This is a genomic window from Pseudomonas sp. ES1 (assembly GCF_050586605.1).
Taxonomy (GTDB): domain Bacteria; phylum Pseudomonadota; class Gammaproteobacteria; order Pseudomonadales; family Pseudomonadaceae; genus Aquipseudomonas; species Aquipseudomonas sichuanensis.
This window is the reverse complement of record NZ_JBOBDM010000045.1, coordinates 1-52,927: the sequence shown is the minus strand read 5'-3', so window position 1 is coordinate 52,927 and position 52,927 is coordinate 1. Positions and strand designations below refer to the sequence as shown.

Here is a 52,927-nt window from a genome sequence, read left to right as displayed (position 1 = left end):
GTTGCCGCCGCCCCACATGACTCAAGGCATGCACCAAGGCAGGCGCCGGTACTTCCACAGGAATAATTGGCCCGAAATAAACTGTGGGAGCGGGTTTACCCGCGAAGCGCCGCGCGGGCGGCGCTCGATCTCATAGGCGCTGCAAAAACACCGGCAGGCACCTGGTGGCCCTCACTCAATCCGCCCTGCGCCTAAAACGCCGCCTTGAAGATCGCCTCGATCTCCGCCTGGCTGGCCACCCGCGGATTGGTCAACCCACAGGCATCCTTCAGCGCATTGCCCGCCAACACCGGCACATCCTCAACCTTGGCCCCCAGCTCGGCGAGCCCGGCCGGGATGCCGATCGCCGCCGCCAGGTGCTCGATGGCAGAAATCGCCGCTCCAGCCCCCTGCTCCGCCTCCAGCCCACACACTTTCACGCCCATGGCCTTGGCCACATCGCGCAGACGCGCGGCGCTGACCTTGGCATTGAAGCGCTGCACATGGGGCAGCAGCACCGCGTTGCACACCCCATGGGGCAGGTCGTAGTAACCGCCCAACTGGTGCGCCATGGCATGCACGTACCCCAGAGAGGCGTTGTTGAAGGCCATACCGGCAAGGAACTGCGCATAAGCCATGTTCTCCCGGGCCTGCAGGTCGCTGCCGTCGGCCACCGCCTGGCGCAGGTTGTCGCTGATCAGGCTGATGGCCTTGAGCGCGCAGGCGTCGGTGATCGGCGTGGCGGCAGTCGATACATAGGCCTCGATGGCGTGGGTCAGCGCGTCCATGCCGGTGGCGGCGGTCAGCGACTTGGGCATGCCGACCATCAGCGCCGGGTCGTTGACCGACAGGATAGGCGTGACGTTGCGGTCGACGATGGCCATTTTCACGTGGCGCGCCTCGTCGGTGATGATGCAGAAGCGGGTCATTTCGCTGGCGGTGCCGGCGGTGGTATTGATGGCGATCAGCGGCAGTTGCGGCTTGCTCGAGCGATCCACCCCTTCGTAGTCGCTGATATGCCCGCCGTTGGTGGCGCACAGCGCAATGCCCTTGGCGCAGTCATGGGGCGAACCACCACCCAGCGAGACCACGCAGTCGCAACGCTCGCGCTGCAGCACGGCCAGGCCGGCCTCGACGTTGGCGATGCTCGGGTTGGGCTTGGCGCCATCGAACACCACCGAGTCGATATCGCGCATGGCCAGCAGCCCGGCGATGCGTTCGGCCACGCCAGCGCGGGCCAGGCCCTGGTCGGTCACGATCAGCGCCTTGCGCAGGCCGTAGCCGGCGATGGCGGCCATGGCTTCGTCCAGGCAGTCGATGCCCATGATGTTCACGGCTGGGATGAAGAAGGTGCTGCTCATGGCCGGGTCCTCTCAAGCTGTCGGTAGGGCTTGAGCATCCGCCTGAAGCAGTGGCCGGGTGTTGATCCAGAGCAAAGGGCGCGCGGGAACGGGCCTCAGCGGATCTGATGCTTGTGCAGCAGCCGATAGAAGGTCGGCCGGGAGATCCCCAACACCTTGGCCGCGATGCTGAGGTTGTCGCTGTGCCGGTTGAGTACGTCGCACAGGGCCTGGCGCTCGGCGCGGTGCTTGTAGTCCTCCAAGGTGCCCAGCAGCGCTTCCTGAGCCACCTGGTCGTGCAGGCCCAGGTCCGGGGCTTCGATCTGCCGCCCTTCGGCCAGCACCAGGCCCCGGCGCACACGGTTGGCCAGCTCACGCACGTTGCCCGGCCAGTCATGGCGGCCCATGGCCGCCAGCGCGCTGTCGCTGAAGGAGCGCGGCCGGCGGCCGGTCTCCAGGCTGTAGAAACGGGCGAAATGGCTGGCCAGCATCGACAGGTCGCCATGCCGGTCACGCAGCGGCGCGGTCACCACCTGCAGCACGTTGAGCCGGTAATACAGGTCTTCACGGAAACGGCCGAGGGCGATGGCCTTTTCCAGGTCGACGTGGGTCGCTGCCAGCACCCGCACATCCACGGCGATCGGCTGGGTGCTGCCCACCCGTTCGATGTGCCGCTCCTGCAGAAAGCGCAGCAGGTTGGCCTGCAGCTCCAGCGGCAGGTCGCCGATCTCGTCGAGGAACAGGGTGCCGCCATTGGCCGCCTCAATGCGCCCGACCTTGCGCTGGTGGGCACCGGTGAAGGCGCCCTTCTCATGGCCGAACAGCTCGGACTGGATCAGGTGTTCGGGAATCGCGCCGCAGTTGATGGCGACGAACGGCTGGTCATGGCGCTGCGACAGGCGGTGCAGGGTGCGCGCCACCAATTCCTTGCCGGTACCGCTCTCGCCACGGATCAGCACCGGCGATTCGGTGGGTGCCAGTTTGCCGAGCAGTTTGCGCAGTTCGCGGATCGGCCGGCTCTCGCCCAGCAGTTCGTGCTCGGGCTCGGCCTCGCCATCGCGCACCGCGCCTCGGCCACGCAGGCGCGCCATGCCGAAGGCCCGGCCAAGGGTGACCTGCACCCGCGACACGTCGAACGGCAAGGTGTGGAAGTCGAAAAACCATTCGCAAACGAAATCGCCGACATTCTGCATGCGCAGTTCTTCGGCGCTGAGCACGGCGATCCATTCGGTATTGCTGCGTTTGATCATGTCCTTGACCGCGTCGGGGTGACGCAGGTGCGAGGCCTGCAGGCGCAGCAGGCCGACATCGCAGGGGTGCTCCAGGGCAACGTCCAGGCTGCAACTACGCACATCCCAGCCGACGCCGCGCAGGCCCGGTAACAATCGATGACAATCGTCGCAGGGGTCGACGATCAGCAAGCGACGTTGGGCGGCAGGCTCGAGCATGACCATTCCTTGGCGCCGGAATAGGGTTTTTTATCTATAAACAGTAAGTTGCGACGCCAAAAGTAACAGTAGCAATGAACTTGACAGCCCCCACTACCGTTGGTCAGCCCGATTCGGCCGTATTTGAGCCGCCCGGGAATTTTCGTATTTTATTGACGTCACAGACGGCACGCAGAAACACCTTGCAATGCGTCCAGATAAAAAAATTCTTAGATTGTGTGACTCATCCCCTGATCTGGAGCATCAGTACGATTAACACCGCGCTGTAACCTGTACCGGAATAACACCGCGGAAACACTTTTCGCTGTTTGGGACCATAGAGAGACCGAACCCATGAACGCCCCGCTCCGTGTCAACGAAGCACTGCTGATTGCCGACCACGCCTTCGAACCCTTCCAGTGCGTCGCCTGGGATGCACCCAACGGTACCGGCGAACTAAGCCTGGCAGTGATCGACCGGACCAGCGCCCGCATCGGCGCCAAGCAAGTCTCTTCGCGGGTCTATTCGGACCCTGCGCAGTGGGCCAGCCTGATTGAGGAAGTGCGTGCCGAACTGTGCCAGAAGGGCTATGACCTGCAACCCTGGTCGATGCCTGAATAAGCAAAGCGCGGTGATTCCTGTGCGTGCCCGGCACGCACAGGTGCAACTTCAAAGTTCCCCTCGCTACAACTTTCTTTCATGCGACATCCCGTCGCAGTTATTCCATTCAATTGACGGTAGCGAACTGCTCGATATGCCGATAATCGGCATGAAGTTGTTCGGCAAGTTGCCGTGCGCGACCCACACGTACCGCCGCCAATTCCATATCCACCAGCAAAGTACTGCACGGTAGCGGTTGCGCTGCTTGCCACCCCTGCAGCCGACCATCGGTCAGCAACAGGCAGCGCTGCACCTCGTGGGGCAGCCGTTTGCCCCGCGCCAGCAACCAGTGCCGTGCCTCTTCCAGGGCCGCCAACAGCGGTGTGCCACCGCCGGCACCCAGCTGCTGCAGCCAGGGCTGGAGCGCTTGCGAAGCCTTGAGCCCGTGGCGTTGCCACTGCGGTTTGCTGCCACTGGCGGTCAACAGCGCCAACCGCGCACGTTGCCGGTAGGCCTGGTCGAACACCCCCGCCAGCAGGCCCTTGGCCTGGGCCAGCGCCTGGTGGCGACGGGTGGAGGCCGAGGCATCGACGATCACCAGCCACAGTTCCGGCGCCTGGGCCTGGCGCTGCTGCCAGCACAGGTCGCGGCGCTGGCGAGGGCGGCCTTTGAGCAGGGTCGGCAGCCAGGCGATGCGGCCATCTTCGGCTGCCCGGGCGCGGCCACGGGAAACACCGTTCAACTGGCCGACGCGGGGTCTGGCATCTGCCGCCTGGGCGTCGCGGCGGCGGATGCTCAGGGCTTTTTTGCCCAGTTCGGCACCTCGCGCCGAGCACCGCTGGCCACCGGCTGCGGCCCCAAGGCGCCCCAGTCGCCCTGCCCCTGGGCCTGACCCGGAGCCTGCGACTGCTCGGCGGCACCGGGCGGGGTGGCCTGTGCCTGCGCAGAGTCCTGCCGACGACGGTGACGCAGGGCAAATTCGGCGACGGCATCCACATCCTGCTCTTCGATGGCAGCGTGGCCACGCCAGGCCGCATGGGCGCGGGCGGCGCGCAGCCACACCAGGTCGGCGCGCAGGCCATCGACCCCGGCGGCGAAACAGCGTTCGGTGATCCAGGCCAGCGCCTGGTCGTCCAAGGCGATCGCGGCCAAGCGCTCGCGGGCGGCCCGGCAGCGCTCGCGCAACTCCGTCTGGGCTCCGGCCCACTGGGCGCAGAAGGCTTCAGGGTCGCTGTCGAACGCCAGGCGCCGGCGAATGATCTGCTGGCGCGCCTCGGGTGCCGGCAAGCCGTCGAGGGCGACGTTCAGGCCAAAGCGGTCGAGCAGTTGCGGGCGCAGCTCGCCCTCCTCCGGGTTCATGGTGCCGATCAGCACGAAGCGCGCGGCGTGGCGATGGGAAATGCCATCGCGCTCGATGCGGTTGGTGCCGCTGGCGGCCACATCCAGCAGCAAGTCCACCAGCGGGTCGGGCAGCAGGTTGACCTCATCCACATACAGCACGCCGCCATCGGCGTGCGCCAGCACGCCTGGGGCGAAACGCGCCTGGCCCTGGCCCAGCGCGGCGTCCAGGTCGAGGGTGCCGACCAGTCGTTCCTCGGTGGCGCCGAGCGGCAAGGTGACGAACGGCCCATCGCCCAGCAGGTCGGCCAGGCCGCGAGCCAGGGTGCTCTTGGCCATGCCGCGCGGGCCTTCGATCAGCACACCGCCGATCTTCGGGTCGATGGCGGTCAGGCACAGGGCCAACTTCAGTTCGTCGGCCCCCACCACGGCGGCCAGGGGGAATTGCACAGGTTCGTTCATGTTCAGCAGTCTTCCTCGCCTTCGAGCAACTGTTGCTCGAGGCTCTCGCGGTAGTCGCCCGGGTCCTGCCACAGGCCGCGCTGCTGGGCTTCCAGCAGGCGCTCGGTGAGGTCGCGCAGGGCTTCGGGGTTGTGCTCGCGCATGAAATCACGGGTCGCCGGGTCAAGCACGTAGGCGTCGGCCAGGCCTTGGTAATGATGGTCGTCGATCAGCCCGGTGGTGGCGTCGAAGGCAAACAGGTTGTCGACCGTCGCCGCCAGCTCGAAGGCTCCTTTATAGCCATGACGCTTGGCGCCGTCGATCCACTTGGGGTTGAGCGCGCGGGCGCGGATCACCCGGTTGAGCTCTTCCTTCAAGGTTCGGATACGCGGCCGGTCGGCCTGGCTGTGGTCACCGTGGTAGCTGGCCCGGGCGGTGCCAGCCAGGGTCTCGGCGGCGGCCAGCATGCCGCCCTGGAACTGGTAGTAGTCGTTGGAATCGAGCAGGTCGTGCTCGTGGTTGTCCTGGTTCTGCAGCACCGCCTGCACCTGGCTCAGGCGCTGGGCGAAGCGCGCGCGGGCCGGGGTGCCTTCGTCGCTGGCGCCGTAAGCGTAGCCGCCGTGGTTGAGGTAGACCTCGGCCAAATCGTCGCGGCTGTGCCACAGGCGCCCGTCGATGGCGTTCTGCACCCCGGCGCCATAGGCGCCGGGCTTGGCGCCGAACACGCGCCAGCCGGCCTGGCGCGCCGCCAGTTCTTCATCCAGGCCGTCATCGAGCAGCGCCTGACGCTCGGCACGCACGCGGGCGGCCAGCGGGTTGAGGTCATCCGGCTCATCCAGCGCGGCCACCGCCTGCACCGCCGCGTCGAACAGGCGAATCAGGTTACCGAAGGCATCGCGGAAGAAGCCCGAGACCCGCAGCGTGACATCGACCCGTGGGCGATCGAGCAGGCTCAGCGGCAAGATCTCGAAGTCGTCAACGCGCTGGCTGCCGGTTGCCCATACCGGGCGCACGCCCATCAGCGCCATGGCCTGGGCAATGTCGTCGCCGCCGGTGCGCATGGTGGCCGTGCCCCACACCGACAGGCCCAACTGGCGCAGGTGGTCGCCGTGGTCCTGCAGGTGGCGTTCAAGAATCAGGTTGGCCGAGGCGAAGCCCAGACGCCAGGCGGTGGTGGTGGGCAGGTTGCGCACATCGACGGTATAGAAGTTGCGCCCGGTGGGCAGCACGTCCAGGCGGCCACGGCTTGGTGCGCCGCTGGGCCCGGCGGGGACGAAACGCCCGGCCAGGGCCGCCAGCAGGCCGTCGATTTCGGCAGCGCCGCAGGCGTCCAGGTTGGGGGCGACCTGCTCGACCAGCGCATGCAGCACTTCGCGTACCGGTTGCCAGTCAGCCTGCCCTTCAAGTGGGCAGTCGCCTTCCAGCGCCTGTTCGATCAGTGTCAACGCCAGCAGTTCGAGCCGTTCACGGGTATCCCCGGCGGTGCGCCACAGCGCTGCGTCAAGCTGCTGCAACAGCGCCGGGCGCGGCCCTTGCCAGGCCTGGCCGAGGTCGCAATCGAGCGGGTCGAAGCCCAGCCCCAGCGCCCGGGCCAGGGCGCGGATCAGGCTGGCATTGCCGCCCTTGCCGTCGCCGCGCTCCACCCGCAGCAGCGCCAGCAGCGTGTCGCTGCGCAGCCGGCCCTGGGGCGACTGGCCGAACACGTGCAGGCCATCGCGGATCTGCGATTCCTTGAGATCGCACAGGTAGGTGTCCAGCCGCGGCAGCCACACCGCCGCGTCGTCCAGCTGGCCTTCGAGCTGCAGGTCGCGGTCGATGTGGTTGGCCTTGAGCAGTTCGAGGATGTCGCGCTGCAGCTCCTGGGCACGGCGCGGGTCGAGCAGCTGCGCTTCGTAGTATTCGTCGGCTAGCTGCTCCAGCTGGCGCAGTGGGCCATAGGTTTCGGCACGGGTCAGCGGCGGCATCAAGTGGTCGATGATCACCGCCTGGGTGCGCCGTTTGGCCTGGGCGCCCTCGCCCGGGTCGTTGACGATGAACGGGTAGATGTTCGGCAGCGGGCCGAGCAAGGCGTCTGGCCAGCATTCATTGGACAGCCCGACGCCCTTGCCCGGCAGCCACTCCAGGTTGCCGTGCTTGCCGACGTGAATCAGCGCATCGGCGGCATAGCCGTTGCGCAGCCAGAAGTGGAACGCCAGGTAGCCGTGGGGCGGCACAAGGTCGGGGTCGTGGTACACCGCGCTGTGGTCGACCTGGTAGCCGCGCGCGGGCTGGATGCCGACGAAGGTCAGGCCGTAGCGCAAGCCGGCCACCATCAAACGCCCGCTGCGGTACATCGGGTCCTGTTCGGGCGGGCCCCAACGTTCCAGCACGGCGCGCTGGTTGGCCTCGGGCAAGGCGGCGAAGGCGCTGTGGTAATCGGCCAGGCTCAGGCTCTGGGCGCAGGGGCGCTGGTCGAGGTGGTCGAGGTCGTTGGTCACCCCGCCGAGCAACTGGTGGATCAGTTCGGTGCCGCTGTCGGGCAGGCCGGCCACCGGGTAACCCTGCGCCTGCAAGGCCTTGAGAATGTTGAGTGCGGCGCCGGGCGTATCCAGGCCGACGCCATTGCCGATGCGCCCATCGCGGGTCGGGTAGTTGGCCAGCACCAGCGCCACGCGCTTCGCCTGGTTGTCCAGGCGCGCCAGCTCGACCCAGCGCCGCGCCAGTTCGGCGACGAAGTCCATGCGCTCGGGGTGGGCCCGGTAGCAGACCACATCGGACTGGCTGCGCTCGCTGCGCCAGGCCAGGTCCTTGAAGCTCACGGGGCGGGTGATGATGCGCCCATCCAGCTCCGGCAAGGCGATGTGCATGGCCAGGTCGCGAGCGCCCAGGCCCTGTTCGCTCTGCTCCCAGGCCGGTTGGTTGTCCTGGGCACAGATCGCCTGCAGCACCGGTACATCGCGGCGCAACGGGCGCAGGTTGGGCTGTTCGGGGCTGGACAAGGCAAAGCCGGTGGTGTTAATCACCACTTCAGCCTGAACCTCATCGAGCCAGGCCTCGACCTGGTCGAGGCAGGCGCGCTCCTTGAGGCTGGCCACGGCAATGGGCAGTGGGTTCAGGCCACAAGCTTGCAGGCGTTGGCAAAACACGTCGATGAAGCCGGTGTTGGCCGCCTGCAGGTGCGAGCGATAGAACAACAGCGGCGCCACCGGTTGCTCGGGGTGCCAGTCGGCGTACCAGTCCTGCAACTGGGCGCTGGCCTTGGCCGGGTGGTAAACCGCAGTACGCGGCAACGGCTGCGGTTCATCCCAGGCGTAGTCACGCCCCAACCACTGGCTGGCCAGGCAGTTGAACAGGCTGACTGCGTTGGCCTTGCCACCCTGGCGCAGGTAGTGCCAGAGGCGTTCGGCCTGCTCGCCACGCACCGTGCCCAGGTCGGTCAGTTCCGGGTCGGGGCGGTCATCGCCGGGCACCAGGATCAGTTGCACGCCGCGCTGGCTGAGCTCCACCAGCTGCTCGACGCCGTAGCGCCAGTAACCGACGCCGCCGTGCAGCGACACCAGGATCACCTTGGCGTGGCGCAGCACCTCGTCCACATACAGGTCGACCGAGGCGTGGTTCTGCACCTGCATGGGGTTGGCCAGGCGCACGCTGGGGAAGTCGTCCGGCAACTGCTCGGCGGTTTCGGCGAGCAGCGCCAGGTGCGAATCGCCGCTGCAGAGGATCACCAGCTCGGCGGGGGTCTGGCCGAGGTCGGCAATGCTGTCGTCCGGCACGAAGCCGCCGGGCTGGGTCCGCAGCAGGTGCATGGGTCAGGCGCCCAGGGCTTGGCGCAGGCGCGCTTCCAGGTGCACGGCATCGAGGTCCTGGCCGATCAGCACCAGGCGGGTGATGCGCGGCTCGTCAGTGCGCCAGGCGCGGTCGAAGTGCTTGTCGAAGCGCGTGCCCACGCCCTGGATCAGCAGGCGCATCGGCTTGCCGGGGATGGCGGCGAAGCCTTTGGCGCGCAGGATGCCGAACTCGGTGACCAGTTGCGTCAGGGCGTCGAGCAGCAGGCTTTCGTCGGCCTCTGGCAGGTCGATGGAGATCGAGTCGAAGGCGTCATGGTCGTGATCGTCGTGGTCATCGCCGTCGTGGTGCGAATCGTGGTGGGTGCGACGGCCATCGATGTGCGCCTCGGATTCGGCACCGACACCCAGCAGCACTTCCAGCGGAAGGCGGCCACTGCTGGCTTCGATCACTTTCACCGCTGGCGGCAGTTCTTCGGCGACTTCGGCACGGACCTTGGCCAGGCCTTCGGCGTCGATCAGGTCGGCCTTGTTCAGCACCACCAGGTCGGCGCTGGCCAGCTGGTCGGCGAACAGTTCATGCAGCGGCGATTCGTGGTCCAGGTTGGGGTCGAGCTTGCGCTGGGCGTCTACCTGGTCCGGGTAGGCGGCGAAGGTGCCGGCGGCCACTGCCGGGCTGTCGACCACGGTGATGACCGCATCGACGGTGCAGGCGTTGCGGATTTCTGGCCACTGGAAGGCCTGCACCAGGGGCTTGGGCAGGGCCAGGCCGCTGGTTTCGATGAGGATGTGGTCGAGGTCGCCGCGGCGCGCCACCAGTTCGCGCATCACCGGGAAGAACTCTTCCTGCACGGTGCAGCACAGGCAGCCATTGGCCAGCTCGTAGACGCGGCCGTTGGCTTCTTCTTCGGTGCAACCAATGCTGCACTGCTTGAGGATTTCGCCATCGATGCCCAGCTCGCCGAACTCGTTGACGATCACCGCGATGCGGCGGCCCTGGGCGTTGTCGAGCATGTGGCGCAGCAAGGTGGTCTTGCCCGAGCCGAGGAAGCCGGTAACGATGGTGACGGGGAGCTTGGCCAGTGTTTTCATGTCGCGATGCCCTTGGCAGCAATGGCGCGGGCATGCGGGACGACAGCCTCGGGCGTTGCCGGCCGGGCGCGTTCGCCACCGGATCACCCCGCCCGGTTGATAGTCGAAAACGTTGCGAGGCAGGTCTCCTGGCTTGCACTGTTCCGGCAGCGGTGCCGGGGGGATGGCGCCTTCCCGCGCTTGCGCAGTGGCTGTGCCGATCCTTTTGAGTGCTTACAGTTGCGGGGGCAGCCGCGGCTTGGACCGCGTTCCCGTCTTAGCTCCGGCCTGGGCCGGAGAACCTCGAAGCGGCAAGGCTACGCATCCGCCCGACACCGGTCAACCGCTGGGGCGATTGACGCAAGCCACGCCCCATGATTTGCTAGCGCACTGCGTTCAGGTGCCCCCATTGGGGGTGAAACGGGAAACCGGTGCGTCCAGCGTCTTTAATAGACAGCGGACAAGGCCGGTGCTGCCCCCGCAACGGTAAGCGAGTAAAGCGTCTTGACCACTGTGCCGGTTCATCAGGCATGGGAAGGTGACGCCAATAGATGGAGCCCTGCTCCACCTCGTGAGCCCGGAGACCGGCCTGACACCACATCAACACCCCGCGGTGGGCGGGCGCTGTCGTATTCCCTGGGCTGTTCTGCCCGGGAGCGCCGCGCCTGCCCGTTGCCCCAATAAAAGCAGCAGAGGAACGCGTCATGCCGATTACCAGCACAAAACACAGCATCGCCACCCCCGCCACACTCAGCCAGCGCATGGTCATCGCCATCGGCGCCAGCCTGCTGGGCCTGTGCCTGGTTTACTTCGCCGGCTTCTCGCACATCGAGGCGGTGCACAACGCTGCCCACGACACCCGCCACAGCGCCGCCTTCCCCTGCCACTGAGTAGCCCCGCATGATTACCCGTATTGCCCGCACCGCGGGCTTCAGTGGGCTGCTCGCGGCCCTGCTGCTGACACTGCTGCAGAGCTTCTGGGTCGCCCCACTGATTCTTCAGGCAGAGACCTATGAAAGCGCCGCCCCGGCAGCCGAGCACCATGAGCATGGCGAAGCCGCCGCCCCCCACGAACATGAGCACAGCGCCGAAGCCTGGGCGCCGGAAGACGGCTGGCAGCGCGTGCTGTCCACCACCGGTGGCAACCTGGTGGTAGCCGTTGGCTTTGCGCTGATCCTGGTCGCACTGTATAGCCTGCGCGAGCCGGGCCGGGTCAGCACCGGCGCGCTGTGGGGCCTGGCCGGCTTTGCAGTGTTCTGCCTGGCGCCGACCCTGGGCCTGCCGCCGGAGCTGCCGGGCACCGCCGCCGCCGACCTGGGCCAACGCCAGACCTGGTGGATCGGCACCGCCGCTGCCACCGCCGCTGGCCTGGCATTGCTGGTGTTCGGTCGCAACTGGCTGTTGAAGGTACTGGGCGCTGCGCTGCTGGTTGTGCCCCACGTGATCGGCGCGCCACAGCCAGCGGTGCATGAAAGCCTGGCACCCGAGGCACTGGAAACCCAGTTCAAGATCGCTTCCTGGCTGACCAATGCCGCCTTCTGGGTGGCCCTGGGCCTGCTCAGCGCCTGGCTGTACCGTCGCTCCAGCCAAGCCTGATGCTGGAATCAGCAAAGCCGCCGGCGCTGTATGCCGGCTTTGGGTGCCGCCGGGGTTGCCCGGTGGAGACCCTGGCGGTCCTGCTGCGCCAGACCCTGGCCGAGCACGGCCTGCCGCTCAGCGCGCTGCGCGGCATCGCCAGCATCGCGCCAAAGGCCCGCGAGCCTGGCCTGCTGGCCTTGGCCGAGCGCCTCGGGCTGCCGTTCATCTGTTTCGATGCCGGGCAACTGCTCGGCTTCGAGCCGCTGCTCAGCCAGCGCTCGGCCATCGCGTTCGCCCAGACCGGCTGCTGGGGTGTGGCCGAAAGTGCCGCACTGGCCCTGGCTGGCCGCGAATCGCCGCAGCCTGGCCTGCGCGTGCCGCGCCAGCGACTCGGCGGCGCTACCCTGGCGCTGGCCATCGGCGGATAATCCGCCCTTTTTACCTGCAAGGACTCCCCATGACGGTCTACTTCATCGGCGCCGGCCCCGGCGATCCGGAACTGATCACGGTCAAGGGCCAGCGTTTGATCCGCCAGTGCCCGGTGATCATCTATGCCGGCTCCCTGGTACCCGCTGCCGTGCTCGAAGGGCACCGCGCCGAGACAGTGATCAACAGTGCCGAACTGCACCTGCAGCAGATCGTCGAGGCCATGCGCCAGGCCCACGCCAACGGCCAGGACGTGGCCCGGGTACATAGCGGCGACCCCAGCCTGTATGGCGCCATCGGTGAGCAGATCCGCCACCTGCGCGAACTGGGCATCGACTACCAGATCATCCCCGGTGTGACGGCCACCGCCGCCAGCGCCGCGCTGCTGGGTTGCGAGCTGACCCTGCCCCAGGTGTCGCAGACAGTGATCCTGACCCGTTACGGCGACAGCTCACCGATGCCGGCTGGCGAACAACTGGCCGACCTGGCCCGGCATGGCAGCACCCTGGCCATCCACCTGGGCATCAAGAACCTGGCGCGGATCGTCGAGGAGCTCCTGCCCCACTACGGGGCCGACTGCCCGATCGCCGTGGTCCATCGCGCCACCTGGCCCGACCAGGACTGGGCCAGGGGCACCCTGGCGGACATCGTCGAGCGCGTGGCCAGCAAGGGCTTTCGGCGCACGGCGCTGATCCTGGTCGGCCATGTGCTGGGCGATGCACCCTTCGCCGAATCGGCGCTGTACCGCGCCGGCCACGCCCACCTGTACCGCCCGGGCAGCTGAAGCGATTGCCGCCAGACGTGGCGACGGCGCACACTGCCCTTCCACGTCACGGAGCCACGCCCATGCTCGAACTACGCCCCAACTGCGAGTGCTGCAACAGCGACCTGCCGGGCGACAGCCCGGACGCCTTGATCTGTTCGTTCGAATGCACCTTCTGTCGCAACTGCAATGACCAGCACTTGCACGGCCGCTGCCCCAACTGTGGCGGCCCGCTACTCAGCCGCCCGCCCCGGGTGGGCCAGGCCCTGAAGAACAACCCCGCCTCCAGCGAGCGCATCCTCAAGGCGCATCCCGCCTGCAGCTGACCCGCCTGCCTCAGTGCCTGCCCTGGGGCGTTCCCGCGCCCCTTTTGTAGTCCTTTTCTACAAATCCTTGTTGTCTTTTCAACGCGCCTATACTCGCCTATTACCAAGGGTTCGGAATCACCGTAATGTGCGCGCTGCCCAGTTGATCCGCAGGCGTGAGCCCGATGGAAGATTGGACATGGGCTCAATCCGACAGGAGTTTCACATGACATCCGTGCTGTTGGTCGATGACCATCACATTGTTCGCCTTGCTGTACGCATGCTGCTCGAGGGGGAGCGCTTCACCGTCGTCGGTGAAACCGGTAAGGGCAAGGATGCCGCACGCCTGGCCGAGCAGACCAAGGCAGATGTGGTCATCCTCGATATCGGCCTGCCCGACCTCGATGGCATGGAAGTGATCAAACGCCTCAAACTGCTCAACCCCTCCCCCAGGATCATGGCGCTGACCGGCCAGCCGGCCGACCTGTACGTGCGCCGGTGCATGGACGCCGGCATCTCGGCCTTCGTCAACAAGGACGAGGACCTCGACGCCCTGGTCTTTGCCCTCAAGGCGCTGGTGAAAGGCTATTCGACCTTCCCGCAGATGGCAGTCAACAGCAACACCCTGGAAAGCGAGGGTGAACGACTGGGCAGCCTGTCGAACCGTGAAATGGAAGTGCTGCGCCGCCTCTGCGCAGGCCAGAGCAACAAGCTGATCGGCGAACAGATGCACCTCAGCGCCAAGACCATCAGTACCTACCGCGGTCGGATCATGGAGAAGCTCAAGGTCGAATCACTGGTGGAAATGGTCGACCTGGCCAAACGCAACAACGCGGGCTGAAGCATGAGCAAGGGCACACTGCTGTGCCTGGTGCTGACCTTGCTGGTGCCCGTGCAGGGACTGCCCCAGACCACCAGCGAGGACCGTCACCTGCTGGCCCGTGCCCAGAGCGCCGCCGCGCCACTGCCCCTTGACGACAACGACCGGCAATGGCTGCGCGAACGCCAGGTACTGACCTTGGGCGGCTCGCGCCCCGACTACCCGCCTTTCGATATCAACACCAGCCAGGACGACTACGAGGGCCTGAGCGCCGATTATGCCGGCCTGATCGCCGAGCAACTGGGGATACCCATCAAGGTACGGCGCTACCCTACCCGCGCGCAGGCCATCGCTGCCCTGCACCGTGGCGAGATCGACCTGCTGGGCACCTCCAACGCTTTCGAAGCCGCAGACGCCGAACTCGCCCTGAGCCTGCCCTATGCCGATGACCTGGCGGTGCTCGTCAGCCGACAGGGCGGTGCTCTGCTGGAGGGCAGCGACCTGGCCGGCCGGCGCCTGGCCCTGGTCGATCACTACCTGCCCCTGCAAGCCGTCCAGCAGCTCTACCCCAACGCCCAGATAACCCTGTACCGCTCTACCCTGGCCGGGGTCGCGGCGGTCGCGCTGGGCCAGGCAGATGCTTACCTGGGCGACGCCATCAGCAGCGACTACGTGATCAGCAGAAGCTACCAGGGTGCAGTCAAGGTCGATCACTTCGTCAAACTGCCGGCCGGCACTTTCGCGTTTGCCCTGGATCGCGACAACCAGCGCCTTCGCGCACTGATCGACCAGGCCTTGGGGCGCATCGCCGACAGCGAACGGCTGAACATCCTGCGCCGCTGGACCACTGGCAGCACCAGCATCCTGCTAGATCGCCGGCTGGACGCCCTTACCGCCGAGGAACGGGCCTGGATCACCCAGCACCGCACGGTGAAGGTGATGATCAATACTGCCCTCGCACCACTGACGTTCACCGACAGCCAGCAGCAACCACGCGGCCTGACCATGGACCTGCTGGAGCAAATCAGCCTGCGCACCGGCCTGCGTTTCAACGTGGTCGGAGCGCAGTCGTTCGGCGAGATGGTCGATGCTGCGACTCAAGGCAAGGTCGACATGCTCGGCGCCATTGGCTATGACCCGCAGCTGGCCACTCGCTTGCGTTACAGCCGCCCCTACCTGGCCAGCCCACAGGTGCTGGTGACACGCGCCGGCTCACCGCCATTGGACCCGGCACAGCCGCTGAGCGACCAGCGGGTGGCGCTGTTGCGCGGCTCGCCGCTACTCGACGGGCTACTGCAGCAGGCACCTCGAGTGCGCCCGGTCGAGGTGGACAATCCACTGCAACTGATGGAAGCGGTGCTCCTACGCAATGCCGATGTCGCGCTCAGCCCCTATATCAACGCCAGCTACTTCATCAGCCAAGTTTTCAAGGGCGACCTGCGTGTCGCTGCGCAACTGGGTGATCAGCCCGCGCTCGCGGCCTTCGCCGTCGACCCTGCACAGCCCAAGCTGCAGGCCATCCTCGACAAGGCGTTATTGAGCATTGCGCCTGACGAGCTTGAACAACTGGTCAATCGCTGGCGTACCAGTGCGGTTGTCAGCGACAGCCCATGGCGCAACTACCGGACGCTGGCCCTCCAGGTGCTGGTGCTGGCCAGCGTGCTGCTGGCGGGCGTGGTGTTCTGGAACAGCTACCTGCGCAAGCTCATCCATCAGCGCACCGAGGCCCAGCATGCGCTGCAAGATCAACTGCAGCTCAGCCGCGGGCTGTTGGAGCAGTTGCGCCAGGCGAAAGAGGACGCCGAACAGGCCAACCAAGCGAAAAGCACGTTTCTCGCGGTCATGAGCCATGAAATCCGCACGCCGATGAACGCGGTCATCGGCTTGCTCGAACTGGCCCTGGAGGACAGCCGTCATGGCCGCATCGATGGCCAGGCGCTGGAAACCGCCCATGGCTCGGCGACTGGACTGCTTGAGCTGATTGGCGACATTCTCGATATTTCGCGCATCGAAGCCGGGCACATGACCCTGCAGCCGGTGGCCGTCGAACTGGTCGGCCTGGTGCGCGCCACACTGCGGCTATTCGAGGGCAATGCGCGAACCAAGGGCATTCACCTGCGTGCCGCGCTGCCCACGGAGCACTGCTGGGTGCTGGGCGACCCACTGCGGCTCAAGCAGGTGTTGTCCAATCTGTTGAGCAACGCGATCAAATTTACCGAGGAGGGGCGGATAGACGTTGCACTGGAGGTAGCTGCGCATGGCGAGCAATCGATGGGCGTCATGTTGCAGGTGAAGGATAGCGGCGTGGGTATCAGCAGCGCTGACCAGGCGCGACTGTTCCACACCTTTGCCCAGATGGACGGACGCCAGGCCCGCCAAGGCGCGGGGCTAGGCCTGGTGATCTGCCGCGACCTGTGCGAGCTGATGGGCGGCACCCTGACCCTGCAAAGCCTCGAGGGCCTGGGCACCCAGGTAGATGTGCACCTCGATCTGCCGGTCGCCGTTGCGCCCGCGGGCCAATCACCCAAGCCTCCTGCGCCACCGGCCGACAGCCCCGCATTGAGAGTGCTGGTGGTCGATGACTACCCTGCCAACTTGTTGCTGCTCGACAAGCAGCTGCGCACGCTAGGCCACAAGGTAGTGCTCGCCGAACAGGGCCAGGACGCGTTGGCATTGTGGCGAAAACACCCTTTCGATGTGCTGATCACCGATTGCAACATGCCGATCATGGACGGGCACGAACTGACCCGAAGCATCCGCGCGCTGGAACGTGACCAAGGCCTGCCTGCCTGCGTGATCATCGGCGTCACCGCCAATGCCCAGGCGCAAGAGCGTCAACGCTGCCTGGACGATGGCATGGACGAGTGCCTGTTCAAGCCCATCGGCCTGCAAGCCCTGCGTGCATGCCTGGCGTCGGCGAGCGTGCTCCCGGCGGCGGCTGTCGCCACGGTTGCCACGTCGATGCCTGGCCACAGCGGTTTTGCGCTGGAGCAATTGCGCCACCTTACCCAGGATGACGAGCAACTGACCCTGCGCCTGCTGCGGCAACTGGCCGAGAGCACTCGAGAAGACCTGCAAGCACTGCACGAGCTGGGAGCCTCGCCGCCACCTGATCCGCTCGCCATGGCCGTTCACCGCATCAAGGGCGGCGCCAAGATGCTCAAGGTGCGGGGCGTGGTGAAGGACTGCGAGGCCATTGAGCGGGCCATGGCCCTGGGCCAGCCAACCGAGCAATTGCTTGCTCGCCTGCTGGCCAGCCTGCAGAACCTGGAGCAAGAGCTGCGCCAGGGAATCAATGCAATTGAAGGGTCGAACTGATCTGGCTGATCGCGTCCACCACGTGCCGTGAGCCCTGCTGGATCTCCATGATCACCGTGCCCGCTTCATTGGCCAGCTCCACTCCCAGCCCGGTGCGGGTCAGGCTCGACTGCATGCTGGCCACGGCATTCAATGACAGGTCATGGTTCTGCCGCACCACTTCGACGATCTCCAGCGTTGCCTTGCTGGTGCGCGCGGCCAGGCTGCGCACTTCATCGGCGACCACGGCAAAGCCACGCCCGTGCTCGCCAGCCCGGGCGGCTTCGATCGCTGCGTTGAGTGCCAGCAGGTTGGTCTGGTCGGCAATGCCGCGAATGGTCAGGACAATCTGGCCGATCAGCTCGGACTGCTTGCTCACCGCATCGAGGCTGAGTGCGGCCTGGTTGAGCTCGGCAGAAATCTGCTCGATCACCTCGACCGTCTGCTGCACCACCTGGGTGCCCTTGCGCGCGCAGGCGTCGGTTTGTACCGAGCTTGCGTGGGCAGCATCGGCAGCGGTCTGTTGGGTGCTGACCTGGTTGGTGATGTCGCTGGCGAACTTCACCACTTTTGTCAATCGCCCCTTGTTGTCGAAGATCGGGTTGTATGAGGCCTCCAGGTACACGGTCTGGCCTTGCTTGTTGACCCGTTCGAAGCGGTGCGAGTGGTATTCGCCGCGGTTCAGCGAAGCCCAGAACTCGCGGTACTGGGCCGATTCACGTTCGTGGGCCAGGCAAAACAGCCCGTGGTGGCGGCCCACCACTTCTTCCAGGCGATACCCCATGGTGTCGAGGAAATTCTGATTGGCCTTGATCACCCTGCCGGCCGGGGTGAACTCGACCACCGCCATGGAGCGGCCGATGGCCTTGAGCAGGCTCTCGCTCTCGTGTTCTTCGATCACATGGCGGGTGATGTCGGATGCCACCTTGATGACGCTGGTGACCTGTTGGCGGTCGTCGATCACTGGCATGTAGCTGGCTTCGAGCCAGACTTCGCGGCCGGCCTTGTCCAGGCGTTCGAAGGTGCCGCTGATGGCCTTGCCCTGCCCCAGCTCACGCCAGAGTTGCTGGTACTCGGCGCTTTTGGCGTAGGTGGGGTCACAGAAAATGCGGTGGTGCTTGCCGCGGATCTCGTCAGCGCTGTAGCCCATCGTCGTGCAGAAATGGTCGTTGGCTTCGAGAATGGTGCCATCGGGGGCAAACTCGATCATGGCCATGGAGCGGCTGATGGCGGCGAGCTTCGCTTCCATGGCCGCGAGGGCCTGGCGGCAGCGCTGGATTTCGACCAGGTCGGACTTGCGGTGGTACTCGAACATGCGCTGGGACTCCTGTGCCCCTCGGGATGTCCTGAGCATAGATGGGCGTTATCGGCGTGCAAGCGCTTTGATATCACTTTAGGATTAGGTATTTGAGCCGTTGGTCGGGTTCGGGTTCGGGTTCGGGTTCGGGTTCGGGTTCGGGTTCGGGTTCGGGTTCGGGTTCGGGTTCGGGACTCAGTGTGTTTGTTTTGATGGATGTATGCGCATTCATTGGTGATGTCGACGCTTAGTCACCTTTCCGCCCTTACGGCGGCCTACTTTTTTCTTGGAAAAAGTAGGCAAAACCGCCTGCTCCCATCATACGGCCCCTACGCTGCGCTTCGGGGTCCCCTCGCTCCGGTGCCTTCCGGGCCCGCGCGGCCTACGACTTGCTGCGCAAGTCTACATCTCGCGCCTTCGGCTTACGCCGAAGGGTGCTGCGCACCAGGGCCCTACAGTCACCTCCACTCGGCCTCCTGAAGTCGCAATTTGTGTTGCCTGGACTATCGCGCGCTTAGAAGCAAAATCAAAAACAAATCAAGAGCAGATCAAGAGCAGATCAAGAGCAGATCAAGAGCAGATCAAGAGCAGATCAAGAGCAGATCAAGAGCAGATCAAGAGCAGTAATGCGGCTATCTAGATTTGGCTGTTGTTTATGTGTTGTTTATTCGGGCCCTATCGCCGGCAAGCCGGCTCCCACAGGTACAGCACAAGTTTGCAAGTTCGCACTAACCTGTGGGAGCTGGCTTGCCAGCGATTGCAATCCTGAGCTCCCAACCAATCCAACTAGCGACAGCTAACGCCAGCCCAGGCGCCGCCCCTAACTTCGCGACTTCAGGAGGCTGAGCGTAGGCGTCTGGAGGGCCCTGGTGCGCAGCACCCTTCGGCGTTAGCCGACGGCGCGAGATGTAGACTTGCGCAGCAAGTCGGAGGCCGCGCGGGCCCGGAGGACGCCGGAGCGAAGGGACCCCGAAGCGCAGCGTAGGGGCCGGATGAATGGAGCGAGCGGTTTTTGGTTACTTTTTTCCAAGAAAAAAAGTAACCCGCCGTAAGGGCGGAAAGGTGACTACGCGTCGACATCACAAATGAATGCGCACACCTTATAAAAACAAACTAATCACCAAAGAAACAACTCAACATTCTCAGCCCGAGTAAAAACCACATCAACGATCAAGAACTCTCCCGCTGCATCAACTCAAACCCCAGATCCTGCTGCTCAGCCACAACCCGCTTACCATCAAGCATCGCCAGCAACGCCTGCGCCGCCCCCCGCCCAACCGCCGCCCGCGGCGTACGAATCGACGTCAACGGCGGCACCATATGCGCCGAAGCCGGCAGATCGTTGAACCCGATCATCGCCACCCGCCCAGGCACCGCAACCCCCTCACGCAGCGCCTGCAGCACCGCCCCCTGCGCCAGGTCGTCGTTACAGAAGAAAATCCCATCCACATCCGGCGCCTGCGCCAGCAAACGGCTGAACAACTCACCACCCAAACCAATCGACGAAGGCTGCGGGTCAAGCATCTCCAGCTCCGGCGCCTGCAACCCAGCCTCCGCCAGGGCCTGACGGAAGCCCTCGGCACGCTGCATCACCCTCGGGTCCAGTTGCGCCGCGATGAACCCCAGGCGCCGCCGCCCACGCGCAATCAGATGCTGCGCCGCCGCACGCCCGGCCTGGTGCTGGGAGAACCCCACCGACAGAGCCCCCGCTTCACCACCCAGCTCCATCATGTGCACGCAGGGCACATGGCTGGCCGCAAGCAACTGCCGCGAACCCTCACTGCGCTCGAAACCGGTGAGCAACATGCCGCAAGGTTGATAGGCGAGATAGTTGCGAATCAGGTTCTCTTCCTCGGCAATATCGTAGTGATAGTTGCCGATCAGCACTTCCAGACCGCGCGGGCGCATGACCTCGTGAATGGCCTCGAGGGTGTCGATGAACAGCTGGTTCGACAACGACGGAATCAGCACCACCACCGATTGGCTGCGCGCCGAGGCCAAGGCCCGCGCCGCCGGGTTGGCAACATAGCCCAGGCTGCCTGCTGCCGCCACAACCTTGGCCACCAGTTCCGGGGCGACAGTACTCACCCCGCGCAGCGCGCGGGAAGCGGTAATCGGGGATACCCCGGAAAGCCTGGCGACTTCCGCCAGAGTGGGACGACCTGTGGTACGCGAGCCGATGCGAGACATGAATGTTGTAATTTTACTACTTGCAGGAATGGGGAACGGTCACTAAGGTAGCGCTGTCTCTGGATGCAGGCAATGCAATCTTGGTAGCAGCCATGCATGCAGCGTCCATACTGCCTAAGACAAAATCAATAACACCCGGGAGGGTGGCGCTCGCACTCTCGTTTCGCCTCGCTCGAGACAGCGCTATCTCACCCAGCAGGAGGTACCGATGAACTTTCCACTGTCCGCGATAGTGGTGATGGGTGTGGCTGGATGCGGCAAAAGCAGCATCGGCGCCGCCATCGCTGCACGCAGCGGCGGTCGCCTGGTCGAAGGCGATGCTTTCCACCCCGCCAGCAACATTGCCAAGATGAGCGCCGGCATCCCCCTGGACGATGACGACCGCGCCGGCTGGCTGGTGCGCCTCGGCGAAGAGCTGCAGGCCATCATCAAAGCCGGCGAGCGCCCGATCCTCACCTGCTCGGCACTCAAGCGCCGCTACCGCGAAACCTTGCGCCAGGCCGTGCCCGAGCTGGGCTTCGTATTCCTCGAACTGACCCCGCAGGAAGCCGAAAAGCGCGTACTCGCCCGCCCCGGCCACTTCATGCCGGCCAGCCTGATCGACAGCCAGTTCGCCGCCCTTGAATCACCACTGGGCGAGCCACTCACCCTGGCGCTGGATGCCACCCGCCCGATCGAGACCCTTGCCGAGACCGTGCATGACTGGCTAAAGCCCTGCGGTGAGCGGCCCCTGGCGCGGACTGCCTGACCCGGCGGTTTTCCGGCTCACCAAAGATAGCGCTATCTCGCCACCTGAAAGTGGCGAACGCTCAAAACCAAGCTACGCCAAAACAACAACGACAAGACCGAGGCATACGAACCATGTTCGGACTGGCTACTGATACCTTCCTGTTGCTCGACGCGATGGTCACCATCATCGGGCTCATCCTGCTGATCACCCATTTTAAGGTCCACCCCTTCGTTGCCCTCACCCTGGCCGCAGGCTTTCTTGGCCTGACCTCCGGCATGCCGGTGGCCAAGGTGATGAAGTCGTTCCAGGACGGCTTTGGCGGCGTGTTGGGCTTTGTCGGCATCGTCCTTGCGCTGGGCACCATGCTCGGCAAGCTGATGGCCGACTCCGGCGGTGCCGACCAGATCGCCCAGACGCTGATCCGCGCGTTCGGCAAGCAGAAAGTGCACTGGGCAATGATGTTCGCCGCCTTCCTGGTGGGCATCCCGCTGTTCTTTGAAATCGGCTTCGTGCTGCTGATTCCCCTGGTGTTCATCGTCGCCCGCCGCTCCGGGGTGTCGCTGGTGAAGATCGGCATCCCGCTGCTGGCCGGTCTGTCGGTGGTGCACGGCCTGGTGCCGCCGCACCCGGGGCCATTGCTGGCGATCGGCATCTTCCATGCCGACATCGGCAAGACCATCTTTTACGGCCTGCTGGTGGCCCTGCCCACCGCCGTCATCGCCGGCCCGCTGTTCGGTAACTTCATCTCGCGCTACATCCCCGGCAACCCTTCCCAGGAGCTGATGGACCAGATCGCCCGTGAATCCGACCAGAAGAACCTGCCCAGCTTCAGCGTGACCTTGATCACCGTGCTGCTGCCGGTGGTGCTGATGCTGCTCAAGACCTTCGCCGACGTGGTACTGCCGGCCGAGCACATCGTGCGCCAGTGGATGGACCTGATCGGCCACCCGATCACCGCCCTGCTCGCCGCCCTGCTGCTGGCCTTCTATACCTTCGGCTCGGCGCGCGGTTTCAGCCGCCAGCAGATCATGAAGATGCTCGACCAGAGCCTGGCCCCCACTGCCGCGATCGTGTTGATCGTCGGCGCCGGCGGCGGCTTCAAACAGATGCTGGTGGATACCGGCGTGGGCAACGTGATCGGGCAAATGGCCGTGCAGGCCGAGATTTCGCCGATCATGCTGGCCTGGCTGGTGGCCGCGGTGATCCGCATTGCCACCGGTTCAGCGACAGTCGCCACCATCACCGGCGCGGGCATCGTCGCGCCGGTGATCGACCTGGTGCCGGGCGTCAACCGCGAACTGCTGGTGCTGGCCACCGGCGCGGGTTCGCTGATCCTGTCCCACGTCAACGACGCCGGTTTCTGGCTGGTCAAACAGTACTTCAACATGACCGTGGCCGAGACCTTCAAGACCTGGAGCATGATGGAGACCATCCTGTCGGTGGTCGGCATCATCTTCATCATGTTGCTGGCCCAGGTGGTGTGACCGTTGATCAGGGCCATGGCAACTTGCTGACGAGGGCGTGGCCCAAGTGAGACAGCGGCCCCGCGCAAGCGGGGCCGATCTCTTTCTGTCGCAAGGAGCTTGCCCGATGAACCGATCCTTCCTGTTCGCCGCCTTGCTTGCATCGCCCCTGGCGTTCGCCGCCGGCACCGCCGCCACCTACCCCGACGACCCGCACAACCCGGCACCACAGCCGGGCGTGGACAGCACCCTCAACCCGATTGAGAAGCCCATGCCTCGGGACACCGACCCGCGGATCAAGGGCTATGACCCGGACAGCCCTGCGGCCCGGCAAAATGTTGATCAGGATCTGCCGGGGCTGGGGGAAAGTGGCTCAGAGGGCATGGGGCGCCAAGGTGAAGGTGCCAGCGGCAAGCCCTGAGGCGCGCCACATCACCACTGCCGCTTGTCTGGCCGGGTCAACCCCAGTTTTTCGATCTTGTAGCGCAGCATGTCCCGCGACAGCCCCAGCAGGCGTGCCGACTTGGTGACATTCCAGTCGGTGCGGTCGAGGGTGCGGCAAACCATGTCGCGTTCCATGTCCGGCAGGCTGCCAGCGGTTTCCGGCTCATGCCGAGGCAGCTCGAAGATGGCCGCTGGCGCCGGCTGGGCTACGGGTTCGTCAACCAGGGTCAGGCACAGGTTCAACTGATGCGCACCGATCACCTCGCTGGGTGCCAGCAATACGGTCTGCTCAAGCATGTTGCGCAGTTCGCGTACATTGCCCGGCCAGCTGTAGCCGAGCATCATCGCCTCGGCCTCGGCGGAAAAACGCAGCCCAGGCTTGCCGTAGCGTCGCCCGTGGTGGGCGAGGAAGTGCCGCGCCAGGCGCAGGATGTCCTGGCCACGGGCATACAGCCGGGGCACCTTAAGGGCGATGATGCGCAGGCGGAAGAACAGGTCGCGACGGAACTTGCCCTGCTGCACCATCTGCTCGAGGTTGCAGTTGGTGGCGCTGATCACCCGCAAATCGACCTTGCGCTCCTTCACCGCGCCAATGCGGCGAATACTGCGGTCTTCGAGCAGCTTGAGCAGCTTGGCCTGCAGCACCAGGTCCATCTCGCCGATCTCGTCGAGGAACAGGGTGCCGCCATCGGCCGCCTCGACCAGGCCCACGCGGCGCTCCTTGGCATCGGTGAAGGCGCCCTTTTCATGGCCAAACAGTTCGGCTTCCAACAAGTTGGCCGGGATCGACGCGCAGTTGAACTCGATGAAAGGCCCCTTGGCGCGACTGCCGTCGAAATGCAGGGCGCGCGCCACCAGCTCCTTGCCGGTGCCGGTTTCGCCTTCGACCAGCACAGGCGGAAGATCGTCGCTGGCCATGCGCCGTTCGGCATCGAGCACCTGGCGCAGGGTGTGCTTGAGCTCGAGCATGACCGGCGACTCGCCGATCAGCGCCTGCAACCCCGACTTCTGCGCCTCGCGTTCCTGATAGAACGACAGCGTACGCTCCATGCGCTCGGTGGCCAGGGCCTTGTCCAGCATCAGCTTGAGCTCGGCCAGCACCACCGGCTTGGTGAGGTAGTGGAAGGCACCCTCCTTCATGGCCAGCACGGCGTCTTCGACGTTGCCGTAGCCGGTCATCATGATCACCTTGAGCTCCGGGGCCTGGGCCACCAGGGTGCGCAACAGGTCATGGCCGCTCATGCCGGGCAGCGAGTTGTCGGTGATGACCGCGTCAGGCTGGGCCCGCTTGATCTGCTCCAGGGCCAGCTCGGCGCTGTGGCACACCGTCACCTCGAAGCCTTTGAGTTTCAGGTAGGTGCAAATGTTGTCGGCGAGGATTTCGTCATCCTCTACCACCAGGATGCTCTGATCCATGGTCCCCTCCCGCTGCAAGATTGAAAGTAAGGCTGACGCGGGTTCCTTCCTCTTCGCGGCTGCTCAGTTCGACCGAACCGCCAAAGCGCTCCATGATGCGTTTGACCAACGCAAGGCCGACACCCAGGCCGCCCTGCTTGGTGGTGAAAAAGGGTTTGAAGACCATGCGTTTCTGCTGCTCGGTCATGCCTTTGCCGGTATCGCTGAGCAGCAGCTGGGCCTGCTGCCCATCCAGCGTCAGCACCTCGGCACGCAACTCGCCGCCCTGGGGCATCGCTTCCAGCGCATTGGCGAACAGGCTGTTGAGGATCTGCGTCAGTTGCAACGGCTGGCTGGCCACCCACTGCTCAGCGGGCCCGCTGAAGCTGAAGCACACAGCGTTACGCTGGATCTGTGGGGTGAACATCTGCCGCGCATCCTCGATAGCGGCGACCAGGTCGACGGCCTCGGGCTCGTCACTGGCCGGGCGCAGCGACACCAGCAGGTCGCGCACCCAACGTGACATGCGGTCGACCTGGGTAACGATGTCACCGATATTCTTCTGCGCCGCCGGGTTGGCGATCTCCTGGGCCAGTTCGGCGCTCGAGCGTATGTTGGCCAGCGGATTGCGCAGGCTGTGGGCCAACGCCGAGGACATCTCGCCAAGGGCGGCATAGGTTTCGCTCGCCACCAGGCGATCCTGCTGGTGGTGCAGCATGCCGGCAGCCCGGCGCACGATCCAGAACAGCCCGAAGTAGATCAGCCCACCGCCTGCCAGGGTTGAGCCCCAGATCAGCACATAGCCACGCTGGATGCGCCGCACCAGGTCCTGGGGCTCCTTGTAGATCTCGACCATGGCCAGCACCTGCTCGCCCTGGCTGTCGAACAAGGGAATGTAGTTCTCGATGAACAGGTGGCGCGGCTCGCGCTCGAACTTCTGCTCTTCGCGATCCTCGTCTGCCTTGTGGTAACTGGCCGAGACCGATTTGCGCGAGCGAAAGGCATGCTCGAGGTCGTCATCATCATCGATGCGCTTGCCGATCAGTTGCACATTGGTCGACCAGACCACCGTACGATCGCGGGCATAGACGTTGGCCAACAGCGTGTCGGGCAGGTGCTCGACATGGTCGAGGAACTCCACCCGGGTCGACTCGGCGAGTTGCGGGGTGAACTGCAGGTGCTGCTGATCGAGCCGTGGGTCGAGCAGCTCGCCCATGGTGACGCCCGGCGGCAATTGCGAATGGCGTACCTCGGCCTGGGCCATGGCCTGGATGAACTGGGCGGTGAGCATGGCATCGCGCTCGACGCTGTCACGCACCACGAAGCGTGTCGACGCATAGCCAAGGCCAATGGCCACCGAAGCGATGATCAACAGGCTGACCAGTGAAAACCAGCGCAGCAGGTTGAACTCGCGTAACGGCGCAGCCTGCCCGGTCGAGGGCGCAGCGGATTTGTCGGGGGCTTCGTCCTGCAGTGTCTGCATCGCCTGATTCCCGCCTGGATACTGCCGAGGATGGCCTGCGCTACGCGCAGTAGCACATTGATGGCTGCCGACCATGGTGCCGGCCTTGGCCGAAGGTTAGATGATGGAAAGCAAGATTTTGGCCAGTACTTGGCTCATTTAAATATTCATTGATAATCAGGTAGTTAGCGAATACTCATAAAGTAAATTAGATAAATGTTCCCCACATTTGGGTAATCTTCACCCATCATTTGCAACCCCAATGAAACCACGTGCTTGCGCAATGCCACCGGTATCCCTGTCATGGCTGGGCCAGGCGGAAGTTAAGCGACACCCGGGTACCGACACCTTCATAACTGCTCAACCTCACCGAGCCGCCAAAGCGCTCCATGATCCGTTTGACCAGCATCAACCCCACCCCCAGGCCACCCTGCTTGGTGGAGAAGAACGGCCGGAAAGCCAGGCGCTGTTGCTGCTCGCTCATCCCCCGGCCGGTGTCCGAAAGGCGCAGCGTCAGGCTGCGTCGATCGTGGCGCACCAGCTCCACCCGCAGCTCGCCGCCCTGCTCCATCGACTCCAGGGCATTGGCGATCAGGCTGTTGAAAATCTGCCCGAGCAACACCGGCTGTCCAAGCACCTGCACTTGCGGCAATTCGGCCAGGCGCACCTGCACGCTGTTGCGCCGCAGCGCCGTGTCGTAGGCTTGCAGGCTGGTCTGCAGGGCCTGGCCCAGGTCCACCGGCACCGCCTCTTCACTCAACGGACGCAGCGACTGCAACAGCTCACGCACCCAGTGCGACATGCGGTCGACCTGGTTGATGATGTCGTTCACATGCCTTTGCGCCGGGCCCTCGTCGAAGGCCTGGGCCAGCTCGGCGCTGGAGCGGATGCTGGCCAGCGGGTTGCGCAGGCTGTGGGCCACCGCCGAAGACACCTCGCCCAGGGCAACGAACGTCTCGTTGCCGATCAGCCGCTTCTGCTGCACGGCCAGCAAGCGCGCGGCCCGGCGCATGATGCCGTACAGCCCGGCATAGACCAGCCCGGCGCCCACTACCACGGCCAGCCAGATCAACAGCAGGCCATGCTCGATGCGCACGATCAGGTCGTGGGGCTCCTTGTAGATCTCCACCATGGCGGTGACTTGATCGTTATCGGCATCGAACAGCGGGATGTAGTTTTCGATGAACAGCTGTTCAGGCGGGGTGACGAACTTCTGCTCACTGCGCGCTTTATCGAAATCGTGGTAACTCGCCGACACCCGCATCTTGTACTCGAAGGCCCGGTCGAGGTCGTCGTCGCCCTCGATCAGCTTGCCCACCAGCGCCGGGTTGCTCGACCAGATCACCGTGCGGTCGGGGGCATAGATGTTGGCCAGGAGCATGTCCGGCAGGTGGGCGATATGGTCGAGAAACTCGCCTCGGGCCCTGCGCCGGGCTTCGGGGTCGACATCCGGCATGCCGTGATCGGTACGCGGGTCGATCAGCTCGCCCATGGTGCGCACATTGGGGATCGACACATGGCGCACCTCGGCGTCGGCAATCGAGGTGATGAATTGGGCGGTCAGCAAGGCATCGCGCTCGACGCTCTCGTCGATGATGTAGCGGCTGGAGATCAACCCCAGCCCCACGGCCACCGAAACGATGAACGCCAGGCTGACCCAGGCATACCAGCGCAGCAGATTGAATGGCCGACGCGCCGCGCTGGCCTCGGCGGCGGGCATGAGTGTGTCGGGACGGGGGGCGAGGTCCATGGCGGGCTCCGCGGCTGGGCACCTGTTTGAAGGTTATAGCCCAGTGTTGGGGAAACCATGATGGTTTTACGCCACTGCCCGTTACTTTCGCGACCAAGGGGCCCGCCAGGCCAGCTGGCTACAGCGGCGAATCTTCGGCCAACCCCCGCAACAGGCGGTAATCACGCAGCACGTTGGGTACATAACGCCGCGTCTCGGCAAACGGCGGCACCACCTTGCCGCGGCTGAGCACCGCCTCGGGCCCGGCGTTGTAGGCGGCGACGGCCAGGGTGATGTCGTTGTCGAACAGGGTCAGCATGCGTTTGAGATAGCGCGCCCCGCCCTGCACATTGGATTTCGGGTCGAGTACGTCCTTGACCCCCATCTCCTTCGCCGTATCCGGCATCAACTGCATCAGCCCCGCCGCGCCCTTGGGCGAACGCGCCTTGGGGTTGTAGCCCGACTCGGCCTTGATCAGCGCATGCAGCAGTGCCTGGGGCACATCGTTGGCCAGGGCGGCGGCGGCCACCAGATCGGCGTAAGGCCGGCCGGTGACCAGTTGTGCATTGGCCGGCCCGCCGTCCGTCGTCGACTCACTGATCACCCGCTCGTACTGCCGGCCTGGCCGGTGCACGTTGGACAGGATGAAGCCGCCCTTGCCATCGCTGGCGATGTACACGTCGGCTATCGCCTCCGGCATCACCACTGCCGACATCAATCCCGCTGCCAGGCCTAGAAAACTCAGTCCACGCATGTCGTTCGCCTCCCACCGTGGCCCCCGATGTGGGGGAAATGCCCCGGAAAACCCGGGTGTACGGAGCACGACGCAAGCAGCGTGCCGCTTGCCATCCCGCATGGCGCAAGGCCCCGGCGCAGACGTGCACGGCTGTTGCATGGCAGCTGTGCACACGCAACGGAGGGTTTCCCCATGCAGCGCAGAATCCATGCCCAACAGGGTTTCACCCTGCTCGAACTGCTGGTGGTGCTGGTGGTACTCGGCCTGCTGGCCGGTATCGTCGCGCCCAAGTACTTCAGCCAGCTCGGCCGTTCCGAGGCCAAGGTGGCGCGAGCGCAGATCGAGGGCCTGGGCAAGGCCCTGGACCTGTACCGCCTGGAAGTCGGCCATTACCCCAGCAGCGAACAGGGCCTGCAGGCGCTGACCGCAGCCCCCAGCGGCGAGGCGCGCTGGTCCGGGCCCTACCTGCAGAAAGCCGTGCCGCAGGACCCCTGGGGCCGCCCCTACATCTATCGGCAACCCGGCGAGAACGGCGGCGAGTATGACCTGCTGTCGATGGGCAAGGACGGCCAGCCCGGCGGCGATGGCGAGAACGCCGAGATCACCAGCTGGCAATAAGGAGCCCGGCCATGCGCTATCAGCTCAAGGCCCTGGGCAGCCAGGGCGTGGTGCAACTGCAAGTGGAGGCCGAAGACCTCGAACAGGCGCGGCGCCAGGCCGAGGACCAGGGCCTGCGGGTACTCAGCGCGCGCAGCATGGGCCTTGGGCTGCGCGCCCTGCCCTGGCGCCGCGCGCCAGCCTTCGACCTGGTGCTGTTCAGCCAGGAGCTGACCACCCTGCTCAATGCCGGCCTGCCACTGATCGACGCGCTGGAAAGCCTGGCCGAGAAGTCGCCCGCAGGCAGCGCACGCAAGACCCTGGAACAGCTGGTGCGCCAGCTCTATGAAGGGCGCTCGTTGTCCCAGGCCCTGGCCCAGCAGCCACGGGTATTCCCCACGCTGTATGTGGCGCTGGTGCAGTCCAGTGAGCGCACCGGGGCACTGGGCGATGCGCTGACGCGCTACATCGGCTACCGCCAGCGCCTGGACCTGGTGCGCCAGAAGCTGGTGGGCGCCTCGGTCTACCCGCTGCTGCTGTTGCTGGTGGGCGGTGGCGTGGTGCTGTTCCTGCTCGGCTACGTGGTGCCGCGTTTCAGCCTGGTGTTCGAGGGCATGGGCACCGAGTTGCCGTGGCTGTCACGGGTGCTGATGCAGATCGGCCTGTTCCTGCACGCCCAGCAACTGCCCCTGGGACTCGGCACGCTGGGCGCCATCACGCTGCTGGTGACCCTGCGCCGCCACCCGGCCGTGCGCCGCTGGGCCAGTCGCCAGCTGCGCCGTGTCCCGGCCCTGCACCAGCGCCTGGTGATGTACGAACTGGCGCGCTTCTACCGCTCGCTGGGCATTCTGCTGCAAGGTGGCATCCCCATCCTCACCGCCCTGGGCATGGCCCGCGGGCTGCTGGGCAGCGCCGCCGCCGAAGGCCTGGAACAGGCCAGCCGGCGCGTGGCCGAAGGCTTGCCGCTGTCCGATGCACTGGAAGCCGGGCAACTGGTGACACCGGTGTCGCTGCGCCTGCTGCGAGCCGGCGAGCAGTCGGGCAACCTCGGCGAGATGCTGGAGCGCTGCGCCGACTTCCACGACCAGGAGATCGGGCGCTGGGTCGAGTGGTTCGTCAAGCTGTTCGAGCCGCTGCTGATGACCTTCATCGGCTTGTTGATCGGCCTGATCGTGATCCTGATGTACATGCCGATCTTCGAACTGGCTTCGAGCATTCACTGAGCGCGGTAGCAAATGGCCACACACCTGGCTTAGCATTCGCGGTTTATCCCGAGAGCCCCGCCACGTGCCGCTTAGCCTGCCGACCCTGATGCTGGTCGCCGTGTTCATCTTCACCCTGATGAGCATTCTCACCCTGCACGCCTGGCGGCGCTGCGCCGGCGACCCGAGCCTGGGCTACCTGGGCGCGATGCTGCTGGCCTCCACGCTTGGCGTGGGGCTGACCGGCCTGCGCGGCCTGGGCGTGGACTACCTGGCGCTGGTGCTGGGCAACAGCGTGCTGTTGGCCGGTGCCGGCCTCGGCTGGACGGCCATGCGCGTGCTCGGTGGGCGCACGCCGCACTGGCCGCTGTTGCTGGCCGGGGCCGTATCATGGTGGCTGTTCAGCCTGTGGCCAGGCTTTCATGACGATCTTGGCCTGCGGGTGAAGGTCTATTCCATCGTGACCCTCGGCTATACCCTGCTGAGCATCGCCGAGCTGAAGCGGCCGCGGGTACACCTGCAGGTGTCGTACACCCCCGCGCTGATTCTCACCAGCCTGCATGCGCTGATCTACTTCATCCGCATCTGGGTCGACGAGGGTGACGCCCTCGACCGGGCGATCACCCAGCAAGCCGGCTCCCCGGCGCTGTTTGCCTTCATCCTGTTTGAATCGATGTTGTTCGCCATCGGTATTTCCTACGTCATCCTGGCGATGGTCCGTGAGCGCGCCGAGGTTCAATTGCGGGCCGCTGCCTACAGCGACCCGTTGACCGGCATCGAGAACCGCCGGGCATTCATGGAAGGTGGCGAGCAGCTGCTGCGCGAATGCGCAGCCCGCCGTATGCCGGTAACCCTGCTGCTGTGCGATCTCGACCACTTCAAGCAGATCAATGACCACTACGGTCACCCCAAAGGGGACGAAGTGCTGATTGCGTTCGCCAACGAGACGGCGAGCCACCTGCGCCGCGACGATCTGTTCGCACGGATCGGCGGCGAAGAGTTCGCTTGCCTGCTGCGCGGCAGCGACGCCGCTGCGGCCAATGCCGTGGCGCAACGGATCTGCGCCGGGTTTGCCGGGCTGCCGATGCTGGAGCCCGGGCGGCTGGGGGTGAGCATCGGCATCGTCAGCCGGCCGGCACAGGAATGCGACCTGTCACGGCTGCTGTCGATGGCCGACCATGCGCTGTATGAGGCCAAGCAACAGGGGCGCAGCCGGGTGTTGCAATACGCCGGGGCTTGAGCGCCCAAGCCGGTTCCCAAATGTACTGCACGACAGCCACTCAAAAAGCTGCGCGATTGCTGTGGGAGCGGGTTTACCCGCGAACACGGGCATAGCCCGTGCCAGGCACCGAGGTGTCATCTTCGTGGGTAAATCGCAGGGGCGAACCGCCGCTCCCACAAGCAGAGTGCAGGTCTTGAGTTCGGTGGGGCCAGCAGTTGCGCCAACCGGTACTGCTCAATAGTCGAAGCGCTCCACCGCCCGTCGCCGCTCGTTGTCATCGCGCCGGTCATAAATCGCCGTGGTCTGGATATTGGCGTGGTGCGCCAGCTTCTGGGCGATCGACAGGTCATGTTCCTCGATCACCCGGGTGATGAACGCCCGGCGGAAATCGTGGGGCATGATCTTCGCCCCCACCTGCGCCCCGCGCTGGCGGGCGATGTAGTAGATGGCGTGCTTGGTGATGCGCGCACGGGTGATGTGGCTGCCACGACGGATGCGGTTGAACAGGAAACTGTCGTCACGCTCGCCGGCCGGCAGGTGCTGGCGGCGCAGCTCGAGCCAGGCCGAGAGTTTGTCGAAGGCCCAGGCCGGGGCGTACTTGAGCAACTGGCGGTTGCCCTTGCCCAGCACCTGCACGCAGCGCTCCTGGAAGTCCACCTGGGCCAGGTCGATGTCCACCGACTCCGACTTGCGCATGCCGGTGCCATACAGCAGCGCGAGGATCGCCGCATCGCGCACGCCCTGGGGCCGCGGGTCGGCGGCGCAAACCTCCATCAGCTCACGGATCAGGCTACGCCGCAGGTTGCGCCCCGGGGGCAGGCGGCTGCCGCTGGCAGGCTTGATCTCGCGGATCTTCAGCAGTTGTTCATGCTCGATCAGTCCCAGCCGCCAGGCCTCGTTCATTACCCCGCGCACGGCATTGACGTACAGCGAAGAGGTGTTTGGGGCATAGCCGTCGGCACGCAGGGCGGCAACCAGGGCGATCACATGGCCGGGCTCAAGGTGGTGCCACGGCACATCGGCGATGTCGGCATCGACAAAACCCAGGCGGTCAGCAGCGTCCTGGAGGATATAGCGCATGGTCAGCTGACTGGACGGGGCCAGACGGGCCAGGTACTGCAGCAGCGGGTTGCGCGCGAGGTCAATCACAACGGGGATCCTGTAGCGAAGCCTTGCTCATGGTGAAGCAAAGCGTAAAGCGAGTCGTAATGACGCATGAAGATGTCAAAACGACAACAAAATAATCTGGTCAATATGACCCAGCGATGTGCCATCACCTTGATATTCAAGGGTTTGAGCGCTGGCACGGTTCGTGATGTTACCCCATTCATCCTCTGTGATCGAACCAAGGGTCCCGCCATGCTTGTCCAGCCGATTGCCGCCCGTCCGCGCCAGGCCCTCTGGGCCCTGGCTTTTCGACCATTCTTCCTCGGCGGCAGCCTGTTCGCCCTGCTCGCCCTGTTGCTATGGGCCGGCGTGCTCAGCGGCGCCCTGCACACCACAGCCCCTGGTGGCATGTTCGCCTGGCACCGACACGAAATGCTGTTCGGCTTTGCCGTGGCGATCGTCGCCGGCTTCCTGCTCACGGCAGTGCAGAACTGGAGCGGCCTGCCCGGCCTCAGCGGGCGCTGGCTGCAGGGCCTGTTCCTGCTCTGGCTGCTGGGTCGCGCCAGTTGGTTCCTGGCGCTGCCGCCAGCGCTGCTGGTAGCCGTGCATGGCGCATTCCTGCCGCTGGTGGCGCTGGCCCTGGCGCGGCCGATCATCCAGCGGCGTTTGCGCAACAACTACCCGATCGTGGCGCTGGTGCTGCTGCTCGCCAGCTGCCAGTGGCTCACCCTGCTCGGCTGGCTGAACCAGGACGAGGCGTGGCAACGGCGTGGCGTGCTCGCCGGGTTGTGGCTGGTGGCGGCGATGATGAGTGTGATCGGCGGGCGGGTCATCCCGTTCTTCACCCGCCGCGGCCTGGGCAACATGAGCCCCGCCCCGGCCCGGCCCTGGCTCGACCGCGCATGCCTGCTGGGCAGCGTGGCCCTGCCGATCAGTTACGTGCTCGGCCTCAACGACACGCCACAACCCGCCATGGCGGTGCTGTTCGCTGCCCTCGCCGTGCTGCACGCGGTGCGCCTGGTGCTGTGGCACGACCGTGGCCTGTGGCGGCTGCCGCTGTTGTGGTCGTTGCACCTGGCATATGCCTGGCTGATCCCGGCCTGCCTGGGCCTGGCCCTGTGGCATACGGGCGTTGCGCTCAACCCCAGCCTGCCAGCCCACGCGCTGACGGTGGGGGCGATGACCGGGCTGATCGTGGCGATGATGGCGCGGGTCAGCCTGGGGCATACCGGGCGGCCTTTGCAGGTGCCGCGCAGCATCGGCTGGGCGTTTGCCCTGATCCAGCTGGCTGCGGTTGCACGGGTGCTGGTGACGCCCTTCACGTCACTGGGGCTCGGGCTTTCGGTGGTGTGCGGCTGCGCGGCGTTGCTGCTGTTCGTTTGGCACTACCTGCCGATTCTGATGCGGCCCCGTGTAGATGGGATGCCGGGTTAGTCCTGCTGCTGGTTGGTCAAGCCAGACTGGGGCTGCTTCGCAGCCCTTCGCGGGCAAGCCCGCTCCCACAGGTACAGCGTACGGGTCAAGAAATGCGTCCTCTGTGGGGGCGCCGAACCACCGCGAAGGGCGGCAGACTGGGCTACAGTTGAACGGCATCCTTCTTCAACAACGAGAGCGCATGGCCTTCCACCACCTGACCCGCACCCACCCCCGTCTCACCCTCGCCACCTTGGCCGGCCTTGCCGGCGCCTGGCTCATCCCGGCCGACGACACCGTGCAGCACATCCTCGCCGGCTGGAACCTCGGGGTCTGGTTGTACCTGCTGATGGTCCTCTGGCTCAGCCTGCGGGCCACGCCCGACAGGGTGCGCAGGGTGGCCCGCATCGAGGACGAAAACGCCGGCCTGGTGCTGGTCACCGTGAGCGTCGCCGCCATCGCCAGCCTCGCCGCGGTGACCCTGCAACTGGTTTCAAGCCGGGGCCTTGCGGGCAACGCCCTGGCCCTGCACTACCTGTACACCGGCCTCACCGTCGCCGGTTCGTGGCTGATGATCGGCTGCATCTTCAGCCTGCACTACGCCCGGCTGTTCTACACCGGCAACCGCCACGAACCACCGCTGCGCTTCGCCGATGGCGAACGCAACCCGGACTACTGGGACTTCCACTATTTCTCGTTCACCATCAGCGTCGCCGTGCAGACCTCGGACGTGGGGGTCGGCGGGCGCTCCATGCGCCGGGTGGTGCTGGCCCACTCACTGGTAGGCTTCGTGTTCAACACGGCGATCCTCGGTTTCACCATCAACATCGCCGCTGGCCTGCTCGGCTAGCAGGCGCTGCGCACAGGCGGCAATCCGTCGGCATACCTGCTCCAGCACCTCGGTTTCCAGCACCAGGCCCAGGCGTACATGCCCGGCAGCGCTCGGCCCAAAGGCATCCCCCGGCAGCAGCGCCACGCCTTGCTCGTCGAGCAGGCGCTGGGCGAAGGCCTGGGCGCTGAGCCCGGTGGCGCGAATGTCCAGCATCACAAACATGCCCCCGGCCGGCCGGTGGGCCTGCACACCCGGGCAGCCTTCGAGCACCGCGCACACCCGATCGCGCCGCTGACGGTAAGCCTCGCGCATGCACGCCACTTCGGGCAGTTGCTGCTGCAGCGCCACGCAGGCGGCCTGCATCACGAACTCCGGCAGGCCGAACAGCATCGCCATCGCTAGGTTGGTCAGGTGCTCGGCCAGCGCCGGCGGCCCGATCACCCAGCCAATCCGCCAGCCGCTCATGGCATGGGTCTTGGACAGGCTGTCGATCACCACGCAGCGCTCGGCCATGCCCGGCAGGCCCAGCGGGCTGGGCGCCTCGCCTTCATACAGCAGGCCCCGGTAGACCTCGTCGCACACCAGCCACAGGTCATGCTTGCGGCACAATTGCGCAAGACGGCGCAGGTCGGCCGGGGGGATCACCGCACCGGTGGGGTTGTGCGGGCTGTTGAGCAGCAGCCCGCGGGTGCGCGGGGTGATGGCTCGGGCCACCGCTTCAGGGTCGAGGCGAAAGCCCTGCTCCGGCTGCACGGCCACCTGCACCGCCTGCGCCCCGCAGGCACCGAGCACGCCGTGATAAGTGACATACATGGGCTCGGCGACGATCACTTCGTCACCAGCCTCGAACAGGCATTGGAAGGTGGCATACAAGGCGCATTGGGCGCCAGCGGTGACCACCACCTGGTCCGGGTGCAGCGCCAGCCGGCGCTGGCGCACGATCGCCTCGCGCAGGGCCAGGCTGCCGCGCACATCGCTGTAATGGGTGTCGCCCCGGCGCAGGCTATTCACGGCGGCTTCGACCACCGCTGCGGGGGTGTCGAAATCCGGGTCGCCCACCGACAGCAGAAATACCTCGCGGCCTTGCTTGCGCCGGGCCTGGGCCTGGTAGTGGATGTCCCAGGCGGCAGCCGCGTCGCCGGCGATGCGTTGGGTGAGCGTGGCGTAACGCATGACTGTCTCCCTGTCTGCCCGGCAGCGCCGCTGGTCCGAAACGCGCTGTCGGTAAACATAGCAGAGCAAGCACCGGCGTCAGCCCCCGCCCCCGCGGGAAAACGTTTGCCCGGGCAGGCGGCCGCCAGCCGGTCGCCCACAGGCCTGTGTGACGGCCGTCATGCATTAACACATTTGTCATGTTTTGCGCGGAACGTTGCCGTGGCGACTGCTATGGTTAGATTCCGACGGCCAGGTAAGGCTCGTCTGACTTCTAGCGTCGACATCACCCCGTTCAGCAACGAACAAGGAGGCTGGCATGAACAAGATGACGTTCCCCAACGCCTGCCAGGTGATGCGTTGGCATTTCCATCCTCTGGGTTTCGAAGCCAGCATGGATGCGCCACGCAGCATGGTCGCCCGTCTTTTCGACCGCGCCAGCGGTGAAACCCTGCTGGCCATCGCCGGCATCCCATGCGCGGCGATCATGGCCGCCACCGATGTCGAGCGCATCATCGAGGCGGTAGAGGCCGAGATGGAGACCTTCGACCTGCGCTTCAACCCGCTACGCGACGCGGTTTAACCTACCGTCTCACGCCGCGCGTCCAGCCGGTTCAAGAACTGCTCGGGCGGTACCGGCTGGCCGAGCAGGTAACCCTGCAGCGAGTCACAGCCTAACCGGGTCAGGAAATCCTGCTGACGGTCCGTCTCCACCCCCTCGGCGACGATCCGCAGCCCCAATGCCTGGCCCAGCGCAACGATGGCCGAGACGATCGCCGCATCATCGCTGTCCTGCTCCAGGTCGCGGACGAAACCTCGATCGATCTTCAGCTCGTTGGCCGGCAGGCGCTTGAGGTACATCAGGCTGGAATAGCCGGTGCCGAAATCATCGATGGACAGGTCCACACCCATGTCCGACAGGCGCTGCAGCACCATCAGGCTGGCATCGGCGTCACGCATGGCGGTGGTTTCGGTGATCTCCAGGGTCAGCCGGTTGGCCGGCAGGCCGTTATCGGCAAGGGCCTGGGCGACGCTGTCGACCAGCCCGGCATGGCAGAACTGGATCGCCGACAGGTTGACCGCGATACGCCAGTCCTCCCGCCCCTCGCCCAGCCATTGGCGCATCTGCCGGCAGGCCTCGCCCAGCACCCACTCGCCGATGGGGATGATCAGCCCGGTCTTCTCGGCAAGGCCGATGAAGCGGTCCGGCAGCATCAGGCCATGTTGCGGATGCTCCCAGCGCAGCAGTGCCTCGGCGCCGATGGGTTGGCGCGCGACGGCGTCGAACTTGGGCTGGTAATGCAGGCGGAACTGGCCATGCTCCAGCGCCGTGCGCAGGTCCTGCAGCAATTGCAGCTGCTGGCGTGCGTTACTGTTCATCGACGCGTCGAAGAAGCTGTAGCCGTTCTTGCCGGCGCTCTTGGCGTGGTACATCGCAGCGTCGGCGTTGCGCAGCAGCTCATGCTGATCCAGGCCGTTGCCCGGGTAGAGCACGATGCCCAGGCTGGCCGACAGCATCAGGTCATGCTCGGCCACCCGGAACGGCTTGGCCATCAGGTTGACCTGCTTGGCCGCGACGTTCACGGCATCGTCCGGCTCGCCAAGCTCGACCAACAGCACGAACTCGTCACCGCCGATACGCGCCAGGGTGTCCTGGCTGTGCAGGTGGCCGCGCAAGCGCGCCGCCACCGCCTTGAGCAGCAGGTCGCCGATATGGTGGCCAAAGGCATCGTTGACCGGTTTGAAACCGTCCAGGTCGATGAACATCAGGGCGAAGCAGCCGCCCTGCTCCGCCACCCGGCCCATGGCCTGCTCGATGCGGTCGGCCAGCAGTGTGCGGTTGGGCAGCCCGGTGAGGGTGTCATGCAGGGCCAGTTGGGTCAGTTCCTGGTTGGCCAGCGTCAGCGAACGCGCCAGCTCCGCCGTGCGCGCTTCCAGGCGCGCGTCCAGCACCGAGGTGAGCAGTGCCACGGCCAGCACCGCCAGGGTGGTGATCAGCACCAGATAATCGAGGCCATCACCCGCCAGGCCGTCGGCCAGCGCGCCGCAGAAACTGCCCTCGGGGAAGTTGGCCGCCGCCATGCCGGTGTAGTGCATGCCGACGATGGCGATACCCATCACCACCGCTGCCACACCACGCACCTGCCGTACATACGGGGTGTGCTGGCGCAGGCGGAAGGCGATCCACAGCGCGGCAGCCGATGCGCCTACCGCTATGGCCAGGGAGGCGCCGAACAGGGTCGGGTCATAGTCGATCCCAGGCTGCATGCGCAGCGCGGCCATGCCCATGTAGTGCATGCAGGCGATGCCGGTGCCCATGATCAGCGCCCCGAAGCCCAGCTGCAGCCACGGCAGCTTCGGCTGGCTCACCAGCCACAGGGCAAAGCCCGACGAAAGCACCGCGATCAGCAGGGACAGCGCCGTCAGCGTGGTGTCATAACCCAGGCTGATCGGCAGGCTGAAGGCGAGCATGCCGATGAAGTGCATCGACCAGATGCCGATCCCCATGGCCAGTGCCCCGCCCCCCATCCACAAATGCACCGCGCGCCCTTTGGCCGTGGCGATGCGCCCGGTCAGGTCGAGGGCCGTATAAGAGGCAAGAATGGCCACGCACAGCGAGATCAACACCAGCGAGGAGGAGTAACTACCGATCAGCATTTGCACTTCCAGGAGCGGGGCGAAGGGGAGCCCGGAAAAGCCGATGATTGTACTCAAGCTTTGACGAAACGCACGGGGTTTTCGCGAACGAGAATGGATCCAATGACTCCCATGAAACGGCGTAATAGCTGCGTTAGAGCCTTTGGATGAGCAGATACCGGCAGATTGCCACTTGTCGTCTGTTGCACCACTGCCAACGCCATCCGCCATTGCTGGGCTTGCACTTGGCGGCGTTGGTCGGGCACCCTCACGCGCCAAGCGAAGCGACTCCAGCTAATCTGTACAAGCTGGCACAACCTTCTACCACTGTTTCAGGAGCTCACAATGGCCACCCGGTCCGGGCCCATGCCCTTGCTCGCCCTCCCTCTGCTCGCCCTGAGCCTGGCGCTCACAGCCGGCTGCTCGAGCAAACATGCCAGTACCCGCTACGCCGCCCAAGGCTCCAACTGTTACGCCAAGGCCATGCCCAGCAGCGGCGAAGGCGGCCTGGCGTTCGGCCCGACCCTGGCCACGGCGAGCCGCAAGTCGTTGGACAGCTGCATGCGCTATGCCGGCCGCTCGGGCGGTGCACCGAAGACCTGCCAGGTAGTGCTGGCCAAGTGCAAGAGCTGAACGGCTAACCGAGCGCTTCCTCGATCAGTGCGGCAACCTCCCGTGCGTGGGACGCCAGCGAGGCATGGCTGGCGTCCAGGGTGATGACTTTGCGCGCATTCAGCCGCGCCGACATCATCTGCTGGTTGGCCGGTGCGATCATGTGATCCTGGCTGGAGATCTGGTACCACGAGGGCTTGTGCCGCCACGCCGGATCGCTGATGTTGTCGCCAAAGGTACTGGCCAGCGGCGCCTTTTGCGTCACCGCCATCACCAGGGCATCGTCAGCCGGCAGGTCCTGGCAAAAGCTCTCGTGGAACTTGTCGGCCTTGATCCACAGGTAGCCGTCGCTGTCCGGCGCAAGGTTCGGCGCCGCTACCGGCAGGTGCTGTTGCGTCAGGCCGCCGGGGCTCTCACCAGCATCGGGTGCGAAGGCGGCGATATAGACCAACCCCATCACGTTTGCCGCATTACCCGCCTCGGTAATCACCGCCCCGCCGTAGGAATGCCCCACCAGCAGCACCGGCCCCTGTACCTGCGCAACCATCTTGCGCGTGCGCTCGGCGTCATCGGCCAGGGAGGTCAACGGCAGCTCCACTGCCCGCACCTCACTGATCCCTCTGCGTGACAGTTCGACGATCACCCTGCCCCAATGGGCGGCGCCGCCCCAGAAACCGTGGACGAGAACAACTGTAGGCCTAGTGCTCATGGGCTTGCCTCTTCGCTGGGTGATCGAGGGACTTGGATATCGCTGAAACAGCATAGGCGACCGCCAGCCACCCTTTAGATGAAAGGTGGCAGGCGCCAACCCTGCTCATGACCAAAGCGCTGCTTCATTCCCCTGCTTGCTGACGTTTCCAGCGCTCCAGGTTCTCGGTCATCAGTTGCTCTGGAAGCGGCCCTGCGACCAGCGCTTTGAGCTTGAGCGCCAGTTGCTCACGCAGTTCGGGCGTGTTGCAAGGGGACTTGTGCGACAGCGCCAGGTACAGCCCTTCGCTGGAGATCGGCGGCTCCAGTACCTCCAACTGCTGCTCCTGGTCCAGCGTACGGGCCAGGGCCAGGCCCGGATAGCGTTCGAAAATCACGTAGTCATTGCGTTTGCGCAGCAGCTTTTCGAAGGCCTGGGTGGCGCTGGGCACCGCTTCGAGGCTGAGTTGCGCGCGGGCATAGTCGTCGAAGGCCTGGCCATGGCTGTTGTTGACCAAGGTCCCACCGCGCCGCCCCTTCAGGTCGGACCAGTCGCTATAGGCAAAGCCTTCGCCCTTGCGAACCCAGACCACACTGGAGTTGAACAGGAACGGCGGGCTGACGAAATCGACCCACTGCTCCCGGGCTTGGGTACGAAAGTAGCCGGCCATCAGGTCGATACGCCCGGTGTTCAGCTCTTCCTGGGCCCGCGACCAGGGGCCGGTGTAGAGGATCTGCACCGCCAGCCCGAGTTCGTTGGCCAGGTGCTTGAGCAGGTCGGCATTGGCACCGATCAATTGCTGGGGGTTATGTGGGTCGCGCCAGAGGTAAGGTGGGTATTCCGGGTTGCCGGTGGCGGTCAGTTGCCGGCATGGCTCATGTGCAAGCGTGAAGGTCGGCAGCAAGGCCAAGGCGAGCCATAACACCGACCGGTACCGACGTTGTGCGCTCATCGCGACCCTCTCGCTCCTGCGTGCCTGACAGAAATGGCCTGGGGCGCTCCATGCACCGACCTGGTCAAAGTGCCCAAACTGCAGTGGCAGTAAGTCAAAACGGGCCCGATACAGTGTGCACCAGAAATGGCAGATCGCCACGCACTCATTTGGATTGGCGGGGGTTTCTGGATTTGGTGGGTCTGGGGTGGCTGCGAGGTGTTCGCCTTTAGAGGTTTGGCGCCTATGAGATCGAGCGCCGCCCGCGCGGCGCATCGCTGGCAAGCCAGCTCCCACATCTGTTTCGGGCCAATTATTCCTGTGGAGGTACCGCTGCGCGCCTTGGCGCATGTCTTGAGTCTGGCGCAGCGTCATCAGTGCGCACCTAAAAATCGAGTCGGGCCAACAAGGCGTACAGTGATGAGCTTACAGGAGTGACTGGCCCGAAACAGATGTGGGAGCTGGCTTGCCAGCGATGCGCCGCGCGGGCGGCGCTCGATCTCGAAGTCGCTGCCGCTCGCCCGTCATGCACCAGGAAGCAGTCCCTTTACTGCGATCAGCTCAGTCCCCTTGGTCCGCCAGCGCCTGCTGCTCATCCCAGCCCCCACCCAACGCCGCAATCAACTGCACACTCGCCAACAACCGCCCCTGCAGCAGCGTCAGCACGCTACGCTCGTTGCTCAGCGCCGTAGTCTGCACGCTCACCACATCCAGGTAGCCGATCAACCCGGCCTTGTACTGGTTCTCGGTCAGGCGCAGCGACTCGCGCGCCGCATCCAGTGCTTCCTGGCGCACCACGGCCTCGTCGCCGTACACCTTGAGCTGTACCAGGTAATTCTCGACCTCCTTGAACCCATCCAGCACGGTCTGCCGGTACTGGGCCACGGTCTGGTCATAGACGGCCACGGTGCGGTCCACCTCGGCGCTGCGCTTGCCGGCATCAAACAGCGTCAACGCCAACTGCGGCCCCACGGACCAGTAGCGGTTGGGCAACTCGATCCAGTTGTTGAAGCTGCTGCTGGAATACCCGCCGTTCATGCTCAGCGACAGGTCGGGGAAGTAGGCCGCGCGGGACACGCCGATGTTCGAGTTGGCAGCCATGACCTTGCGTTCGGCCGAAGCGATGTCCGGGCGGCGCTCCAGCAACTGCGACGGCAGCGCCACCGGAATATCGGGCAATGCCGGAATTTCCTCGGTCGCTGCCAGGGCAAAGTCGGCCGGCGCCTTGCCCATCAGCACCGCGATGGCGTTCTCGTACTGCGCCCGCTGCCAGGCCAGGTCGATCAGGTCGGCCTGGGTGCTCTTGAGCTGGGTGCGGGCCTGGGCCACGGCGTCCGGCCCGGCCACGCCGGCGCGGTACTGGTTTTCGTTCATCTTCAATGAACGCTCATAAGCGGCGACGGTAGCTTCGAGCAGGCGTTTCTGCGCATCGATCACCCGCAACTGCAGGTAGTTCTGCACCAGCTCCGACTGCTGGCTGAGGCGGATCGCGGCCAGGTCGGCGAGGCTGGCCTGGGCGCTGGCCTCGTTGGCATTCAGGGTTTCGCGCAACTTGCCCCACAGGTCGATCTCCCAGCTGACACCAAGCTGGGCGTTGTAGGTGTCGCGGATACCGCTGCTGTTGTTCGACAGGCTGGAGCTGGAGCTGCCAGTGCCCTGGGCCGAGCGGTTCTTGCCCACGGACAGGTCCAGCGAGGGGAACAGCGACGCGCGGCTGCTGCGCACCAGAGCCTGGGCCTGGCGGTATTGGGCCGCGGATTGCGCAACGGTCTGGTTGCTGCGGTTCAGTTCCTCGACCAGCGTATTGAGCTGCGCATCGCCGTAGATCTCCCACCAGGCGCCGCGAGCGATGGCGTCGGACGGCTTGGCCTGGGTCCAGCCTTCGGCCTGCTTGAACTGCGCCGGTGTGCTCAACGCTGGGCGGTGGTAGTCGGGGCTCAGGGTACAGGCACTGAGCATCGCCACGCACAGCCCGGCGCCAACCAGGCGCGAGCCGCGCCCCTGGGTCAGGCGCATGAGGGCACGGTGCAGGCGGGTATGGGCAAAGTTCATAGCGGAGTATCCAGGGCAGCGTCGGTGCGCACGCCGCGCCAACGATTGAAACGGTGGCGCAGGCGGTCGAAGTAGAGGTAGACCACAGGCGTCGTGTACAGGGTGAGCATCTGGCTGAAGACCAGGCCGCCGATGATGGTCAGGCCCAGCGGTTGGCGCATTTCGGCGCCTTCGGCCTGGCTGAGCAACAGCGGCAGCGCGCCGAGGATGGCGGCCAGGGTGGTCATCAGGATCGGCCTAAGGCGCAGCAGGCAGGCGCGGCGGATCGACTCTTCGGGCGACAGGCCGTCGTTGCGCTCCAGTTGCAGGGCCAGGTCGATCATCAGGATGGCGTTCTTCTTCACCACGCCGATCAGCAGGAACAGCCCCAGCAGCGAGATCAGGCTGAACTCGCCGCCGGTCAGGTACAGCGCGAGCAACCCGCCGACGCCGGCCGAAGGCAGCGTGGACAGAATGGTCAGCGGGTGGATGTAGCTCTCGTAGAGGATACCCAGCACCAGGTACACCAGCACCAGGGCGCCAAGGATCATCAGCGGCTGGCCTTCGGTGGTCTTGCTGAAAGCATCGGCAGTACCGCCCAGCTTGGCGATCACCGATTCCGGCAAACCCAGCCTGGCCACCGCACGCTCCAGCGCAGCCAGGGCCTGGTCAGTGCTGTAGCCTTCGGCCACATCGAACGAGATGTCTTCGGAGGCGAACTGGTCTTCGTGGCTGACGCGGTCGTTGGCCAGGCTGTTCTCGTAGCGGGCAAAGCTGGACAGCGGCACACGAGCACCGTCGGCGGTGATTACCTGCACCTGTTCCAGGGTGCTCGGGTCCCAGGCGTATTTGGGGTTGATCTCCAGCACCACCTGGTACTGGTTCAGGCTGTCGTAGATGGTCGAGATCTGCCGCTGGCTGTAGGCGTTGTTGAGCACCGAGGTGACCATGTTCATGTCGATGCCCAGGCGCTTGGCCTGGTCACGGTCCACCACCAGGGTCACTTGCTGGGTGCCGGCGCCGTCGCGGGCATCGATGGCGGTCAGTTCGGGCAGCTTGCGCAGCTCGGCGGCCACCTTCGGGAACCACTCGCGCAAGGCGGCCAGGTCGCCGCTCTGCAGGGTGTAGAGGTACTGCGAAGTACTCTGGTCGCGGCCGCCGCCGCCCAGTTGCAAGTCCTGGTCGGCCATCAGGTACAACCGGCCGCCGGGTACCTTGGGCATTTCCTTGCGCAGGCGCTCGATGACCTTTTGCGCGTTCTCCTTGCGCTGGGCGATGGGCTTGAGCCGCACCAGCATGAAGGCGTTGTTGGTGCCGCTGTTGCCGCCGATGAAGCCGGCGACGCTCTCCACGGCCGGGTCCTTGAGCAGCGCCCGGCGGTAGATCTCCATCTTCGGCTGCATCACGCTGAACGACAGGCCGTCGTCGCCACGTACGAAGCCCTGCAGCTGGCCGGTGTCCTGCTGCGGCATCAGCGTCTTGGGCACCACCACATACAACGCGACGTTGAGGCCGATGGTAGCCAGCAGGCTGAACAGCGTCAGGCGCTTGTGGCGCAGCGCCCAGCCCAGGCTGCGATCGTAACCGGCGACCATGCGCTGGTGGATGCTGTCGCTCAAGCGCTGCAGGCGGGTCTGCTGCTGCGGGCCATGCACCTTCAACCAGCGCGAACAGAGCATCGGCGTCAGCGTGAGCGACACCACCAACGAGACGATGATCGCCGCCGCCAGGGTAATCGAGAACTCCTTGAACAAGCCGCGCACGATGCCGCCCATGAACAGGATCGAGACGAACACCGCCACCAGCGAGACGTTCATCGACAGCAGGGTGAAGCCGACTTCCTGCGCACCCTTGTAGGCGGCGCGCATGGGGTTCTCGCCGTTCTCGATATGCCGGGAGATGTTCTCCAGCACCACGATGGCATCGTCCACCACCAGGCCGGTGGCCAGGATCAGCGCCATCAGCGACAGGTTGTTCAGCGAGAAGCCGCACAGGTACATCACCGCAAAGGTGCCCACCAGCGACACCGGCACGGCCAGGCTTGGAATCAGCGAAGCGCGGAAGTTGCCGAGGAACAGGTACACCACCAGTATCACCAGCGCCACGGCGATCAGCAGGGTGTGCTCGGCCTCCTTGAGGGTGGCCTTGATCACCGGCGAGCGGTCCATGGCCACGTCCAGCTTGACGCTGGCCGGCAGCAGCGACTGCAGGGCCGGCAGCTCGGCCTTGATCTGCTCGACGGTCTGGATGATGTTGGCGCCGGACTGGCGGTTGACCACCAGCAGCACCGCGCTCTCGTCGTTGAAGAAGCCGCTGTTGTAGCGGTTCTCCACGCCATCGGTGACCTTGGCCACGTCGGACAGGCGCAGGATCGCGCCGTTCTGCTGGCGGATCACGATCGGTTTGTAGTCTTCGGCTTTCTCCAACTGATCGTTGGCGCGCACCTGCCAGTTGCGTTCCTGGTCCTCGACAAAACCCATGGGCCGGCGCTGGTTGGCGTTGGCCACGGCGGTGCGCACATCGTCCAGGGCCAGGTTGTACTGGTTGAGCAGTTGTGGCTCCAGCTCGATGCGCACGGCGGGCAGCGAACTGCCGCCGATCTGCACCTCCCCTACCCCGCTGACCTGGGACAGGCTCTGGGACAGGATGGTGTCGGCCAGGTCGTACAACTGCCCTTTGGACAGCACTGAGGAGGTCAGCGACAGCACCATGATCGGCGCTTGCGAAGGGTTGATCTTCTTGTACGTGGGCATGCTGCGCATGCCACTGGGCAACAGGTTGCGGGTGGCGTTGATCGCCGCCTGCACTTCACGCGCGGCGCCGTCGATGTCACGGCCCAGGTCGAAGCCGATGATCACCCGCGTCGAGCCCTGGTTGGAGCTGCTGGTCAGGGTGGTGACACCGGCAATCGCACCGAGCTTGCGCTCCAGCGGCGTGGCTACGGTGGATGCCATGACCTCGGGGCTTGCCCCGGGCAGGCTGGCCTGGACCACGATCACCGGGAAGTCCATCTGCGGCAGCGGCGATACCGGCAACAGGCCGAAGCTCACCCCACCCAGCAGCATGATCGCCAGGCTCAGCAGCATGGTCGCCACCGGCCTGCGGATGAAAGGACCGGACAGGTTCATGCGTCGGCCTGCTGTGCGTCAGCCGCTGGGCGCCAACGGCGGGCCAGGCGGTCGAAGTACAGGTAGATGACCGGGGTGGTGAACAGGGTCAGCACCTGGCTCACCAGCAGCCCGCCGACCATCACCAGGCCCAGCGGCTGGCGCAGTTCGGCACCGGAACCGGTGGCGAGCATCAAGGGCACGGCGCCGAACAGCGCCGCCAGGGTGGTCATCAGGATCGGCCGGAAACGCAGCAACGCCGCCTGGTAGATCGCATCGCGCGGGCTCATGCCCTGGTGGCGCTCGGCCTCCAGGGCGAAGTCGATCATCATGATCGCGTTCTTCTTGACGATGCCGATCAACAGGATGATGCCGATGATCGCGATCATCCCCAGGTCATTGCCGCTGAGCAACAATGCCAGCAAGGCGCCCACCGCCGCCGAGGGCAGCGTGGAGAGGATGGTCACCGGGTGGATATAGCTCTCATAGAGCACCCCCAGCACGATGTACATGGTCACCACCGCGGCCAGGATCAACAGCAAGGTGCTCGACAACGAAGCCTGGAACGCCTCGGCGGCACCCTGGAAGCGGGTCTGCACGCCGATCGGCATGCCGATCTCTTGTTGCACCTGTTCGATCACCTGCACCGCCTCGCCCAGGGACGCGCCATGGCCGAGGTTGAACGACATCATCACCGCCGGGAACTGGCCGATGTGCGAGATGGCCAGCTGGGCCTGGCGCTGTTCGATGCGCGCCAGCGCCGACAGGCGCACCTGGCCGCCGTCGGCGGCCTTGACGTGGACCGACTCCAGGGCCTGCGGGCCAAGGCTGGCCGCGGTCTGCGACTGCAGCACCACGCGGTACTGGCTGGCCTGGGTGTAGATGGTCGAGATCTGCCGCTGGCCGAAGGCGTCATACAGGGCGTTGGTGATCTGCGACACGCTGATGCCCAGGCGGCTGGCCATGTCACGGTCGATCACCAGGTACACCTGCAGGCCCTTGTCCTGCAGGTCGCTGGCCACGTCCTGCAATTCGGGGCGCTGCTGCAGGGCCTGCACCAGCTTGCCGCTCCACTGCGCGAGCAGCTCGGCGTCGGGCGAACTGAGGCTGAACTGGTACTGGGTGCGGCTGACCCGGTCCTCGATGCTCAAGTCCTGCACCGGCTGCATGAACAGGCGGATCCCCACCAGCCGGTCGAGCTGTGGCTGCAGACGGTTGATCACCTGACTGGCGGTGACGTCGCGCTCGCCGTGGGGTTTGAGGTTGATCAGCAGACGGCCGCTGTTGAGGGTGGCATTATCGCCGTCCACGCCGATATACGAGGACAGGCTCTGCACCGCCGGGTCCTTGAGGATCACGCCGGCCAGTGCCTGCTGGCGCTCGCTCATGGCGGCAAACGAGGTGGATTGCGGGGCTTCGGAGATGCCCTGGATCACGCCGGTGTCCTGGGCCGGGAAGAAGCCCTTGGGCACCGCCAGGTACAGCACCACGGTCAGCGCAAGGGTGGCCACCGCCACCAGCAGCGTCAGTGGCTGATGCTTGAGCACCCAGGTCAGGGCGCTGCCGTAGTGCTTGATCAGCCAGTCGATCCAGGCGCCGCTGGCACGGTAGAAGCGGCCCTGCTCTTCTTCCTTGGGTTCGCGCTTGAGCAGGCGCGCGCACATCATCGGCGTCAGGGTCAGCGATACCACCAGGGAAATCAGGATCGCCACCGCCAGGGTGATGGCGAACTCGCGGAACAATCGCCCGACCACATCGGCCATGAACAGCAGGGGGATCAATACCGCAATCAAGGAAAACGTCAGCGAGATCAGGGTGAAGCCGATCTGTTTGGCGCCCTTGAGCGCAGCCTGGAAGGGGGTCTCGCCCTCTTCGATATGCCGGGAGATGTTTTCCAGCATGACGATGGCATCGTCCACCACGAAACCGGTGGCGATGGTCAGGGCCATCAGCGTGAGGTTGTTGACCGAGAACCCGGCCAGGTACATCACCCCGAAGGTGCCGATCAGCGACAGCGGCACTGCGATGGACGGAATAATCGTGGCGCTGACCCGGCGCAGGAACAGGAACGTGACCATCACCACCAGGGCGATGGCGAACAGCAGCTCGTGCTGCACGTCGCGCACGGCGGCGCGGATGGTCTGGGTGCGATCGGTGAGCACCATGACGTCGAGGCCGGCGGGCAGGTTGTCGGTGATCGACGGCAGCAGCTCCTTGATCCGGTCGACCACTTCGATGACGTTGGCGCCGGGCTGGCGCTGGATATTCAGCAGCACCGCCTCGTTCTGGTTGGCCCAGGCGGCCAGGCGTTCGTTTTCGGCGCCATCGACGATCTCGGCGACGTCCTTGAGGCGCAGCGGCGCACCGTTGGCGTACTTGAGGATGAGGTTGGCGTATTCCTCGGGCGAGCGCAGCTGGTCGTTGGCGTCGAGCATCGACACCCGGGTGGGGCCGTCGAAGTTGCCCTTGGGCTGGTTGACGTTGGAAGCGCCGATCAAGGTGCGCACGTCATCCAGGTTCAGGCCGTTGGCGGCCAGGGCATCGACGTTGACCTTGATCCGCACGGCCTGGCGCTGGCCGCCAGCGATGCTGACCATGCCCACGCCGCTGATCTGGGCGATCTTCTGCGCCACGCGGGTGTCGACCAGGTCGTTGAGCTTGGGCAACGGCATGGTTTTCGAGGAGATCGCCAGGGTCAGCACCGGGGTGTCGGCCGGGTTGACCTTGTTGTACACCGGCGGTGCCGGCAGGTCGCTGGGCAGCAGGTTGCTGGCGGCGTTGATCGCGGCCTGCACCTGTTGCTCGGCAACGTCCATGTTCATGTCGAGGTTGAAGCGCAGGGTGAGGACCGAAGCGCCACCGGAGCTGGTCGAGGCCATCTGTTCCAGGCCCGGCATCTGCCCGAACTGGCGCTCCAGCGGCGCGGTGACGGCACTGGTCATCACCTGCGGGCTGGCGCCGGGGTACAGGGTCATGACCCGGATGGTCGGGTAGTCGACCTGGGGCAAGGCCGCCACCGGCAGCATCTTGTAGGCGATCAGGCCGGCCAGGACGATGGCCAGCATGCTCAGCGTGGTGGCGACCGGCCGCAGGATGAACAGGCGGGAAAGGTTCATGCGCCCGCCTTGGAGCTCGATTTACCGGTGGTCTGTGCGGCGCCCTTGGCGTCCTGGCCCTGCAGGTGCTGGCCGGGGGTGGTGGGCACTTGCGAGCTGTCTTCGACCACATCGACCTTGGTGCCTTCGCGCAGGCGGTCGGTACCTTCCAGTACCAGGCGATCGCCGGCGGACAGGCCTTCGAGGATCACGCTGTGCTGGCCATCGCTGGCCCCTACCTTGAGCTTGCGGATGTTGACCTTGCTGTCCTGGTTGACCACGTAGGCGAAGGTGCCGTCGTTGCCGAACTGGATCGCCGCGGCCGGGGCCAGCACCACCTGCTTGAGGGTGTCGGCCAGCAGGCGCACGTTGACGAACTGGTTGGGGAACAGCGCGTGGTCCTTGTTCGGGAACGTGCCCTTGAACTTCAGGGTGCCGGTGGTGGTGTCGATCTGGTTGTCGAGGCTGCCCAGCACGCCGCTGGCCTGGAGCTTGCGATCGCCACGGTCCCAGGCTTCGACCGGCAGGCTGGCACCGCTGCGGTAGCGGGCCAGCACGGTGTCCAGTTCGGTTTCCGGCAGGGTGAAGGCGACGTTGATCGGCTCGGTCTGGGTGATCACCACCAGCGCGGTGGTGTCGTTGGCGGCGACCAGGTTGCCCAGGTCCAGTTGGCGCAGGCCCAGGCGGCCGTTGATCGGTGCCCGGATCTGGGTGAAATCGAGGTTCAGGCGGGCATCGTTGACAGCGGCCTGGTTGGTCTTGACCAGCCCCTGGAACTGCGCCACCTGGGCTTCGGCAGTGTCGAGGGTCTGCTTGGCGATGCTGTCTTCGGCGTACAGGCCTTTATAGCGGGCCAGGTCGACCTGGGCGTTCTTCAGTTGCGCCTGGTTCTGCGCCAGGGTGCCTTCGGCCTGCTGCAGGGCAATGCGGTACGGGCGCGGGTCGATCTCGGCGAGCAGGTCGCCGGCCTTGACCTGCTGGCCTTCCTGGAAGTGGATCTTGACCAGCTCGCCGGCCACCCGGCTGCGCACGTTGACGGTGTTGGTCGCGGTGACGGTACCCAGGGCCTTGTAGTACAGCGGGAAGTCGCCGACGCGCACCGGCTCCACGCGCACCGGCACCGGGTCGCTCGAGCCGCCGAAGCCCGGGCGCCCGCCCATGCCCATGCCTTTGCCCGGCCGGCCACCGCCAGTCGCTTCCGTGTGGACCGGCGCTGCAGGCCACAGCCACCAGGCCAGCAGGGCCACCAGCAGCAGGATCAGCAGGCCGAACAGCCAGCGACGGGGGGAACGGGAATTGGACACTTGCATGGGACGAACGAACCTTGTTCAGAGAAAGACGGCGGGAAGAGCGTGAACGATAAGCACTGGCATCGGATTAGCAAAGGAGCTTTACCGGTGCTTTACCTTCGGCTGACGTTGGTCAGGGGGTGCACTTTAAATGAAAACGGCCTGGAACGTTGTCCAGGCCGTTACCGGGTGTAACCCGCAGGGGCCGCTTTGCGGCCCTTTCGCCGGCAAGCCGGCTCCCACAGGGTTAGGTGATCGCCTGTGGGAGCCGGCTTGCCGGCGATGGGCTGCGCAGCAGCCCCAACAACACTTACTTCAGAACAGCCAGCGCCGCCTCGTAGTTCGGCTCGTCGGCGATCTCGCCCACCAACTCGCTGTGCAGCACCTTGTCGTTTTCATCCAGCACCACCACGGCGCGGGCGGCCAGGCCGGCCAGCGGGCCGTCGGCGATGGCCACGCCGTAGTTTTCCAGGAACTCGCGGCCACGCAGGGTCGACAGGTTCTTCACGTTCTCCAGGCCTTCGGCGCCGCAGAAGCGTGCCTGGGCGAATGGCAGGTCGGCGGAGATGCACAGCACCACGGTGTTGGCCACGTCGTTGGCCTGGGCGTTGAACTTGCGCACCGAGGTGGCGCAGGTCGGGGTGTCGACGCTTGGGAAGATATTCAGCACCTTGCGCTTGCCGGCGAAGTCTTTCAGCGAGGTGTCAGCCAGGTTGCCGGCAACCAGCGAGAAGGCAGGCGCCTGGGCGCCGACTTGCGGCAGATTACCGCTGACCTGAACCGGGCCGCCTTTGAGAGTCACTTGAGCCATGGGGAAATCATCCTTAGTACGGGGTTGGTAAAAGACCCCGAGTTAAGCATGAAGCTGCGCAAGTGCCTATAAGCAAACATGAAATTGTTCTATTGCCAGACAATTCTTGTGGACAAAAAAATGCCCGAGTGGCGACAACCAACCCGGACACTTCTGTTGCAGGCGGTCGAATCAGCCCATCAGGCCATACACCACCGAGGTCAGGGCCACCAGGCCGATGACAACCACGAACAGGTTCGACAGCGCGCCGCTGTACTTGCGCATCGACGGCACGCGACGGATGGCGTACATCGGCATCAGGAACAGCAGCACGGCGATGATCGGGCCACCGAGGGACTCGATCATGCCGAGGATGCTCGGGTTGAGGGTGGCGACGATCCAGCACACCACCAGCATCAGTGCGGCGACCATGCGGTCCAGGGCCTTGGCGCCCGGGCGCAGGCCGGTCTTGACGATCATGCCCTTGAGGCCTTCGCTGGCACCGATGTAGTGGCCCAGGAACGACTTGGCGATGGCGATGAACGCGATCAGCGGCGCGGCAAAGGCGATGGTCGGCTGGTCGAAGTGGTTGGCCAGGTACGACAGGATCGACAGGTTCTGCGCCTTGGCTTCGGCCAGCTGGGCGCTGCTCAGGGTCAGCACGCAGCTGAACACGAAGAACAGCACCATCAGCACCATCAGCAGGTGGGCGCGGCGCAGGATCTGGCCGCTGCGCTCGTCGGCATGATCACCGTAGCGGCGCTTCTGGTCGACGGCGAAGGCCGAGATGATCGGCGAGTGGTTGAACGAGAACACCATCACCGGAATGGCCAGCCACACGGTGTGCAGGAAGGCAGAGCCCGACGGCACTTGCGACGCGGTGTCGAGGATGCCGCCGGTCCAGTGCGGCACCAGGTACAGGGCCAGCAGCGCCAGGGCGACGATGAACGGGTAGACCAGCAGGCTCATGACCTTGACCGTGGCCTGTTCACCGCAACGCACGATCGCCAGCAGGCCGAGGATCAGCACAAACGACAGGATCGCCCGCGGCGGCGGCGCGATGTGCAACTGGTGCTCCATGAAGCTGCTGACGGTGTTGGTCAGGGCCACGCTGTAGATCAGCAGGATCGGGAAGATGGCGAAGAAGTACAGCACGGTGATCAGCGCACCGGCCTTGATGCCGAAGTGCTCTTCCACGACCTGGGTGATGTCGCCGCCGCTACGCCCGGACAGCACGAAACGGGTCAGGCCGCGGTGGGCGAAGTAAGTCATGGGGAACGCCAGCGCCGCGAGGATCAGCAGCGGCCAGAAGCCGCCGAGGCCGGCGTTGATCGGCAAGAACAGGGTTCCGGCGCCGATGGCTGTGCCGAACAGGCCCAGCATCCAGGTGGTGTCGTGACGCGACCAGCTGCCGAGGGTGGCGGGGGTCGATTCTGCAAAGCGTTGTTCAACGCTTGGGGCCTGCTCATTCATTCCGGGTGAAGCTCCACTCGCAAGACTGCAACAGGCTGAGAATGGCGAAATAGACGTTTCGCCCAACTCAACCGGGGAAGAGGGGCGCGATTGTGCATGCAAAGGTTGCACTTGGGGAAGCCCCGTCCGAGGGACGGTTGCACTTGTCTGTACA

General features: G+C 65.3%; 40 protein-coding genes, 2 pseudogenes and 2 riboswitches. Of the genes and pseudogenes, 18 read left to right on the top strand and 24 right to left on the bottom strand.

The annotated features are described in order from the left end of the window. Window positions 1-191: 191 nt before the first annotated feature. Window positions 192-1,340 carry an L-threonine dehydrogenase gene (gene yiaY, locus ACQ4N9_RS18620; RefSeq protein WP_390971389.1) on the bottom strand — a complete coding sequence of 383 codons (1,149 nt, stop codon included), beginning with the start codon at window positions 1,338-1,340 and terminating at the stop codon, window positions 192-194. A gap of 95 nt (window positions 1,341-1,435) precedes the next feature. Then, a complete protein-coding gene (locus ACQ4N9_RS18615; protein WP_390971387.1) occupies window positions 1,436-2,767 on the bottom strand; it encodes a sigma-54 dependent transcriptional regulator in 1,332 nt (443 codons plus the stop codon). 333 nt (window positions 2,768-3,100) lie between these two features. On the opposite strand from ACQ4N9_RS18615, the gene ACQ4N9_RS18610 reads away from it, so the two are divergent. Further along, complete coding sequence (locus ACQ4N9_RS18610; RefSeq protein WP_110994481.1) at window positions 3,101-3,367, top strand: hypothetical protein; 267 nt, start codon at window positions 3,101-3,103, stop codon at window positions 3,365-3,367. Window positions 3,368-3,473: 106 nt separating this feature from the next. Here the strand turns inward: ACQ4N9_RS18610 and ACQ4N9_RS18605 are convergent, their stop codons facing one another. From ACQ4N9_RS18605 to cobW, 4 genes are read right to left on the bottom strand one after another with little or no spacing between them, the layout of a single operon-like run. Further along, a complete protein-coding gene (locus ACQ4N9_RS18605) occupies window positions 3,474-4,088 on the bottom strand; it encodes a vWA domain-containing protein (RefSeq protein ID WP_390971385.1) in 615 nt (204 codons plus the stop codon). A gap of 53 nt (window positions 4,089-4,141) precedes the next feature. Next, on the bottom strand, window positions 4,142-5,146 hold the full coding sequence (locus ACQ4N9_RS18600) for an ATP-binding protein (RefSeq protein ID WP_390971383.1): 1,005 nt from the start codon (window positions 5,144-5,146) through the stop codon (window positions 4,142-4,144). 2 nt (window positions 5,147-5,148) lie between these two features. After that, window positions 5,149-8,910: a cobaltochelatase subunit CobN gene (gene cobN, locus ACQ4N9_RS18595; RefSeq protein WP_390971381.1), complete on the bottom strand. Its 3,762-nt coding sequence runs from the start codon at window positions 8,908-8,910 to the stop codon at window positions 5,149-5,151. A 3-nt stretch (window positions 8,911-8,913) separates the two neighbouring features. Then, window positions 8,914-9,981 carry a cobalamin biosynthesis protein CobW gene (cobW, locus tag ACQ4N9_RS18590; protein ID WP_125464208.1) on the bottom strand — a complete coding sequence of 356 codons (1,068 nt, stop codon included), beginning with the start codon at window positions 9,979-9,981 and terminating at the stop codon, window positions 8,914-8,916. Window positions 9,982-10,082: 101 nt separating this feature from the next. Then, window positions 10,083-10,281, bottom strand: a riboswitch (cobalamin riboswitch). 60 nt (window positions 10,282-10,341) lie between these two features. After that, window positions 10,342-10,567: riboswitch (cobalamin riboswitch) on the top strand. 97 nt (window positions 10,568-10,664) lie between these two features. On the opposite strand from cobW, the gene ACQ4N9_RS18585 reads away from it, so the two are divergent. The 7 genes from ACQ4N9_RS18585 (at window position 10,665) to ACQ4N9_RS18555 (ending at window position 17,170) form a co-directional block, all read left to right on the top strand. Then, a complete protein-coding gene (locus ACQ4N9_RS18585; protein WP_110994477.1) occupies window positions 10,665-10,850 on the top strand; it encodes a CbtB domain-containing protein in 186 nt (61 codons plus the stop codon). A gap of 10 nt (window positions 10,851-10,860) precedes the next feature. Next, on the top strand, window positions 10,861-11,556 hold the full coding sequence (locus tag ACQ4N9_RS18580) for a CbtA family protein (protein ID WP_390971378.1): 696 nt from the start codon (window positions 10,861-10,863) through the stop codon (window positions 11,554-11,556). Next, window positions 11,556-11,966, top strand: coding sequence for a cobalamin biosynthesis protein (locus ACQ4N9_RS18575; protein ID WP_390971376.1), 411 nt, complete (start codon window positions 11,556-11,558; stop codon window positions 11,964-11,966). Before ACQ4N9_RS18580 ends, ACQ4N9_RS18575 begins: the two co-directional genes overlap by 1 nt. Window positions 11,967-11,995: 29 nt before the next feature. Continuing rightward, a complete protein-coding gene (cobM, locus tag ACQ4N9_RS18570; RefSeq protein ID WP_390971374.1) occupies window positions 11,996-12,748 on the top strand; it encodes a precorrin-4 C(11)-methyltransferase in 753 nt (250 codons plus the stop codon). 62 nt (window positions 12,749-12,810) lie between these two features. Further along, window positions 12,811-13,053 (top strand): DUF1272 domain-containing protein, encoded by a 243-nt coding sequence (locus ACQ4N9_RS18565; protein ID WP_125464212.1) that lies wholly within the window; start codon window positions 12,811-12,813, stop codon window positions 13,051-13,053. 205 nt (window positions 13,054-13,258) lie between these two features. Then, window positions 13,259-13,873 (top strand): response regulator transcription factor, encoded by a 615-nt coding sequence (locus ACQ4N9_RS18560; RefSeq protein WP_110994472.1) that lies wholly within the window; start codon window positions 13,259-13,261, stop codon window positions 13,871-13,873. Window positions 13,874-13,876: 3 nt separating this feature from the next. Continuing rightward, window positions 13,877-17,170 (top strand): transporter substrate-binding domain-containing protein, encoded by a 3,294-nt coding sequence (locus ACQ4N9_RS18555; RefSeq protein WP_390971371.1) that lies wholly within the window; start codon window positions 13,877-13,879, stop codon window positions 17,168-17,170. On the opposite strand, the pseudogene ACQ4N9_RS18550 reads toward ACQ4N9_RS18555, so the two are convergent. The 3 genes and pseudogenes from ACQ4N9_RS18550 to ACQ4N9_RS18540 all read right to left on the bottom strand — a co-directional run. Beyond that, window positions 17,145-17,579 (bottom strand): annotated as a pseudogene (locus ACQ4N9_RS18550) (methyl-accepting chemotaxis protein); the annotation flags it as partial. The gene ACQ4N9_RS18555 and the pseudogene ACQ4N9_RS18550 overlap by 26 nt on opposite strands. Before the next feature lie 102 nt (window positions 17,580-17,681). Further along, window positions 17,682-18,398 (bottom strand): annotated as a pseudogene (locus tag ACQ4N9_RS18545) (PAS domain-containing protein); the annotation flags it as partial. 1,218 nt (window positions 18,399-19,616) lie between these two features. Then, window positions 19,617-20,636 carry a LacI family DNA-binding transcriptional regulator gene (locus tag ACQ4N9_RS18540; protein WP_390970931.1) on the bottom strand — a complete coding sequence of 340 codons (1,020 nt, stop codon included), beginning with the start codon at window positions 20,634-20,636 and terminating at the stop codon, window positions 19,617-19,619. A gap of 208 nt (window positions 20,637-20,844) precedes the next feature. On the opposite strand from ACQ4N9_RS18540, the gene ACQ4N9_RS18535 reads away from it, so the two are divergent. The 3 genes from ACQ4N9_RS18535 to ACQ4N9_RS18525 all read left to right on the top strand — a co-directional run bounded on the left by ACQ4N9_RS18535 (window position 20,845) and on the right by ACQ4N9_RS18525 (window position 23,250). Continuing rightward, window positions 20,845-21,384, top strand: a complete 540-nt coding sequence (locus tag ACQ4N9_RS18535) for a gluconokinase (RefSeq protein ID WP_125858795.1) — start codon at window positions 20,845-20,847, stop codon at window positions 21,382-21,384. Between the two features lie 113 nt (window positions 21,385-21,497). Beyond that, window positions 21,498-22,850 (top strand): GntP family permease, encoded by a 1,353-nt coding sequence (locus ACQ4N9_RS18530; RefSeq protein ID WP_125464219.1) that lies wholly within the window; start codon window positions 21,498-21,500, stop codon window positions 22,848-22,850. A gap of 106 nt (window positions 22,851-22,956) precedes the next feature. Continuing rightward, window positions 22,957-23,250 (top strand): hypothetical protein, encoded by a 294-nt coding sequence (locus ACQ4N9_RS18525; RefSeq protein WP_390970929.1) that lies wholly within the window; start codon window positions 22,957-22,959, stop codon window positions 23,248-23,250. 11 nt (window positions 23,251-23,261) lie between these two features. On the opposite strand, the gene ACQ4N9_RS18520 is transcribed toward ACQ4N9_RS18525, so the two are convergent. The 4 genes from ACQ4N9_RS18520 to ACQ4N9_RS18505 form a co-directional block, all read right to left on the bottom strand. After that, window positions 23,262-24,689, bottom strand: a complete 1,428-nt coding sequence (locus ACQ4N9_RS18520) for a sigma-54-dependent transcriptional regulator (RefSeq protein WP_390970927.1) — start codon at window positions 24,687-24,689, stop codon at window positions 23,262-23,264. Next, the gene (locus ACQ4N9_RS18515) at window positions 24,658-26,151 is read right to left on the bottom strand and encodes a sensor histidine kinase (RefSeq protein WP_390970925.1); all 1,494 of its coding nucleotides are present in this window, start codon (window positions 26,149-26,151) and stop codon (window positions 24,658-24,660) included. Before ACQ4N9_RS18515 ends, ACQ4N9_RS18520 begins: the two co-directional genes overlap by 32 nt. A 280-nt stretch (window positions 26,152-26,431) precedes the next feature. Beyond that, the gene (locus tag ACQ4N9_RS18510; protein ID WP_390970923.1) at window positions 26,432-27,880 is read right to left on the bottom strand and encodes a sensor histidine kinase; all 1,449 of its coding nucleotides are present in this window, start codon (window positions 27,878-27,880) and stop codon (window positions 26,432-26,434) included. A gap of 118 nt (window positions 27,881-27,998) precedes the next feature. After that, complete coding sequence (locus ACQ4N9_RS18505; protein ID WP_390970921.1) at window positions 27,999-28,613, bottom strand: lytic transglycosylase domain-containing protein; 615 nt, start codon at window positions 28,611-28,613, stop codon at window positions 27,999-28,001. A gap of 174 nt (window positions 28,614-28,787) precedes the next feature. On the opposite strand from ACQ4N9_RS18505, the gene gspG reads away from it, so the two are divergent. The 3 genes from gspG (at window position 28,788) to ACQ4N9_RS18490 (ending at window position 31,634) form a co-directional block, all read left to right on the top strand. Then, window positions 28,788-29,213, top strand: coding sequence for a type II secretion system major pseudopilin GspG (gene gspG / locus ACQ4N9_RS18500; protein WP_390970919.1), 426 nt, complete (start codon window positions 28,788-28,790; stop codon window positions 29,211-29,213). Window positions 29,214-29,224: 11 nt separating this feature from the next. Next, entirely contained in the window at window positions 29,225-30,415 is a 1,191-nt protein-coding gene (locus tag ACQ4N9_RS18495) for a type II secretion system F family protein (RefSeq protein ID WP_390970917.1), read from the top strand. Between the two features lie 64 nt (window positions 30,416-30,479). After that, window positions 30,480-31,634, top strand: a complete 1,155-nt coding sequence (locus ACQ4N9_RS18490) for a GGDEF domain-containing protein (protein WP_390970915.1) — start codon at window positions 30,480-30,482, stop codon at window positions 31,632-31,634. A 216-nt stretch (window positions 31,635-31,850) separates the two neighbouring features. On the opposite strand, the gene ACQ4N9_RS18485 is transcribed toward ACQ4N9_RS18490, so the two are convergent. Continuing rightward, window positions 31,851-32,765, bottom strand: coding sequence for a site-specific integrase (locus ACQ4N9_RS18485; RefSeq protein WP_125464226.1), 915 nt, complete (start codon window positions 32,763-32,765; stop codon window positions 31,851-31,853). A gap of 210 nt (window positions 32,766-32,975) precedes the next feature. Here ACQ4N9_RS18485 and ACQ4N9_RS18480 point away from each other — a divergent pair, with 210 nt between their 5' ends. Continuing rightward, window positions 32,976-34,157, top strand: coding sequence for an NnrS family protein (locus ACQ4N9_RS18480; protein WP_390970913.1), 1,182 nt, complete (start codon window positions 32,976-32,978; stop codon window positions 34,155-34,157). 181 nt (window positions 34,158-34,338) lie between these two features. Beyond that, complete coding sequence (locus ACQ4N9_RS18475; RefSeq protein ID WP_390970911.1) at window positions 34,339-34,986, top strand: DUF1345 domain-containing protein; 648 nt, start codon at window positions 34,339-34,341, stop codon at window positions 34,984-34,986. On the opposite strand, the gene ACQ4N9_RS18470 is transcribed toward ACQ4N9_RS18475, so the two are convergent. Continuing rightward, complete coding sequence (locus ACQ4N9_RS18470) at window positions 34,912-36,141, bottom strand: pyridoxal phosphate-dependent aminotransferase (protein WP_390970909.1); 1,230 nt, start codon at window positions 36,139-36,141, stop codon at window positions 34,912-34,914. The two genes, ACQ4N9_RS18475 and ACQ4N9_RS18470, sit on opposite strands and share 75 nt — an antisense overlap. Before the next feature lie 298 nt (window positions 36,142-36,439). Between ACQ4N9_RS18470 and ACQ4N9_RS18465 the strand changes: the two genes are divergently transcribed. Then, window positions 36,440-36,703, top strand: a complete 264-nt coding sequence (locus ACQ4N9_RS18465) for a DUF1652 domain-containing protein (protein WP_110994451.1) — start codon at window positions 36,440-36,442, stop codon at window positions 36,701-36,703. Here the strand turns inward: ACQ4N9_RS18465 and ACQ4N9_RS18460 are convergent. Continuing rightward, window positions 36,700-38,778 carry a putative bifunctional diguanylate cyclase/phosphodiesterase gene (locus ACQ4N9_RS18460; RefSeq protein ID WP_390970907.1) on the bottom strand — a complete coding sequence of 693 codons (2,079 nt, stop codon included), beginning with the start codon at window positions 38,776-38,778 and terminating at the stop codon, window positions 36,700-36,702. The two genes, ACQ4N9_RS18465 and ACQ4N9_RS18460, sit on opposite strands and share 4 nt — an antisense overlap. Before the next feature lie 324 nt (window positions 38,779-39,102). Between ACQ4N9_RS18460 and ACQ4N9_RS18455 the strand changes: the two genes are divergently transcribed. Further along, window positions 39,103-39,390 carry a hypothetical protein gene (locus ACQ4N9_RS18455; protein WP_125464231.1) on the top strand — a complete coding sequence of 96 codons (288 nt, stop codon included), beginning with the start codon at window positions 39,103-39,105 and terminating at the stop codon, window positions 39,388-39,390. A gap of 4 nt (window positions 39,391-39,394) precedes the next feature. Here the strand turns inward: ACQ4N9_RS18455 and ACQ4N9_RS18450 are convergent, their stop codons facing one another. The 8 genes from ACQ4N9_RS18450 to ACQ4N9_RS18415 form a co-directional block, all read right to left on the bottom strand. Continuing rightward, entirely contained in the window at window positions 39,395-40,078 is a 684-nt protein-coding gene (locus ACQ4N9_RS18450) for an alpha/beta hydrolase (RefSeq protein ID WP_390970905.1), read from the bottom strand. 124 nt (window positions 40,079-40,202) lie between these two features. Beyond that, complete coding sequence (locus ACQ4N9_RS18445) at window positions 40,203-41,009, bottom strand: substrate-binding periplasmic protein (protein WP_390970903.1); 807 nt, start codon at window positions 41,007-41,009, stop codon at window positions 40,203-40,205. Window positions 41,010-41,549: 540 nt separating this feature from the next. Then, window positions 41,550-43,040 carry an efflux transporter outer membrane subunit gene (locus ACQ4N9_RS18440; RefSeq protein WP_390970901.1) on the bottom strand — a complete coding sequence of 497 codons (1,491 nt, stop codon included), beginning with the start codon at window positions 43,038-43,040 and terminating at the stop codon, window positions 41,550-41,552. Then, window positions 43,037-46,147: an efflux RND transporter permease subunit gene (locus ACQ4N9_RS18435; RefSeq protein ID WP_390970899.1), complete on the bottom strand. Its 3,111-nt coding sequence runs from the start codon at window positions 46,145-46,147 to the stop codon at window positions 43,037-43,039. The genes ACQ4N9_RS18440 and ACQ4N9_RS18435 overlap by 4 nt, the downstream gene beginning before the upstream one ends. Then, entirely contained in the window at window positions 46,144-49,242 is a 3,099-nt protein-coding gene (locus ACQ4N9_RS18430; protein WP_390970897.1) for an MdtB/MuxB family multidrug efflux RND transporter permease subunit, read from the bottom strand. Before ACQ4N9_RS18430 ends, ACQ4N9_RS18435 begins: the two co-directional genes overlap by 4 nt. Continuing rightward, a complete protein-coding gene (locus ACQ4N9_RS18425; RefSeq protein ID WP_390970895.1) occupies window positions 49,239-50,531 on the bottom strand; it encodes an MdtA/MuxA family multidrug efflux RND transporter periplasmic adaptor subunit in 1,293 nt (430 codons plus the stop codon). Before ACQ4N9_RS18425 ends, ACQ4N9_RS18430 begins: the two co-directional genes overlap by 4 nt. Window positions 50,532-50,820: 289 nt before the next feature. Continuing rightward, on the bottom strand, window positions 50,821-51,321 hold the full coding sequence (gene tpx, locus ACQ4N9_RS18420) for a thiol peroxidase (protein WP_258704382.1): 501 nt from the start codon (window positions 51,319-51,321) through the stop codon (window positions 50,821-50,823). A gap of 171 nt (window positions 51,322-51,492) precedes the next feature. Beyond that, complete coding sequence (locus tag ACQ4N9_RS18415) at window positions 51,493-52,773, bottom strand: serine/threonine transporter (protein WP_258641718.1); 1,281 nt, start codon at window positions 52,771-52,773, stop codon at window positions 51,493-51,495. Window positions 52,774-52,927: the final 154 nt, after the last annotated feature.

Bases quoted from the DNA above. Each gene is read 5' to 3' on its own strand.
- ACQ4N9_RS18535 (WP_125858795.1), top strand. From the start codon at position 20,845: ATGAACTTTCCACTGTCCGCGATAGTGGTGATGGGTGTGGCTGGATGC.
- cobM (WP_390971374.1), top strand. From the start codon at position 11,996: ATGACGGTCTACTTCATCGGCGCCGGCCCCGGCGATCCGGAACTGATC.
- ACQ4N9_RS18480 (WP_390970913.1), top strand. From the start codon at position 32,976: ATGCTTGTCCAGCCGATTGCCGCCCGTCCGCGCCAGGCCCTCTGGGCC.
- ACQ4N9_RS18615 (WP_390971387.1), bottom strand. From the start codon at position 2,767: ATGCTCGAGCCTGCCGCCCAACGTCGCTTGCTGATCGTCGACCCCTGC.
- ACQ4N9_RS18515 (WP_390970925.1), bottom strand. From the start codon at position 26,151: ATGCAGACACTGCAGGACGAAGCCCCCGACAAATCCGCTGCGCCCTCG.
- ACQ4N9_RS18430 (WP_390970897.1), bottom strand. From the start codon at position 49,242: ATGAACCTTTCCCGCCTGTTCATCCTGCGGCCGGTCGCCACCACGCTG.
- ACQ4N9_RS18445 (WP_390970903.1), bottom strand. From the start codon at position 41,009: ATGAGCGCACAACGTCGGTACCGGTCGGTGTTATGGCTCGCCTTGGCC.
- ACQ4N9_RS18560 (WP_110994472.1), top strand. From the start codon at position 13,259: ATGACATCCGTGCTGTTGGTCGATGACCATCACATTGTTCGCCTTGCT.
- ACQ4N9_RS18475 (WP_390970911.1), top strand. From the start codon at position 34,339: ATGGCCTTCCACCACCTGACCCGCACCCACCCCCGTCTCACCCTCGCC.
- ACQ4N9_RS18465 (WP_110994451.1), top strand. From the start codon at position 36,440: ATGAACAAGATGACGTTCCCCAACGCCTGCCAGGTGATGCGTTGGCAT.
- ACQ4N9_RS18610 (WP_110994481.1), top strand. From the start codon at position 3,101: ATGAACGCCCCGCTCCGTGTCAACGAAGCACTGCTGATTGCCGACCAC.
- ACQ4N9_RS18470 (WP_390970909.1), bottom strand. From the start codon at position 36,141: ATGCGTTACGCCACGCTCACCCAACGCATCGCCGGCGACGCGGCTGCC.
- ACQ4N9_RS18555 (WP_390971371.1), top strand. From the start codon at position 13,877: ATGAGCAAGGGCACACTGCTGTGCCTGGTGCTGACCTTGCTGGTGCCC.
- ACQ4N9_RS18600 (WP_390971383.1), bottom strand. From the start codon at position 5,146: ATGAACGAACCTGTGCAATTCCCCCTGGCCGCCGTGGTGGGGGCCGAC.
- ACQ4N9_RS18455 (WP_125464231.1), top strand. From the start codon at position 39,103: ATGGCCACCCGGTCCGGGCCCATGCCCTTGCTCGCCCTCCCTCTGCTC.
- ACQ4N9_RS18565 (WP_125464212.1), top strand. From the start codon at position 12,811: ATGCTCGAACTACGCCCCAACTGCGAGTGCTGCAACAGCGACCTGCCG.
- ACQ4N9_RS18460 (WP_390970907.1), bottom strand. From the start codon at position 38,778: ATGCTGATCGGTAGTTACTCCTCCTCGCTGGTGTTGATCTCGCTGTGC.
- gspG (WP_390970919.1), top strand. From the start codon at position 28,788: ATGCAGCGCAGAATCCATGCCCAACAGGGTTTCACCCTGCTCGAACTG.
- ACQ4N9_RS18450 (WP_390970905.1), bottom strand. From the start codon at position 40,078: ATGAGCACTAGGCCTACAGTTGTTCTCGTCCACGGTTTCTGGGGCGGC.
- ACQ4N9_RS18510 (WP_390970923.1), bottom strand. From the start codon at position 27,880: ATGGACCTCGCCCCCCGTCCCGACACACTCATGCCCGCCGCCGAGGCC.
- ACQ4N9_RS18425 (WP_390970895.1), bottom strand. From the start codon at position 50,531: ATGCAAGTGTCCAATTCCCGTTCCCCCCGTCGCTGGCTGTTCGGCCTG.
- ACQ4N9_RS18435 (WP_390970899.1), bottom strand. From the start codon at position 46,147: ATGAACCTGTCCGGTCCTTTCATCCGCAGGCCGGTGGCGACCATGCTG.
- tpx (WP_258704382.1), bottom strand. From the start codon at position 51,321: ATGGCTCAAGTGACTCTCAAAGGCGGCCCGGTTCAGGTCAGCGGTAAT.
- ACQ4N9_RS18585 (WP_110994477.1), top strand. From the start codon at position 10,665: ATGCCGATTACCAGCACAAAACACAGCATCGCCACCCCCGCCACACTC.
- ACQ4N9_RS18540 (WP_390970931.1), bottom strand. From the start codon at position 20,636: ATGTCTCGCATCGGCTCGCGTACCACAGGTCGTCCCACTCTGGCGGAA.
- ACQ4N9_RS18440 (WP_390970901.1), bottom strand. From the start codon at position 43,040: ATGAACTTTGCCCATACCCGCCTGCACCGTGCCCTCATGCGCCTGACC.
- cobN (WP_390971381.1), bottom strand. From the start codon at position 8,910: ATGCACCTGCTGCGGACCCAGCCCGGCGGCTTCGTGCCGGACGACAGC.
- ACQ4N9_RS18415 (WP_258641718.1), bottom strand. From the start codon at position 52,773: ATGAATGAGCAGGCCCCAAGCGTTGAACAACGCTTTGCAGAATCGACC.
- ACQ4N9_RS18580 (WP_390971378.1), top strand. From the start codon at position 10,861: ATGATTACCCGTATTGCCCGCACCGCGGGCTTCAGTGGGCTGCTCGCG.
- ACQ4N9_RS18575 (WP_390971376.1), top strand. From the start codon at position 11,556: ATGCTGGAATCAGCAAAGCCGCCGGCGCTGTATGCCGGCTTTGGGTGC.
- cobW (WP_125464208.1), bottom strand. From the start codon at position 9,981: ATGAAAACACTGGCCAAGCTCCCCGTCACCATCGTTACCGGCTTCCTC.
- ACQ4N9_RS18525 (WP_390970929.1), top strand. From the start codon at position 22,957: ATGAACCGATCCTTCCTGTTCGCCGCCTTGCTTGCATCGCCCCTGGCG.
- ACQ4N9_RS18495 (WP_390970917.1), top strand. From the start codon at position 29,225: ATGCGCTATCAGCTCAAGGCCCTGGGCAGCCAGGGCGTGGTGCAACTG.
- yiaY (WP_390971389.1), bottom strand. From the start codon at position 1,340: ATGAGCAGCACCTTCTTCATCCCAGCCGTGAACATCATGGGCATCGAC.
- ACQ4N9_RS18520 (WP_390970927.1), bottom strand. From the start codon at position 24,689: ATGGATCAGAGCATCCTGGTGGTAGAGGATGACGAAATCCTCGCCGAC.
- ACQ4N9_RS18530 (WP_125464219.1), top strand. From the start codon at position 21,498: ATGTTCGGACTGGCTACTGATACCTTCCTGTTGCTCGACGCGATGGTC.
- ACQ4N9_RS18505 (WP_390970921.1), bottom strand. From the start codon at position 28,613: ATGCGTGGACTGAGTTTTCTAGGCCTGGCAGCGGGATTGATGTCGGCA.